Source organism: Methylobacterium sp. UNC300MFChir4.1, from assembly GCF_900110155.1.
In the GTDB taxonomy this organism is placed as follows: domain Bacteria; phylum Pseudomonadota; class Alphaproteobacteria; order Rhizobiales; family Beijerinckiaceae; genus Methylobacterium.
Map to the genome: position 1 here is coordinate 168762 of NZ_FOCS01000007.1, position 56313 is coordinate 225074.

48 protein-coding genes (2 of these 48 running past the window's edge) are annotated in these 56313 nt (G+C 72.2%); 21 read left to right on the forward strand and 27 right to left on the reverse strand.

Annotation, left to right across the window (positions count from 1 at the left end):
- The 3 genes in view from BMY19_RS12470 to BMY19_RS12480 are tightly spaced (at most 8 nt apart) and all read right to left on the reverse strand, a layout consistent with a single transcriptional unit that may run on beyond the window.
- On the reverse strand, window positions 1-141 hold the 5' end (the start) of the coding sequence (locus BMY19_RS12470; RefSeq protein ID WP_100251908.1) for a branched-chain amino acid ABC transporter ATP-binding protein/permease. 2328 nt of this gene lie to the left of the window's left edge; 141 of the gene's 2469 nt are visible here — the first part of the coding sequence; it begins with the start codon at window positions 139-141; the stop codon falls past the left edge of the window.
- A gap of 4 nt (window positions 142-145) precedes the next feature.
- Complete coding sequence (locus BMY19_RS12475) at window positions 146-1015, reverse strand: branched-chain amino acid ABC transporter permease (protein ID WP_043348786.1); 870 nt, start codon at window positions 1013-1015, stop codon at window positions 146-148.
- 8 nt (window positions 1016-1023) lie between these two features.
- Window positions 1024-2205, reverse strand: a complete 1182-nt coding sequence (locus BMY19_RS12480; protein WP_100251909.1) for an ABC transporter substrate-binding protein — start codon at window positions 2203-2205, stop codon at window positions 1024-1026.
- A gap of 196 nt (window positions 2206-2401) precedes the next feature.
- Here BMY19_RS12480 and BMY19_RS12485 point away from each other — a divergent pair, with 196 nt between their 5' ends.
- Window positions 2402-2818, forward strand: coding sequence for a nuclear transport factor 2 family protein (locus BMY19_RS12485; RefSeq protein WP_043389197.1), 417 nt, complete (start codon window positions 2402-2404; stop codon window positions 2816-2818).
- A 10-nt stretch (window positions 2819-2828) separates the two neighbouring features.
- On the opposite strand, the gene BMY19_RS12490 is transcribed toward BMY19_RS12485, so the two are convergent.
- Window positions 2829-3530, reverse strand: a complete 702-nt coding sequence (locus tag BMY19_RS12490) for a GntR family transcriptional regulator (protein WP_020093119.1) — start codon at window positions 3528-3530, stop codon at window positions 2829-2831.
- A 474-nt stretch (window positions 3531-4004) separates the two neighbouring features.
- On the opposite strand from BMY19_RS12490, the gene BMY19_RS12495 reads away from it, so the two are divergent.
- Window positions 4005-4430 (forward strand): Ros/MucR family transcriptional regulator, encoded by a 426-nt coding sequence (locus BMY19_RS12495; RefSeq protein WP_100251910.1) that lies wholly within the window; start codon window positions 4005-4007, stop codon window positions 4428-4430.
- A gap of 44 nt (window positions 4431-4474) precedes the next feature.
- Here the strand turns inward: BMY19_RS12495 and BMY19_RS12500 are convergent, their stop codons facing one another.
- From BMY19_RS12500 to BMY19_RS12540, 8 genes are all read right to left on the reverse strand, one after another.
- On the reverse strand, window positions 4475-5428 hold the full coding sequence (locus tag BMY19_RS12500; protein ID WP_100251911.1) for an alpha/beta hydrolase family protein: 954 nt from the start codon (window positions 5426-5428) through the stop codon (window positions 4475-4477).
- Window positions 5425-6669 (reverse strand): MFS transporter, encoded by a 1245-nt coding sequence (locus BMY19_RS12505; protein ID WP_100251912.1) that lies wholly within the window; start codon window positions 6667-6669, stop codon window positions 5425-5427. Before BMY19_RS12505 ends, BMY19_RS12500 begins: the two co-directional genes overlap by 4 nt.
- Before the next feature lie 129 nt (window positions 6670-6798).
- Complete coding sequence (locus tag BMY19_RS12510) at window positions 6799-7725, reverse strand: LysR substrate-binding domain-containing protein (protein ID WP_091680597.1); 927 nt, start codon at window positions 7723-7725, stop codon at window positions 6799-6801.
- Between the two features lie 110 nt (window positions 7726-7835).
- A complete protein-coding gene (locus BMY19_RS12515) occupies window positions 7836-10811 on the reverse strand; it encodes a hypothetical protein (protein ID WP_100251913.1) in 2976 nt (991 codons plus the stop codon).
- Window positions 10796-12709 carry a hypothetical protein gene (locus BMY19_RS12520; protein ID WP_100251914.1) on the reverse strand — a complete coding sequence of 638 codons (1914 nt, stop codon included), beginning with the start codon at window positions 12707-12709 and terminating at the stop codon, window positions 10796-10798. The genes BMY19_RS12515 and BMY19_RS12520 overlap by 16 nt, the downstream gene beginning before the upstream one ends.
- Window positions 12706-13158, reverse strand: a complete 453-nt coding sequence (locus BMY19_RS12525; protein WP_139215632.1) for a hypothetical protein — start codon at window positions 13156-13158, stop codon at window positions 12706-12708. The genes BMY19_RS12520 and BMY19_RS12525 overlap by 4 nt, the downstream gene beginning before the upstream one ends.
- Complete coding sequence (locus BMY19_RS12530; protein ID WP_280141624.1) at window positions 13155-14411, reverse strand: AAA family ATPase; 1257 nt, start codon at window positions 14409-14411, stop codon at window positions 13155-13157. The genes BMY19_RS12525 and BMY19_RS12530 overlap by 4 nt, the downstream gene beginning before the upstream one ends.
- Window positions 14412-14691: 280 nt before the next feature.
- Window positions 14692-15096, reverse strand: coding sequence for a DUF983 domain-containing protein (locus BMY19_RS12540; RefSeq protein WP_085986796.1), 405 nt, complete (start codon window positions 15094-15096; stop codon window positions 14692-14694).
- 205 nt (window positions 15097-15301) lie between these two features.
- On the opposite strand from BMY19_RS12540, the gene BMY19_RS12545 reads away from it, so the two are divergent.
- Both BMY19_RS12545 and BMY19_RS12550 read left to right on the forward strand, forming a co-directional pair.
- Window positions 15302-16693, forward strand: coding sequence for an aminotransferase-like domain-containing protein (locus tag BMY19_RS12545; RefSeq protein ID WP_100251916.1), 1392 nt, complete (start codon window positions 15302-15304; stop codon window positions 16691-16693).
- 158 nt (window positions 16694-16851) lie between these two features.
- The gene (locus tag BMY19_RS12550) at window positions 16852-17361 is read left to right on the forward strand and encodes a c-type cytochrome (protein ID WP_100251917.1); all 510 of its coding nucleotides are present in this window, start codon (window positions 16852-16854) and stop codon (window positions 17359-17361) included.
- 63 nt (window positions 17362-17424) lie between these two features.
- Here BMY19_RS12550 and BMY19_RS30875 read toward each other — a convergent pair whose 3' ends face one another.
- Together BMY19_RS30875 and BMY19_RS12555 are read right to left on the reverse strand one after the other, a co-directional pair.
- Window positions 17425-17658, reverse strand: coding sequence for a hypothetical protein (locus BMY19_RS30875; protein WP_170862954.1), 234 nt, complete (start codon window positions 17656-17658; stop codon window positions 17425-17427).
- A gap of 19 nt (window positions 17659-17677) precedes the next feature.
- Entirely contained in the window at window positions 17678-19432 is a 1755-nt protein-coding gene (locus tag BMY19_RS12555; protein WP_020093132.1) for an ATP-binding response regulator, read from the reverse strand.
- Window positions 19433-19566: 134 nt separating this feature from the next.
- On the opposite strand from BMY19_RS12555, the gene BMY19_RS12560 reads away from it, so the two are divergent.
- The 5 genes from BMY19_RS12560 to BMY19_RS12580 all read left to right on the forward strand — a co-directional run bounded on the left by BMY19_RS12560 (window position 19567) and on the right by BMY19_RS12580 (window position 25176).
- Window positions 19567-20328, forward strand: a complete 762-nt coding sequence (locus BMY19_RS12560; protein ID WP_056533312.1) for a response regulator — start codon at window positions 19567-19569, stop codon at window positions 20326-20328.
- Between the two features lie 141 nt (window positions 20329-20469).
- A complete protein-coding gene (locus BMY19_RS12565; protein ID WP_020093134.1) occupies window positions 20470-20739 on the forward strand; it encodes a hypothetical protein in 270 nt (89 codons plus the stop codon).
- Window positions 20740-20754: 15 nt separating this feature from the next.
- A complete protein-coding gene (locus tag BMY19_RS12570; protein WP_020093135.1) occupies window positions 20755-20970 on the forward strand; it encodes a hypothetical protein in 216 nt (71 codons plus the stop codon).
- A gap of 244 nt (window positions 20971-21214) precedes the next feature.
- Complete coding sequence (locus BMY19_RS12575; protein ID WP_100251918.1) at window positions 21215-23542, forward strand: sensor histidine kinase; 2328 nt, start codon at window positions 21215-21217, stop codon at window positions 23540-23542.
- Window positions 23539-25176 carry an ABC transporter substrate-binding protein gene (locus BMY19_RS12580; protein WP_100251919.1) on the forward strand — a complete coding sequence of 546 codons (1638 nt, stop codon included), beginning with the start codon at window positions 23539-23541 and terminating at the stop codon, window positions 25174-25176. Before BMY19_RS12575 ends, BMY19_RS12580 begins: the two co-directional genes overlap by 4 nt.
- A gap of 130 nt (window positions 25177-25306) precedes the next feature.
- Here BMY19_RS12580 and ugpB read toward each other — a convergent pair whose 3' ends face one another.
- Window positions 25307-26692 carry a sn-glycerol-3-phosphate ABC transporter substrate-binding protein UgpB gene (gene ugpB / locus BMY19_RS12585; protein ID WP_100251920.1) on the reverse strand — a complete coding sequence of 462 codons (1386 nt, stop codon included), beginning with the start codon at window positions 26690-26692 and terminating at the stop codon, window positions 25307-25309.
- Entirely contained in the window at window positions 26689-29034 is a 2346-nt protein-coding gene (locus BMY19_RS12590) for a sensor histidine kinase (protein WP_100251942.1), read from the reverse strand. The genes ugpB and BMY19_RS12590 overlap by 4 nt, the downstream gene beginning before the upstream one ends.
- 209 nt (window positions 29035-29243) lie before the next feature.
- Between BMY19_RS12590 and BMY19_RS12595 the strand changes: the two genes are divergently transcribed.
- From BMY19_RS12595 to efeB, 3 genes are all read left to right on the forward strand, one after another.
- Window positions 29244-29429 (forward strand): hypothetical protein, encoded by a 186-nt coding sequence (locus tag BMY19_RS12595; protein WP_020093140.1) that lies wholly within the window; start codon window positions 29244-29246, stop codon window positions 29427-29429.
- A 241-nt stretch (window positions 29430-29670) separates the two neighbouring features.
- Complete coding sequence (efeO, locus tag BMY19_RS12600) at window positions 29671-30558, forward strand: iron uptake system protein EfeO (RefSeq protein WP_020093141.1); 888 nt, start codon at window positions 29671-29673, stop codon at window positions 30556-30558.
- Between the two features lie 78 nt (window positions 30559-30636).
- Entirely contained in the window at window positions 30637-31878 is a 1242-nt protein-coding gene (gene efeB, locus BMY19_RS12605; protein WP_100251943.1) for an iron uptake transporter deferrochelatase/peroxidase subunit, read from the forward strand.
- Window positions 31879-31973: 95 nt separating this feature from the next.
- On the opposite strand, the gene fixJ is transcribed toward efeB, so the two are convergent.
- The 3 genes from fixJ to BMY19_RS12620 form a co-directional block, all read right to left on the reverse strand.
- Entirely contained in the window at window positions 31974-32591 is a 618-nt protein-coding gene (gene fixJ, locus BMY19_RS12610; RefSeq protein WP_091978125.1) for a response regulator FixJ, read from the reverse strand.
- Window positions 32581-34134 carry a PAS domain S-box protein gene (locus BMY19_RS12615; RefSeq protein WP_100251921.1) on the reverse strand — a complete coding sequence of 518 codons (1554 nt, stop codon included), beginning with the start codon at window positions 34132-34134 and terminating at the stop codon, window positions 32581-32583. The genes fixJ and BMY19_RS12615 overlap by 11 nt, the downstream gene beginning before the upstream one ends.
- A 115-nt stretch (window positions 34135-34249) precedes the next feature.
- On the reverse strand, window positions 34250-37588 hold the full coding sequence (locus tag BMY19_RS12620; protein ID WP_100251922.1) for a PAS domain S-box protein: 3339 nt from the start codon (window positions 37586-37588) through the stop codon (window positions 34250-34252).
- A 218-nt stretch (window positions 37589-37806) separates the two neighbouring features.
- Between BMY19_RS12620 and BMY19_RS12625 the strand changes: the two genes are divergently transcribed.
- From BMY19_RS12625 to glpT, 3 genes are all read left to right on the forward strand, one after another.
- Window positions 37807-38568, forward strand: a complete 762-nt coding sequence (locus tag BMY19_RS12625; protein WP_020093146.1) for a DeoR/GlpR family DNA-binding transcription regulator — start codon at window positions 37807-37809, stop codon at window positions 38566-38568.
- Window positions 38569-38665: 97 nt separating this feature from the next.
- Window positions 38666-40171 (forward strand): glycerol-3-phosphate dehydrogenase, encoded by a 1506-nt coding sequence (gene glpD, locus BMY19_RS12630; RefSeq protein WP_100251923.1) that lies wholly within the window; start codon window positions 38666-38668, stop codon window positions 40169-40171.
- Between the two features lie 256 nt (window positions 40172-40427).
- Window positions 40428-41768, forward strand: coding sequence for a glycerol-3-phosphate transporter (gene glpT / locus BMY19_RS12635; protein WP_020093148.1), 1341 nt, complete (start codon window positions 40428-40430; stop codon window positions 41766-41768).
- Window positions 41769-41902: 134 nt separating this feature from the next.
- On the opposite strand, the gene BMY19_RS12640 is transcribed toward glpT, so the two are convergent.
- The 8 genes from BMY19_RS12640 to BMY19_RS12675 all read right to left on the reverse strand — a co-directional run bounded on the left by BMY19_RS12640 (window position 41903) and on the right by BMY19_RS12675 (window position 50362).
- Window positions 41903-43186 (reverse strand): TRAP transporter large permease, encoded by a 1284-nt coding sequence (locus tag BMY19_RS12640; RefSeq protein ID WP_056533341.1) that lies wholly within the window; start codon window positions 43184-43186, stop codon window positions 41903-41905.
- The gene (locus BMY19_RS12645) at window positions 43183-43770 is read right to left on the reverse strand and encodes a TRAP transporter small permease (protein ID WP_100251924.1); all 588 of its coding nucleotides are present in this window, start codon (window positions 43768-43770) and stop codon (window positions 43183-43185) included. Before BMY19_RS12645 ends, BMY19_RS12640 begins: the two co-directional genes overlap by 4 nt.
- Window positions 43771-43798: 28 nt before the next feature.
- The gene (locus BMY19_RS12650) at window positions 43799-44800 is read right to left on the reverse strand and encodes a TRAP transporter substrate-binding protein (RefSeq protein ID WP_026604925.1); all 1002 of its coding nucleotides are present in this window, start codon (window positions 44798-44800) and stop codon (window positions 43799-43801) included.
- Between the two features lie 169 nt (window positions 44801-44969).
- A complete protein-coding gene (locus BMY19_RS12655; protein WP_100251925.1) occupies window positions 44970-45773 on the reverse strand; it encodes an enoyl-CoA hydratase/isomerase family protein in 804 nt (267 codons plus the stop codon).
- Complete coding sequence (locus BMY19_RS12660; protein WP_100251926.1) at window positions 45770-46999, reverse strand: CaiB/BaiF CoA transferase family protein; 1230 nt, start codon at window positions 46997-46999, stop codon at window positions 45770-45772. Before BMY19_RS12660 ends, BMY19_RS12655 begins: the two co-directional genes overlap by 4 nt.
- Before the next feature lie 14 nt (window positions 47000-47013).
- A complete protein-coding gene (locus BMY19_RS12665; protein WP_244534901.1) occupies window positions 47014-48144 on the reverse strand; it encodes an acyl-CoA dehydrogenase family protein in 1131 nt (376 codons plus the stop codon).
- A 5-nt stretch (window positions 48145-48149) separates the two neighbouring features.
- Window positions 48150-49301, reverse strand: coding sequence for an acyl-CoA dehydrogenase family protein (locus BMY19_RS12670; protein ID WP_100251928.1), 1152 nt, complete (start codon window positions 49299-49301; stop codon window positions 48150-48152).
- A gap of 50 nt (window positions 49302-49351) precedes the next feature.
- Window positions 49352-50362, reverse strand: coding sequence for an ABC transporter substrate-binding protein (locus BMY19_RS12675; protein WP_244534902.1), 1011 nt, complete (start codon window positions 50360-50362; stop codon window positions 49352-49354).
- 323 nt (window positions 50363-50685) lie between these two features.
- Between BMY19_RS12675 and BMY19_RS12680 the strand changes: the two genes are divergently transcribed.
- The 6 genes from BMY19_RS12680 to BMY19_RS12705 all read left to right on the forward strand — a co-directional run.
- A complete protein-coding gene (locus tag BMY19_RS12680) occupies window positions 50686-51522 on the forward strand; it encodes an IclR family transcriptional regulator (RefSeq protein ID WP_244534903.1) in 837 nt (278 codons plus the stop codon).
- Between the two features lie 146 nt (window positions 51523-51668).
- Entirely contained in the window at window positions 51669-52907 is a 1239-nt protein-coding gene (locus tag BMY19_RS12685; protein ID WP_020093158.1) for an MFS transporter, read from the forward strand.
- 127 nt (window positions 52908-53034) lie between these two features.
- Entirely contained in the window at window positions 53035-53844 is an 810-nt protein-coding gene (locus tag BMY19_RS12690; RefSeq protein ID WP_100251930.1) for an N-acyl homoserine lactonase family protein, read from the forward strand.
- 12 nt (window positions 53845-53856) lie between these two features.
- A complete protein-coding gene (locus BMY19_RS12695) occupies window positions 53857-54183 on the forward strand; it encodes an NIPSNAP family protein (RefSeq protein WP_020093160.1) in 327 nt (108 codons plus the stop codon).
- A 55-nt stretch (window positions 54184-54238) separates the two neighbouring features.
- Window positions 54239-55111 carry an NAD(P)-dependent oxidoreductase gene (locus tag BMY19_RS12700; protein WP_100251931.1) on the forward strand — a complete coding sequence of 291 codons (873 nt, stop codon included), beginning with the start codon at window positions 54239-54241 and terminating at the stop codon, window positions 55109-55111.
- A 4-nt stretch (window positions 55112-55115) separates the two neighbouring features.
- A protein-coding gene (locus BMY19_RS12705; RefSeq protein ID WP_100251932.1) for an aldehyde dehydrogenase family protein crosses the window boundary here: on the forward strand, window positions 55116-56313 show its 5' portion. 239 nt of this gene lie beyond the right edge of the window; 1198 of the gene's 1437 nt are visible here — the first part of the coding sequence; its start codon is at window positions 55116-55118; the stop codon falls past the right edge of the window.

Below are 56313 nucleotides of genomic sequence, written 5' to 3' on the forward strand. Positions count from 1 at the left end.
GACGCCCGCCACCGTGGTCAGCGCCACGAGGGCGATCACGAAGTGGCTGTAGCCGGCGGTCAGCGCCACGAGGCCGAGCGCGGCGGCGGTGAGGCCGGCGATGCCGAGCCGCATCGCCGGGCCTGAGCGCAGGTACGGCATCGCGTCAGACCTTGTTGACCGCGGCGCGGCCGAGCAGGCCGTCGGGGCGCAGGGTGAGGGCCAGGATGATCACCGAGAACACCACGAGCTGCGTGTAGGTCGAGCCCAGGGTCGCGGTGACGCCGGCCTCGACGAGGCCGTAGAGCAGCCCCGCCAGGATCACCCCGGTGGCGGAACCGATGCCGCCGAGGATCGCGACCGCGAAGGCCTTGATGCCGAACAGCGTGCCGAGCTCGGCCGAGACCGAGAACAGCGGCGCGATCAGCAGGCCCGCGATGCCGGCGAGCACCGCCGAGAGCGCGAAGGCGCAGGCCACGGTGCGGCGCACGTCGATCCCCATCAGCCGGGCGGCGTCGGCGTTCTGCGCCACGGCGAGCAGGACGCGGCCGAGATCGGTCCGGCGGAACACCGTGCGGATCGCGAAGGCGAGCGCGATCCCGACCACCGGGATCACGAGCTGCAGCGGGTAGATGCCGGTCCCGAGGATCTCCACCGGCTTCGTGGCCAGCGGCGAGGGCAGGCTGCGCGGCTCCTTGCCGAAGGTGAACAGCACGGTGTTGTCGAGCACGATGCCGCCCGCCACCGTCGCGAGCAGCCACGCGTCCGAGCCGCGCGCGACGAACGGGCGGACCAGCGCCCGCTCGACCACGAGGCCGAACAGGGCGCAGCCGGCGAGCGCCAGGACGATCGCGGCCGGCATCGGCCAGCCGAGGGTGACGCCGAGCGCGTAGGCCAGGACCGCGCCCAGGGTGACGACGCTCCCCTGCGCGAAGTTCACGGTCCCCGACACCGCGTAGGTCACGTGGAAGCCCAGGGCCACGAGCCCGTACATGCTGCCGAGGCCGAGGCCGCTGACGAGGATGGAGGTCAGCATCGCCGGGCTCAGTTGGTCACCGCGACGATCTCACCGTCCTTGAAGCGGGTGAACACGTAGTCGTTCGGGCCGAGAGCGTCGTGCTGGCCGGGGGCGAAGGGCGTGGCGTAGGTTTTGATCAGGCCCGGATAGGTGCCGATCTTGTAGAAGCCGTCGCGGACCTTCGGGCCCTCGGTGGAGCCGGCGGCCTGGATGGCGAGCGCCAGCAGGTGCGTCGCGTCGTAGGCGTTGGCGATGCCGACGGCGGGGGTGACGTCGGCCATCGACTTGATCGCCGGGTACTTGGCCTTGAGCGCGTCGAGCACCGCGCTCGCCTTCGGCGACGCGTTGCCCGCGAAGGTGAAGGTCTGGATGAAATGGACCTTGCCGGCGCTCGGGCCGGCGAGCTCGTCGAAGCGGCCGCCCGCCGGGCCCCAGTGCGAGACGACCGGCACCGACCAGCCCATCCGGTCCAGCGACTTCACAACCTGGGCGGAGGGCCCGACATTGCCGACGAGGAACAGCGCGTCGGCCCCGGCCTCCTTCAGCCGGGACAGCTGGGGCACCATGTCGACGTCGTTGGCCTCGTACTTCTCGATGCCCGCCGCCGGGAGGTTGGCCGCCTGGAGGGCGTCCTTGAGGCCCTTCTGGTTCGACTCGCCCCAGGCGTTGTTGACGAGGATCATGCCGGGCCTCTTCGCCCCGTAGGTCTTCACCGCGTAGGCGACCAGCGCCTCGTCGACGAGGGCGTCGACCGCCGAGACCCGGAAGGCGTAGTTGTCGGCGGCGCCGTTGCGGGTGATGCCGGTGCCGGCCGCCCAGGGGCCGATGAACGGCACCTTCATCTGGTTGGCGATCGGCACGATCGCCATCGAGACCGGCGTGTCGAGGCCGCCGACCACCGCGACGACGCCGACCCGCTGGATCAGCTCGCGGGTCGCCAGCACGCCCTTGGACGGGTTGGCCTCGTCGTCGCGGGCCACGAGCTCGAGGGGGCGCCCGAGGACGCCGCCCTTGGCGTTGATCTCGTCGATGGCGAGCCCGATCCCGCGGGAGATCGCCTCGCCGGATTTCGCGGACTGGCCGCTCAGGGCGGTCACGAGGCCGATCTTGACGGTGTCGGCACCTTGCGCGGTCGTGACCGCGAGGCCGAGCAGCGCGCTCGTCGTCACCGCGAAGCGGCGCAGGGTCGGGGGCAGGAAGGAGGCCATGGCATGTCTCCAAGGGCGGGGCGCAGCCTGCTTTGCGCAACCTCCATGCCACCAGGAATTGGCCGCTTCGGCCGCTGCACAGACCGGTGCCTGTATCCTCGGAGGCAATCTGTGCTCAATCTGGCGTCAAAGTGCATACACTTCCTGCATGCACGGGCCGGCCTTTTGCGGCACGTTGGGCCGACAGGAGGCCTGCATGACTGACGTGACCCACAGCGCGGCGACCGCGCGCGACGCCGCCAACGTGACCGCCTATCTCGAGGCCTCGATGGTGCCCGATCCCGAGACGGCCGCGCGCTACATGGCGCCGGGCACCCGGATCGTGTTCACCGGGGCGCGGGTCTTCAATCATCCGTCCGAGGTCACGGCCTTCAACGCGGGCCGCTACGCCTGGGTGAAGAAGCGGATGGAGCGGCTGGACGTGGTGCCGGGCGACGGCGTCACCACGGTCTACAGCCTCGGGACCCTGTACGGCGCGTGGCCGGACGGCACGCCCTTCGAGGGCAACCGCTACGTCGACCGCTTCACCGTGCGCGACGGGCTGATCGTCGGCATGGAGGTCTGGAACGACAGCGCTGAGCGCCTCCTGACCAAGCACGGCCTCACGGCCTGACGCGGCGGGCTCAGGCCCCGCCGCCCGCGACGTAGGGCGCCAGCAGGCGTGCCAGATCGCGCTCGCGCGGGGCCGGGGGCACGATCCGCGCCCGGTCGGCGACCGCGTCGAGGTGGTGGTCCATGAGCGCGGCGGCGCGCTCGGCATCGCCCGAGACCAGGGCGGCGACGATGTCGCGGTGCTCGCTCACCGCGCAGTCCGAGGAATGCGGCCGGCTGTAGAGGGACAGGATCAGGGCGCAGCGATAGCCGAGTTCCGCGACGTACCGGATAAGCACGGCGCTGCCGGTCATCTCGGCGAGCATCAGGTGGAACTCCGTGGCGAGCCGGATCGACAGCGCCTCGGGGCCGCCCCGGGCGGCCTCCTCGCGCGCGATCTGGTCCAGCAGGACCTGACGCTGCTCCGCGCTGAGCCGCCCGGCGAGGCGGCGCACCACCAGCCGCTCCAGGCCGAGGCGCACGTCGAAGGTGTCGCGCGCCTCCTCCCAGCTCGGCGTCGCCACGACGGCGATGCGGTTGCGGCGCAGATCGACCAAGCCTTCCCCGGCCAGCCGCAGCAGGGCCTGCCGGGCGATGGTGCGGCTCACGCCGAACCGCTCGCCGAGGGCGTCCTCCGGCAGCCGGTCGCCGGGGGCGAGCGCCCGTTCCACGATAGCCCGCCTCAGGGCCTGGCAGATCGCCCCGACGCGATCCCCCTCGTCTCCCGCCTTCATGGACGGCGTCCGGACTCTGTCGCCCGTGTCCGTGCGGATTGATCCGTCATGATCCTCTCTCGACGCGATCCGGCGCCCCGCATCCGGTCCCGTGCCGGCTGGGCTCTTCGCAGACCTGGGACCCGAGGTGCAACGGTCGCGCCAGCGTCGTCGGTGACCGTCCGCCGTGCGCGAACTCCGCCGATCGCGCTTCCATCCGCGTCCGTGGGGCGTCCCGTGCGGGACCGGCGCGACCGCTTCCGCCAAAGTCGCCGCCACGGACGTGTCGCAGATCCAGTCCAGCAACCTGTTCGGGACCCAGATCAGCAGGGAGGATGGAGCCACTTTCTGGTTGAGAAATTTTGTAGCCACTGTTTCTATAAGTAGAATAGTGGTCACGATGTTCTTTTTTGAAGCTCAATCAAGATGAAGGATTGACATGCGAAAATTGATATACAACTCTCATGAGGTGCGTTTGGAGGGAGAATGGCAGGTATGCTACCTGAGGTTGGTGTCGGTGCGGGAGAATTTTCTGACTCGTCCTTGAGGAATTCAATCAAGATCGTCTGCGCCTACGTGATCCGGAATCCGGTATCCCCTGCCCAACTCTGTGATATTTTAGCCAGTACGTACGAAATGCTTAGCCAGATCAGCGCGGGACCGGAGCGCGCGGTCGCGACGCCCGAGGCCGCCACGGCGCGGGAGATCCGCGCGTCCATCCAGGCCGAGGGCCTGATCAGCTTCATCGACGGCAGGTCCTACAAGACGCTCAAGCGTCACCTGACGGCTTACGGGCTGACACCGGAAGAGTATCGCGCCAAGTACGGGCTGCCGCGCGACTATCCGATGGTGGCTCCGGGTTACGCCGCCAAGCGCTCGGAGATCGCGCGATCGCTGCAGCTGCGTCACAGGGCAGGATAGGCCCTCTCAATCGCGTCCGAAGCGGTCCGCCGCGATACGCGCGGTCAGGCAGGGTTCGGGCGACCCGGATCGATCACGGAGTCCGGCCAGGGATTCTGCCCGTCGCTCAGCCAGCGCAGCGTGTCGGCCCAGAATCCGCCGCTCCTGCGCGCGTGGAACAGGCCGACATGGCCGGGCGCCTCCGCGCCGATCGCGGACGGTGTCAGCTGTACCTGGATGCGCGGGCTCGACATGTAGTAGCCGAGGCCCCGGCGGATCGCCGCCGGCGTGCCGAACGGGTCGTCCGGCGTACCGACCGCCAGGATCGGGGCGCGGACGGCGGCGAAGCGGGCGAGGAGGGCCGAACGCTCGGCGGCCGGGTAGCTCGCCTCCATGCGCCGCCCGCGGAATGCCCACTCGTAGGCCACGCCGGCCGGCAGATCCTCGAGCCATCCGAGCCGACGGCCGGGAAAGTAGCCGACGGCGGCGGTCACGCACGGCATCAGCAGGTGCCACTTCGCGATCATGCTGAGCCTCTCGCGGGCGCGATAATCGCGGCGATAGGCGAATTGCGCGCCGACGGTGAGGATGCGGTCCACCGCGCCGGCGGCCTCGGCGAAGCCGGGGAGGAAGCCGCCGATGCTGTGACCGACGACCGTGAGCGGCCCCGCCTCGCGCTGCCGAATCCATCGGGCGGCGGCGTCGAAGTCGAGCTCGCCCCAGTCCCGCCAGCGGATGCCGGATCCCCTCAGGCGCGCGGGCCGCGAGTCGCCGATGCCGCGGTAATCGTAGGTGAGCACGACGAAGCCCCGCTCGGCCAGGAACCGCGCGTAGGCGTGGTAGTAGCGCGCGCGGACGCCGGTCGCGGGATTGACGACGATCGTGCCCCGGCCCGGTGGCCGGTTCGCCTCGGGCCGCCAGAGATGACCGCGGAGCCGGTAGCCGTCGCGGCAGGCGATCGTCACGGGTCGCGCGTCGACACCGGCGGTCGCGGCGGGCGCGTGGCGGACGGGCGTCATCGGACCCCCTCGGCGGTGGCCGCCGGGACCGGACGATCGTCGATCGGGAGGTGGAGGAGCGCGGCGATCAGGCCCGCGAGGGCCGTGGCGAGCCAGACCCCATCGTAGGATCCGGAGACCTCCAGAACCACGCCCCCCAGCCACGCCCCGAGGAACGAGCCGATCTGGTGGCTGAGGAAGACGATCCCGAACAGCGTCCCGAGGTGACGGATCCCGAAGACCCGCGCCACCAGGCCGCTCGTCAGCGGGACCGTGCCCAGCCAGGTCAGGCCCATCACGGCCGCGAATGCGAGGACGACAGCCTCGGATTTCGGCGCGACGAGGAAGGTGCCGATCGCGGCGGCGCGGATGAGGTAGAGCCAGACCAGGACGTGCTGCGGCCGGTACCGGCCTCCGAGCCAGCCGCACCCCCAGCTCCCGGCCATGTTGAACAGGCCGATCAGCGCCAGCGCGGTCGCGCCCAGGCCCCCCGGCATGTGGCAGAGGGCGAGGTACCCCGGAAGGTGGGTCGCGATGAAGGCGAGCTGGAAGCCGCAGGTGAAGAAGCCGAGCGTCAGCAGCCGGTAGCCCGGGTGCCGCCACGCCCGCAGGAGCGCCTCGGACAGGCTGCCGGCCGCCGAAGGGCCGTCGGGCACGCCGGCGCGGGGCGCGCGGTCGAGCGCGACACCGAGCGGCGCGAGCGCGACGATGATCGCCGCGAGCGCGAGGAGCCCCGCGCTCACGCCCGCGACCGCGGTGACGGACTGCGCGAACGGGACGAGCAGCACCTGGCCGAACGAGCCGCCGGCGCTCGCGAGGCCCAGAGCCGCGCTGCGACGCTCCGGTGCGGAGGCGCGACCGACCGCCGTCAGGACGACCCCGAAGCTGGTACAGCTGATCCCGATCCCGACCAGCAGCCCCAGGCCGAGCAGCAGCGTCGGCGCCGTCGCCGCGAGCGCCGTCAGGACGAGGCCGCCCGCGTAGATCAGTGCGCCGAGGGCGACGACCGGCGCGGCCCCGTAGCGGTCCGCCGCCGCGCCCGCGAAGGGCTGCGCGAAGCCCCAGACGAGGTTGTGCAGGGCGATGGCGAGGGCGGTCGTCGCCACCGGGATGCCGGTCTCGAGGGAGAAGGGCCCGAGGAACAGCCCGAAGGTCTGCCGGATGCCCATCGCGCCGCTCAGAACCAGGCCGGCCGCGACCGCCACCGGCACCACCGGCAACCCGCCCCGTCGCCCTGCGCGCGCGCGCCCGATCGTTGCCATCGCGGCCTCCGTTGGCTGTCGCCTTCGGAGACGGTCGCAGCCGGTGGCCGGCGCGACAAACGAGAAGATTTCCACGGGCAGTGAACGCCGCTCACGGGCGGGGCGCGCCGTCCCGGTCCCGTCGGGCCCTCAGGCGGCGCCGGCCGGGAAGCGCCGCTTCTGCTCGGCCGCGAACCGGCGCGCCTCTGCCAGCAGCCAGGTCCGGAACAGGTCGGGCTCCTGCCGGTCGTCGTCGCCCTCGGCGCTCACGAGCCAGTGGGAGGTCGCCGCCGGGATGGCGGCGCCGACCCCGACGAGCGTACCCTCGCGCAGCTCGCGGTCCATGAGCGCCCCCCGGCCGAGGGCGATGCCGAGGCCCGCGGCCGCGGCCTGGAGCGCCATCGCGAACGTGTCGACGTGCAGGGTGTCGGCCGAGGCCAGCTCCACCGCCCCCGACGCGTCGCTCCAGGCCTGCCAGTCCTCGGTCGCGGAGGTGACGTGGATCGTCGTCGCGCGCCGGAGGTCGAGGGCGCCGTCCGGACCGGTGACGGCCCCGCGCTGGGCCGGGCTGCAGACGGGGAGCAGCCAATCCTCGAACAGGCGGACGCTGCGGTGGCGCGGAGTCGGAACCCGGCCGAGACGGAGGGCGAAGTCGAAGCCGTCGATCGGGAAGCCGACCTGCCGGTGGGAGGTGTCGATCCGGATCGCGATCTGCGGGTGGCGGCTGCGAAAGGCCGGGAGCCGGGGCAGCAGCCACCGCGTCGCCAGGGTCGGTGCGCAACTGATGGCCAGGGTCCTGCCGGACCGCGGCGTGGGCAGGCGGCGCGTGCCGATCAGGATGAGGGACAGCGCCTCGGACACGTAGGTCAGGTACTCGGCCCCCTCGCGCGTCAGCGCCAGCCGGCCCGGCTCCCGGACGAACAGCTTGACGCCCAGCGCCTTCTCGAGGCCGACGATCCCGTGGCTCACGGCGCTCGGCGTCAGGTTCAGTTCGGACGCCGCACGGGCGAAGCTGAGATGGCGGCCGGCCGCTTCGAAGAGCCTGAGCGTGGAGAGGGGAGGCGTGCGGGGCCGCATGGGATCGTCGGGGTGAGCCTGCCGGTCGCCGGGGCAGCGACGTCGTCGTCCGACGGGGAAGCTAGCCCGGATGGTGTCGCGTGCCCAAGGCTGTGCGCGCGCCCGGCCGGTCAGATCAGGCGCAGGGTCACCTGTCCGGTGACGGTCTCGAACACGATCAGGCGACCGCGCTCGTCGAAGACGGCCGCGGCGTCGCCCTCGGGAGCGAAGCGCGCGCGCAGGCTCCCGCTGCCCTGCCACAGGACGGCCGGTCCGCGGATCCGGTTCGCGCCGGGCACGCTGGCCCAGAGCGTCCCCTCCTCGGTGGCGGTCGCGGCCCAGAGGCGGCCGTTCTCCGCCGCGACGAGGCGCGGCGGATCCGCGGGCTCCGCGCGCGCGGCGGCCTCGATCAACGCGCGCTCCTGCTCCCGGGAGGCCGTCGTGAAAGCGTGGGGATGCGCCCGCAGGTGCGGATGCACGCCGGTCCCCTCGAGGGACCACGCGACGGCCTCGGTCAGGCCGAGCACGCCGACGCCGCGATCGGGCGGCGTCCAGAACCGGCACGTCACCGCAAGGGTGCGGGAGGACAGGCTCCACCACTCGATCAGGCCGTCGTGCCGGGCGTAGATCAGGGCGCTCGCGTCCGCGAAGGCAGCGAGCAGCAGCGGCCGGCCCGGTTCGGTCATGGGCAGGCGCCAATGGTGCGCCAGGGCGCCGTCGGAGCCGGGCGCGCCGCCCGCGCGACCGAGGAGCGAGGCGGTGTCCAGCCGGACGAGCGCCTCCCCATCGAAGACGAGCCAGCCGGTCTCGTCCGCCTGACCATGCCAGTGCGTGATCGGCAGGGGACCGAGCGGCAGGAGCCGTCCGGTGCCGGCGTCGAAGAGCTGGACGTCAGGGCCTTCGAGCGTCTCGCGCAGAACGAGGGCCCGGTCGCCCGCGCCGAGACGCGCGAAGCCCGTCAGGCCATCCACCTGTCCCCGCCAGCGCTCGCGGCCGGCGCGGCCGAGGAGGCGCACGAGACCGGAACGGTAGCCCAGGAGCAGCCGCCCGCCCGACAGGAGCGCGGCATCGGCGATCTCGGAGAGCGCCGGGCCGTCCGGGACGACGAGCGGGCTGGTCACGCGGGAGGCAGCCGGTGCGGAGCGCGTCCTGAGCTGCCGGAGATGCTGGCGCAGGGCGACCTGTCCACCGGCTTCCGCGAGGCGCCCGGCGAGCCGGGCGCGCTCCGCATCGTGGCCGAGGATGCCGTCATCCGCGGCGAGGCGGCGCGCGAGGCCGCGGCAGAGGAGCGCGAAGGCGGGCGTCGGCGGCCGCTCCGGACCGCCCTCGAACTGCGCGTCGAGCAGGAGCGCGGCCACCGCGCTCCGGCGCCCCCCCGCCTCGACCCCGGTCGCGCCCACCAGATTCGCGAAGGCGGCGTGCAGCCGGTCGCCGTCCCGTCCCTCCCAGGACAGGGCGCGCAGGGCCCGGGCGAGCGGCGCGGCCGGCACCGGCGTCTCGGCGTCGAGGGCTTGCCGGATCCAGTCCAGTCGCCGCTCGGCCAGAGCCGGCAGGCCGAAGGTGACCGCGGCGGCGCGATCCAGGGCGCCGATCCCGACGAGGCGCGCGGCCCAGGCCTCGGCCAGGACCGGTCGGAACGGATCGTCGGCCCCGAGTTCCTTCCAGAGCTCCGCGTGGGCCTCGTGGCGGGCGGCGAGCGCCAGGGCCCGCTCGGTCTGTCCCGCCCGGAACCAGAGCGGGACGGTCGTCGCGGGCGGGAGGCGGCGCGCCTCGGCCAGACGGGCTGCGGTCTCCAGGCGCCCGGATTCCGCGAGGAGGCGCACCGCCTCGTGCGGGTTCCCGACCAAGCTGTCGAGCACGAAGGCCGCGCGTTCCGTGTCGCCGCGTCCTGCCATCGCCACGGCCTGCGCGCGGTAGAGCGCCGCGAGCCGGATCTCGTCCGCGGGCGCGAGGCTCAGTCCGTTCGCCCGCTGCGGCCCGAGATCGAGGTCGAGGCTCCTGCGCAGCCCGGGCCCGGTCAGGGGCAGGTCGGCGAAGGCGCTCCCGCGCCGCGCCGCGCCGCCGAGACCGATCGCCCGGTACAGGGCCTCGTCGACGCGCCCCGCCGCGAACAGCCGCTCGACCTTGGTGAGCCGCCGGGCATAGAGGCGGCGAAGATGGGCCGCGTAGGGCGAGCGCCACGCGAGCCACGCCGCCGCCCGGCGCCAGATGGGGGTGCGCCCGGTGCCGGTCGCGGCGGGCGGGCTGGCCGAGGGCGCGGCGCCCTCACGCGCGGCCCGCGCTCCGCGGCGCCGGAACGCGAACCACGCGAGGACGAGAAGGACCAGCACCGGCAGCGCGAGGCTGCCCCAGTGGGCCGCGGCGGCCCCGTGCTCCGCCGTCGTCCGGACGTTCTCGGCGAAGCCGAGCACCATGGCGCCGACCATGATGGAGGCCAGCAGGACGACGTAGGCGGTCCAGAGGAGCCCCAACGCGCCGCCGATCAGGTGCCGGCCGCGGGTGACGAGATCGCCGAGGACGTGCTTCGTCCGGCGCCGCGGCCGCCGGGTCGCGGCGTCGCGGACCGGCGTGAGGGGGTCCGCGTCGGCGACGAGGGCGGGGGCGCTGACGAGGCGGCGTGCCGGCGGCGCCGGTCGCAGGACCGGCAGGCGTTCGGCCGGATGCACCGCGATCGCGTCGAGATCCCACCAACCGGCGATGTCGAGACTGGCGAAGGCCGCCAGCGGCTCGGCGGCGAGGCGTCCCCCCGTCATGTGGACGACATGGTCCCGCAGGGCCGCGGCGACGGGCGGCTCCGGCTCGGCGAGGGGTACGGCGGTCAGGATCCCGGCACTGCGCACGACCGGCAGGACCGGTCCGAGGGCCGCGCAGTCCCGCGTGACGGGCGCGGCGAACAGCACGAGCACGCGATCGCCGCGTGATCGCACCTCCGCGGCGTGCTCGAGCCAGGGAAGGAGCCGGGCGCGCCAGTCCGGCCCCGCGGAGCCGCGCGCCATCAGGATCCCGTCGAGGGGGATCGTGCCGGCATGCAACCAGCCGCGCGGGCGCAGGGCCGCGAGCGGCTCCCGGGCATCGGGGACCGGCGGCGGCCTCAGGCGCCCAGGCACGGGACGGTTTCCGCGAACGCGCCGAGATCTCTCAGGTGGGACCATCCGCGGTCGAGCTGGCCGAAGGCGAGCGCGTCGACGAAGCCCGCGGCGTCGCACCGCGCGGCCGCGATGCACGGGACGGCATCGGCATCGACGGCGACGCGCACCGCCTCGAGGGTCGCGTCCGGAAGCGTCAGGGGATCGCCCGCCGCCGCGCCGTCCGGGGTCCGGAACGTCAGGCGCGCCGATCCCGTCTCGTCGCGGTCGAGATGGAGGGCGAGGAGGCTTCCGACGGCCTGGGCGCGCACGCCGTCGTACGGGGGCACGATGCCGATGATCCGGCCCTGCGGCTCGAGGTGCGCGACCGCTCCGTCCGCGGCGTTCACCACGTGCCAGTGCCCGCTCGCCTGCTCGATCCCCAGGGTGGGCTGCCCGCGCACCGCGCAGAGGGCGAGGCCGCCGCCCGGCCGCAGCGATCCGGCCCGGCCGGGGAACCGCGCCACGACCTGCCCGTCGGATGGCCGCCGCGCGATCACCCCGTCCGCGCGATCGCGCATCAGCAGACCGGCGGGCGTGACCGCGAGGGGAAGCTCGCCCGCGAGCGGCGCGTAGTCGATCAGCCGCGTCTCCGAGACCAGGAAGGCCGTGCCGTCGGCCGCCAGGAGCCAGGACCGGTTGCAGCGTTTCAGCATCCCGAGGGGCGGCAGAACCGCCTTCGGCAGGCGCCGGCACACCAGGGGATGGTCCCGCGGGATCCGCCGGTCGAGCGTCGCAGCGGCGCCCGAGCGGTCGAAGGTCCAGCTGCGGAGCGTCAGGCGCGCGTCGTCGGCGTAGACGTTGAGGCACGCGGCCCGGATCCGCGACCGGCCGACGGCGAGCCCCACGAGGCGCTCGTGGGGTGCGACCGGCAGGCGCAGCGCGCCGGAGGTGCCGGTGACGGGGACGATGAGGATGCCGTCGGGCCGCGCCACCAGGAGGTGCTCGCCGCAGGGCGCGAAGGCCAGCCCGCGGGGCGCCCAGTCCGGAGGCGCCGCGCTCCGGTCGGGCGCGGACCGCCGGGGTGGTGGGCGTCCGGGAGCCGGACGGGGCCAGAACGGGTCGCGCAACAGCGTCACCGCCTCGCGCTCCGGCGGGAGGTCGAGGCGCGCGGCGGCGACAGGGCCGGTGGCGTCGAGCACGGTGACGTCGGCGGCCACGGCGAGGCCGTCCGGCCCGAGACGCGGCCGCTCCTCGATGGTGATCCGCCGGCACGGTCGCGCCGCTTCGGGCAGGTCGGACCCGCCGATGAGCCAGAGGCTGGCGCCGGGCCGCCCGGCCGCGCGGGTCGCGACCGGCTCGGCCACGACCCGTTCGAGTTCGACCGCGTCGAGGGATGTGGCGGCACTCTCACGGAGAAGGATCGCGGCGTCGGACCGCTTCAACGCGCCGAGCCAGCGCCGCTCCGGCGTGGCGGTCGAGGCCCAGAGCAGGCGCGCGCCGCGCCGCCGGGCGAGGCCGGCCAGGCAGAGCAGCGCCGCGAAGGCCACGAGGCGGGGGGCGCCGAGGAGTTCCGGCCCGGCATCGACCACGACTAGCACGGCGCCCGCATCCGCCGCCTGACGGTAGACCGACTCCAGGGTCAGCAGGTCGCGCTCGGCCGCGCGCTGCAGGAAGGCGTCCGGATCGAGGTCGCGCCAGAGCCACTCCGACGCGACGAGGCGCTCGATCCCGCCGCGGGTTCCGAGGCACCCCAGCCCGTCGATCTCGCCCTGCGGTTGCCCGCCCGCACCGTCGGCCCGCTCGACGAGGGGCCGCAGCGCCTCGACCAGCGCCGCGAGGATCCGCAGATCCGGTTCCGCCATGTCGGAGAAGAGCGCCGTCCACGGTGCGAGCGCCGGCGGAAGGGTCGTCCGCGGACCGGTCGACGCGGCGCTCACGCCGCCTCTCCCAGGCGGCCGGTATCGATGTCCGGCACGGCGCGCGAACCGGCGAGGTCGAGCAGGCGCAGGGTTTCGCCCTCGGGGACGAGCAGGGCCGGACCGCCCAGACCGTGCCGGTCGAGCAGGCGGCGCGCGACCTCGGCGCGCCAGGGCGCCGGCACGGCGAGGCGGCACCCGAAGGGCAGGAGCAGCGGCCCGTCGGCCGCCAGCCACCCGAGCGGCGTCGCGCACCAGGGCAGCGCCGGCCGGCCCGAGCCCGTGTCGGGGGCGAACAGGACGGCCTCGCCGCCCGCCAGCGCCAGGCGCAGGGTGGCGTAGCGGCCGATCCGCGGGGCGATCCGCGCCAAGAGACCGGCCGCGTCGCTGCGGGTGAGGCGCAGACCCACCGGCGAGCCGCCGTCCGCCGGCATCAATCGCAGGGGAAGACGCGCCGGATCCTGGATCACGCCGGAGTCACGCCCGCGACCGGTGCCCGGCAGCGCGTCAGCAGCGCGTCCCGCGCCGCGGCGAGGGCCGGCGGGCGCTCCTCCGCCCCGAAGGCGGCGTCGATCTGCACGAGGAAGGATTCGGCGCGGACCAGCCAGGCCTCGAAGGCGGGGGCGGTGCGGTCGTCCGGGGCGGAGGCGGCCAGAGCGTCCCCCTCCCTGGCGAGGTCCGCGGCCCGGGCGGCCGGACCGTAGCCCGCCGCCTTGGCGGCCGCGGGCAGGACGGGGCTCGCCACGGCGCCGAGCTCGACGCGCAGCAGGTCGCGGGCCTCGTCCTGCGCGATCCGGTCCTGGACGAGGTGGATCACCGGCCACAGGTCGGCCTCCTCCGCGGCCGTCCGGCCCGCGATGAGCGCCGCCGCCGCGACGAGCGACTGGCCCCGCACCACGCGCCGGTCGCTCAGCCGCACGCCGCGGGCGCGCAGCTTGCGCACCACCTGCGCGTAGGCGGGCCGGACCGGCGCGAGGTCGACCCGCGCGGCGGCCTCGGCGAGGGCGTCGATCTCCGCGAGCGTCAGCGGCGCCTCCCCGTCGCCGGGTTCGACGGACGCGACCGGGTCGCCGGCGAGCAGGGCCTCCAGGTCGGTGTCGGCCAGGGGATCGACGAAGGCCGTGACGAGGAAGCGGTCGGCGAAGGCCGCGAGACCGGGATCCTCTGGCAGGGCGTTGCTGGCGCCGACGCAGCAGCGCAGCGGGACGGCGGTGTCGAAATGCCCCCGGCGGTAGCGGCGCTCGTTCAGCACGCCGAGAAGCGCGTTCAGGATCGCGGTCGAGCCGAGGAAGACCTCATCGAGGAAGGCGAACTCGGCCTCCGGCAGCATGCCGGAGATGTCCGGCCGCAGCTTGCCCGCGCGCAGGGCTTCGAGGTCCAGCGGGCCGAACAGTTCGGCCGGTTCCGTGAAGCGTCCGATCAGGTACTCGAAGCAGCGCGCCCCGGTCCCGGCGGCGCAGGCCCGCACCGCGGCCGACTTGCCGGTGCCGGGCGGTCCGATCAGCAGGAGATGCTCGCGCGCCACCAGCGCGAGGTGCACCAGCTCCACCACGTGGCGACGCCCGACGAGGCCGCGGGCCGCGCGGCCGATGGCGCGCTCCAGGCGTGCGATGGCGGTATCGATAACCCCCCTCCCGTCAGGTTCGGCCCGCTCGCCGCGACAGGGCGATCGGTCGCGGTGCCGTCCCGCGCCGCGCCGTCGAGCCGGCGGCGGGCGCCTCACGGAGCCCGTCCCGTGACGTGAGGAGCCGCCGGACCGAAGACTTTCCTGCGCGGCCGCGCGTCCCGATCACCGGCATCCGCCGAGATGCCAAATCTGCCCGTGTACGCTTCCCACTATCGTCGCGCAGCCCCGGCGCCGGGACGATCAGGCGAAACATTCTGCCCACGAGATATCCCGGAATACTTTGATTCCGCGAGGATAGCCCGGCGGTCGACTTCCGGTCAACGTGCCGCGACCGCCGCCTGACCATCGCGGCGGCGCGCACGCACCGGCGACGCGGTCAGTCCCGCGACGTCGGACCGGAGACCGGCGCCTTCGGGACCGCGAGGCGTCCCTCCTCGGCCTTGTTGATGTACTGGCTGGCGATGAAGAGCCCCTTCAGCGGCCGGATGATCGGCACGCAGGCCAGGAGGAGCAGCGGCAGCGTCACCACGGCGTGGACCCAGAGCGGCGGATCGTAGGTGAGTTCCAGCCAGATCCCGAAAGCGGTGACGGGGAACGCCATCGTCATCATGATGAAGAAGGCGGGCCCGTCCGCCGGATCGGCGAAGCCGTAGTCCAGCCCGCACGCCTCGCAGCGCGGCCGCAGGGTGATGAAGCCGTCGAACAGGCGTCCTGTCCCGCAGCGCGGGCAGCGGCAGCGCAGGCCGACGGACATGAGCGATTGGTCGGTGGTCCTCTGCATCATCGACGGTCCTGAGCAACAGGCCGGCGCCGATCCCTGATCGACCGTCCTTGCGCCTGCCGATTGTATGGCATATCAAGCCATACAATCGCGGTTGAAAATGAGCCATCCGACAGGTTTCCGGCGGATCGCGGCCGGTTACGAACACTGAGCGATCTGGCCGCATGCTCAATGTATGCGTACAGTGGTGGGATTACAGGGGTCAATGATGGAATCCTGGAGCCCGACAATCGCCGGCGACACGGGGCCCAAGTACCTCGCCATCGTCCGGGCGTTGGCCGAGGACATCCGGGCCGGCCGGCTCTCGCCGGGAGCGCGCCTTCCGCCGCAGCGCGCCCTGGCGAAGCACCTCAACGTCGATCTCACGACGGTCACGCGCGCCTTCAACGAGGCGCGCCGAACGGGCCTGATCGACGCGACCGCGGGCCGGGGCAGCTTCGTCCGGGCGTCCCGATCGCCGGCCGGGGAGATGCGCAGGCCCGATCCGTCCGGCAGCGTCGATTTCAGCATGAACATGCCGCCCCAGCCGGAGGCGGCGCGGCTGGCGGAGCGCCTGGACGCGGGTCTGTCGCGGTTGGCCGGTTCGTCCACCTTCCTGGCCCGGATGCAGTACCAGGACAGTGCCGGGAACCTCGCCGACCGGGCGGCGGCGGCCCACTGGCTCGGTCAACGGCTCGGGGCGCTCCCGATGCAGCGCGTCCTCGTGGCCGGCGGTGCCCAGGTCGTGCTCGCCGCCGTGCTCGCCGCCGTCCTGAAGCCGGGCGACGCCCTCTGCGTCCCGGCGCTCACCTATCCCGGGCTGCGCATGGCCGCGGAGCGCCGCGGCGTCCGCCTCCTGCCTGTGGCCGGCGACGCGGAGGGGCTCGACCCGGACGCCCTGCTCGAGCGGTGCCGATCCGATCGGCCGCGGGCCCTGTACCTCGTGCCGACCCTCGACAACCCGACCACCGCGACCCTGCCGGCAATCCGGCGTCGGCGGATCGCCGAGATCGCCCGCACGCACGGCGTCGCCATCATCGAGGACGACGCGTACGGCGCCTTGCCCCACGACGCGCCGGCTCCCATCGCGTCTCAGGCGAGCGACATCACGTGGCACATCGCGACGCTGTCCAAATGCGCGAGTCCCGGCCTGCGCATCGCCTACGTCGCGGTCCCGGGAACGAACGAGGCGGTGCGGCTGGCGGCCGAACTGCGCGCCATCAACATGATGGCCTCGCCCCTCACGGCCGCGCTCGCCTCGCACTGGATCGCCGAGGGCGAACTCGACGGCATCGTCGCGGCGATCCGGCAGGAGAACGAGCTCAGGCAGGCGGTCGCGCGCGAGACGCTCCGGGACCTGGACGTCTGGGCGCATCCGTGCGGGCACCATCTGTGGCTCCGGCTGCCCGATCCCTGGCGTCGCGGCGAGTTCGGCGCCCACGCGCGCCAGCTCGGCGTGTCGGTCGTCCCGAGCGACGCCTTCGCGGTCGGGGCCGCCCCGGAAGCGATCCGCGTCTCCCTGGGCGCGGCGCCGGACGCCGAGACGCTCCGGTACGGCCTCAGCCTGCTCGCGACGCTGCTGGCGCATCCGCCCGGCGCGATCTCCACCGTTGTCTGAGCCGGCAGAGGCGGCGCGAGCCTCGCGCGCTCGGCCAAGCTGCGCCGCCCGATCGCGCGCCGCCCCGGTCGTCGGCCGGATCGTGCCCGGCGCGCCGCGCTCCCCAACGGCCGACCGGCCCATGCCGGTCCGACCCCTCTGACCGCGAAGGGAACGCGATGCTCCGGTGTCTCAGGCGGACGCGCCCGCGGATTCCGCGTCGTCCCTCGCGCGTCTCGGCACTGGCGCTGGCACTGCTCGCCTCAGCCTGCTCGGACGACGGACGGGAGCGCCGCCGCGCGCTGGGCGAGACCCCGACGTTCGACGACGTCATGCGGGTGGCCGACGCGGAGCGCGGCGGGCGGCTGTTCGGTCAGTGCGCCGCCTGCCACACGATCAGCCCGGGGGCGGGCGATCGGAACGGACCCGAACTCTACGGCGTGCTCGGCAAGCCGGTCGCCAGCAACAGCCGGCGCTACGGCTATACCGGGGCGCTCCGGGCGCTGGGCGGCGTCTGGACACCGGAGCGGATGGACCTCTGGCTCGCCGCCCCGGCGAAGTTGGCGCCCGGCACGCGCATGACCTTCCGCGGCCTTCCCGATCCCCTCGATCGGGGGGATCTCATCGCCTATCTCCGGACCCGGTCACCGGGGGACGGTGACGCAGAGGCGCGCCCGTCGCGGCCTTGAGCGGCTCCCCGGCGGCATCGCGCGTCCTTCGCGACGCGATCGGAGCCGGGATCGTCCTGCCGGTCAGACGAAGCGCGCGGGCAGGGCGACGCCGTGCGCGTACTGGATCAGAGCCGGTGCGAGACCCGCGATCATCGACCAAGCGACGAGCCGGTCGGATCCGGACGCGGTTTCGTCATCCTGCGCGTCGCCATCGGCCGTCCCCTCGCGGTCGCGGCCGGTGATCGGCCGGCTCGGAGTGGCGTCGTGGTCAAGCTCCTCTGCCGCCGGATTGCGCGACGTCTCGCGTGGCGGCACGGACTGACCCGGCGATCCCTCAGATCAGCCCGACGGATTCTTCCGGGAAGCGGATCGCGAAGACCGCCCCCAGCCCCGGACCGGCGCTCTCCGCCGTGGCGCGGCCGCCGTGAAGCTCGGCGATCCGACGGACGATCGAGAGCCCGAGACCGGTCGAGTTCTCGCCGCCGGTGGGCTTGGCCGACAGGCGCTGGAACCGCCCGAACACCCGGGCCGAATCCTCCGGCGAGAGGCCGGGCCCGTGGTCGGCGACGGCGCAGATCAGTTCCGCGCCGCGCGGGCCCGGCTCGCGGCTGACCCGGACCGTGATCGCCCCGCCCGTCGGGCTGTACTTGATGGCGTTCGAGACGAGGTTGTCGAGGGCCTCGCGCAGGCGCTCGGCGTCGCCGCAGAGGAACAGCTCGTCCGGGCCTTCGCAGACCAGGGTCTGGTCCTTCGCGTCGGCGAGCGGCCGGTCGGCCTCGCAGACCTCCCGGGCGAGGCCCGCGAGGTCGACCGGTTCCCGGCGCAGGCTGATGTCGAGGGCGTCGTTCATCGCGTCGGCCATGAGGCTGTCGATCATGGTCGTCAGCCCCTTGGCGCTGGTGCGCACGTGCTGCACCTGCGCCCGCATCTGCTCCCGGTCGCCCTGCATGTCGATCAGGTCGGACAGCATCTCGGCGCGGCCGAGAATGACCGCCAGCGGGTTCTTCAGATCGTGCGCGATCGTGCCGAGGATCTCGGTCTTCAGGCTGTTGGCGCGCCGCAGGTCCGAGCGCTGCAGGTCCAGCCGGCGATTCGCCCGGATCAGCTCGGCGGTCCGCTCGACGACCCGCCGCTCGAGGTCGGCGTTGGTCAGCTGCAGCCGCTCGTAGAGGATGACGTTGTCGAAGGCGATCGACAGCCGGCTCGTGAACAGGGCGATGAGCGACCGGTCGGTCTCGGACAACTGGCGGTCGGCCTCGATCAGCGCGACGATCTCGCTGCCGCTCGCCGTGTGCAGATACAGGGTCGACCAGTGCTCGCCGAAGCTGTGCCGGCGCTCGGCAAAGGCGCGTTCGACGAGGGGTTGCACCCGCTCCTCCAGCGGCCAGCACGGCTCGCGGCCGGCGTAGTGGCCGTAACAGCCGGAGCCGGCCAGAACGCAGAAGCGCTCCTGCGGGGCGGCGGTCTCGCGCAGGACCAGGATGCCGGCGCAGGCGACGTTCAGGAGCGAGGCGACCTGGGTGAGGACACCCTCCGCCAAGCGCTGCATCGACTTGTGATCGAGGAGCATCGGCGCGGCGTCGATGATGATCTCGAGCCCGCGCCGGGTCTCGTCGAGGCGCTTGAGCTGCTGATGGGCGCGCAGGGCCGCGGTGAGGCTGGTGAACAGCTTGTCGGCGGTCAGCTCGGTCTTCGCCTTGTAGTCGTTGATGTCGTAGTCGACGATGATCCGCCGCTCCGGCGCCTGCCCGGGCTGGCCGGTCCTCAGGATGATGCGCACGGTCTCCTGCCGGAGCTCGCGCCGGATGTAGTCCACCAGCTCCAGCCCGGCATTGTCGGTCTCCATCACCACGTCGAGCAGCACCACCGCCACGTCGCGGCGCTCGGCGAGCAGCACCCGCGCCTCCGCGGCCGAACGGGCGGTGAGGATCTCCAGGCCGCGCCCGTCGAGGGTGTAGCTCGCCAGCGCGTAGCGCGTGCCGTCATGCACGGCCGGATCGTCGTCGATCACGGCGATCACCCAGGCTCCCGCGGTCGGCTGCGCCTCGTCGAGGTCGTCAGGGATCAGCGTGAGGGTGTCATCGTCCATGGCTATGACCTGAAATGCTGCTCGCAATCGGACGACTACGCTAGAAATCGTGTTGAAAACTTGTCACGCTACCGTGAGCCGATACGATTCCTGCATTCGTTCAAGAGCGAACCCGGAAAGTGCGCACCGCTGCGATGACCATACCAGACAGCCCCGCCCCCGGCGCCGCCCGCGGCGGTGCGGCGATCCCGTCGATCGCCGTGGTGGACGACGAGGCGGCGACCCGCGAGATGGTCGGGGATTACCTGAAGCTCCACGGGTTCTCGGTGGTCCTGTGCGACGGCGGGCGCTCCTTGCGGGAGCACCTCGCCGGCCACAGCCCGGACCTGATCGTGCTCGACCTGAACATGCCCGAGGAGGACGGGCTCTCCATCGTGCGCGACCTCAAGGCCCGGACCGCGATCCCGATCATCATGCTCACCGCCACGGCGAGCGCGATCGACCGCGTGGTCGGGCTGGAGCTCGGGGCCGACGATTACTTGCCCAAGCCCTGCGAGTTGCGCGAGCTGGTCGCCCGCGTGCGCTCGGTCCTGCGCCGCGTGCAGACGCCGACCGCCGCGCCGGCCCCGGTTCCCGTGAGCGGGCGCCGCATCCGGTTCGGCACGAAATGGCTGGAGCTCGACGCCCTGCGCCTCAGTGACGATGCCGGTCTGGAGCAGGCGCTCACCCGCTCGGAATTCGACCTGCTGAAGGCGTTCGCCGACAATCCGCGGCGGGCGCTCTCGCGCGAGCGCCTGCTCGACCTCGCGGACGCCCGCGACCCGGACGCGTTCGACCGCGCCATCGACGTACGGATCAACCGCATCCGCAAGAAGGTCGAGCCGGACCCCGGCAATCCGCGCTACATCCGCACCGTGCGGGGCCTCGGATACATATTCCGCCCCGAGGGAGACTGATGCGACCCGGATCAATGTTGCGTCGTGATGGGGTGACGCAACAATTCACGCTCCAGATCGGGCTGGAAGCAATATCCGCGGTACGGAGCGTCCCTATCAGCGTGGCAGGACCGAGGGCCGGAGGTGCCCGGAGGACGGGCCATGCGACACGTGATCGGTACCTCGTCGGCCGCGGCTTTCGGCACGCTCTGCGTCCTGGCGCTCGTCGGCTGGACCCAAGCGGCCAGCACGGTGCCGATGCAGGCCAGCGGGGGCGCAAAAGCCTCCGCGGCGGCCCGTGACGGCGCCGCCTGTGGCGGGGCGGCCTGGCCGTACCCGCCCGGCGCCTGCGCGGGTGCCGGCCCGGTCGGCGACCCGGCGGGCCGTCGCGTCCGGCTCATCGCGGTCGACGCCGCGCCCGGCCGTCGGTGAGGGGCGCGAACCGCCATGCCGCACTTCAGCGACGACCCCGGTGCCGACGAAGATCCCGACCTGCTCGGTGCGCTGCGCCGCATGCTGCACGGCGGAGAACGCGCTCCGCGGCGCCTGCCGACCTGCGCCGAGCGGTTCGGCGTGCCGGCGCCGCGCGATCGCGCGCGTGACGCGCAGGATGCCGTGCTGGCCGGCCCGGACCCGCGGCCGCCCCGATCCCGACATCGCTGAGACCGCTCGTGGCGGATGGCTTCGACGCCGTCTCTGCGCGCGCAGCGAAGCGACCCGGCGGCGCCATATCGGCCGGACGCGCGCAGCCCTGGGTCGCTTCGCTGCGCGCGCGATGACGGGGCGGGCGGCAGCGACCGAAGACTGCGCGCGGACACCGGGTGATCCGGTCGCCGGAACGCCGCCCGATTGCACCGCTCTCCGGCACGGCCTTAAGTTGCTGCCGGACCCCTATGTCGGGACGCGGATGCGGGTTGGACCCAAGATCGCCCTGGTCGGTGGCGTGCCGATCCTCGCCGCCGGCGCGATCGCCATGGCCGGCTGGCTCCTCCTGGCGCAGGAGGAGCGCGCCCGGCGCGGCGCGGTCCTGGCCGCCGACGTGTACCACGACATCGCCACCGCCCGCCTGGTCCGCGACCAGTACGCCGCCGCGGACGCGCAGGACCGGCCCGCCTACGCCGAGCGCTTCGCCAGCCTGACGGCACGGGCCGAGGCCGGCCTCGGCCGGCTCGCCGGCTTCGCCCGCATCGACGAGCAGCGCGCGCGGACCGCCTCGGTAGAGCGGGCGCTGGCCGGCTACCGGGGCGAGATGGACGCCTTCGTCCGCCGGACCCGGGAGAATGACGGCCTGATCCGCGAGATGACGCAGCGGGCCGACACCCTGATCGACCTCACCGACCGGGCGCGCCTGCGGCAGCAGGCCTCGAACGCCGACCTCGCGCGCTCGACGGCCGAGAAGGTCGAGGCGCTGCGGGTCGCCCGGGGCCTCGTGGCCCGCCTCAACGCCCTGAGAGCCCGCAGCGCAGAGAGCGCCGTGCTCGCCGCCCAGGCCGCGGCCCGGAGCGAGGCCCCCGCGGCCGGCCCCGCCGGAGCGGCGGTCTCGGAGGGCGACGGCCCGCGCGCGCAGGGCCTCTTCCGCGCCGCCAGCCGCGACCTCGCGGCGGCGCTGCGGGCCGACGGCCGGGACGCCGACGCGGAGGCCCTCGACGCGCTCACCACCGAGACGGCGGGGTCGAAGCCGGACCTCCGCGCGAAGCTCGACGCCTGGATCGAGCGCACCTTGAAGATCGAGACGTCCGGCCAGGAGAGCCTGCACGACGAGGTGGCGCAGCTGCTGGCCTATTCCGTGGAGGCCAACGAGATCGAGCGCGCCACCCAGAACGTCGCGATCGGCACCCTCAAGCTGGGGCCGCGCACCGCGGGCGCCCTCCTGCACCGGGACGCGGCCCTCGCCGAGCGGATGCGCGACGAGGGCGAGCGCCTCGCCCGAAGCGCCGCCTCGCTGCCGATCTCGCCGCTGATCCAGGCCGAGATGGTCCAGGCCCTCGACGGGTGGCGCGGGCGCCTCACCACCACCATCGGGGGCCTGCGGCAGCAGAACGCCATGATCGTCGCGATGGACGGGCTCGCCGCGACGATGATCGACAGCGCCAAGGCGCTCAACGACGCCTTCGTGGAGGACGCCGACCGGTCCGGCATCGTCATCCAGCGGATCCTGCTCGCCGGCGCGGCCGGGCTCCTGCTGTTCGGCGCGCTGGTCGTGATCCTCGTCGCCCGCTCGATCTTGGTGCCGCTGCGCGCCCTCCAGGGCGACATGGTCATGCTGACCGGTAACCCGGCGGGGGCGGCCGTGCGGGGCACGGCGCGCCGGGACGAGCTCGGCGACATCGCCCGCGCCACCGCGGTGTTCGTCTCCGAGATCACCCGCCGGGAAGGCGCGCTGCGCCGGGCCAAGGATCAGGCGGACGTCGCCCTGGTCGAGCTGCGCCGGACCCAGGACAACCTCGTCCGGGCCGAGAAGCTCGCCTCCCTCGGGCAGCTCGTGGCCGGGGTCGCCCACGAGATCAACACGCCGCTGGGCATCGCGCTCACCACCGGGACGCTCATGAGCGACGAGGCGCGGACCTTCCGCACCGGCCTGTCCGCCGGCACGCTGTCGCGGTCCCGGCTGAACCACTTCGTCGACCGGGTCGAGGAGGGCGCCACCCTGCTCTGCACGAATCTCACCCGGGCCGCCGACCTGGTCCAGGGCTTCAAGCAGGTCGCGGTGGACCGCGTCAGCGACGAGAGCCGCAGCGTCGTGCTGGCGACCTGGCTCGACGACCTGCTGGCGAGCCTCAGGCCGATGCTGCGCAAGGGCGGCCATACGGTGGAGCGCGCCTGCCCCGCGGACCTCGTCATCGACACCAATCCCGGCGTGCTCGCGCAGATCGTGACCAACCTCATCGCGAACGCGGTCGTGCACGGGTTCCGGGCGGGCGAGCCGGGACGGATCACCGTGCACGTGTCGGAACGGGAGGGCGGCCTCGTGCGGATGGAGGTCCGGGACACCGGTCAGGGCATCCCGCCGGAGCACCTCGACCGGATCTTCGACCCGTTCTTCACGACGGCCCGCAGCGCCGGCAGCACGGGGCTCGGCATGCACATCGTCCACAATCTCGTGACCGCCAAGCTCGGCGGCCGCATCGCGGTCAGCAGCGAGCCCGGCCAGGGGACCGTCGTGCAGGTCGACTTTCCCGCCCAGGGTGCCGGAGCGGCCGCGCGGCCGCGGACCGGCGCGATCCGGACGCCGTGAGGCCGGCCGCGGCATACCGCGCCGGGCAGCGCGCCCTGGCGGCCGCCTTCATCTCGGCGCTGCTCCTGGGGCACGGCCCGGCATCGGCGCGCACCTTCGTGTTCTGCTCGGAAGGCAGCCCGGAAACCTTCGATCCCGCCCGCGCCACGACCACCACCACGATGAACGCCGCGTGGCAGGTCTACAATACGCTCGTGGAGTTCGTGCCCGGCACCACGACGATCCGCCCGGCCCTCGCCGAATCCTGGACGGTCTCGGAAGACGGCCGGACCTACGTCTTCGCTCTGCGGGACGGCGTCCGCTTCCACGCCAACGCGCGCTTCACCCCCACGCGCGTTCTGAACGCCGACGACGTGGTGTTCTCGTTCACCCGGCAGCGGCGCTCCGGGCCCGACGGCGCCGCGCAGGGCTTCACCTACTTCCACGATCTCGGCCTCGCCGACCTGATCGAGGCCGTCGACGCCCAGGATCCGCGCCACGTCCGCTTCCGGCTGCGCGAGGCCGACACCACCTTCCTCGCCAACATCGCGCAGGCCTTCGGCGCCATCCTGTCCGCCGAGTACGCGGCCGCCCTCGCGGCCGGCAACGCGTCGGACGACCTCGCCCGGGCGCCCGTCGGGACGGGCCCGTTCGTCTTCGAGGGGTACCGGCCGGATCAGGTCCTCCGCTACCGCGCCTTCCCGGATTACTGGCGCCGCGCCGCGGACGGGAACCAGCCGGGCGAGCGCCCCGACGGTCTCGTCTTCGCGATCACGCCGAACGCGGCGGTCCGGCTGAACAAGCTGCGGGCCGGCGAGTGCCACGCTATGGCGTTCCCGGCGACCGGCGACCTCGACGCGATCCGGGCGGAGCCGGGCCTGACGCTGCTCGCGCTGGCCGAGCTGAACGTCGCCTATCTCGCCCTCAACACGACCCGCGCGCCCTTCGGCGACGTCCGGGTGCGGCGCGCGGTCAACCTCGCCATCGACCGGCGGGCGATCGTGGCGGGCGTCTACGGCGATGCCGGGATCCTGGCGCAGGGGCCGCTGCCGCCCGGGATCTGGGCCCACGACGCGGACCTGCCGGACACCCCCTTCGACCGCGGCGAGGCGCTGCGCCTGCTGGCCGAGGCCGGGCTCGCCGACGGCTTCGACGTTGACCTGTGGTATCCGCCAGTCAGCCGACCCTACAACCCGAACGGCCGGCGCGTCGCCGACATGATCCAGGCCGACCTCGCACAGGTGGGCATCCGCGCGCGCCCGGTCACGCGTCCCTGGAACGCGTACCGCGCCGCCCTGTACGGCGGAGAGCCCACGCTGATGCTCTACGGCTGGACGAGCGACAACGGCGACCCGGACAACTTCCTGAACGTCCTGCTCGGCTGCAAGGCCGCCCAGACCGGCGGCGCCAACCTCGCCCGCTGGTGCGACCCGGCCTACGACCGGCTGGTCGAGGCCGCCCGCCGCACTGGCGACCGGGAGGCGCGCCAGGCTCTGTACCGGCAGGCTCAGGCCATCGCCCGGCGCGCGATGCCCTGGGTGCCCCTGGCCCACACCAAGGTGCATCTGGCGCTCCGCGACGACGTGCTCGGCCTGACGATGGATCCCCTCGGCCGCCACCTGTTCGAGACGGTACGGTTCCGCGACCCGCGCTGACGGCAACGACAGCGCCGTCCTCGCGAGCGGAGCGAAGCAATCCAGCAGCGCCACGTCCACTAACGGCGCGCATCCCTGGGTCGCTTCGCGGCGCTCGCGATGACGGGGTGGGCCGACCGACCGGCCACGCTCACTTCTTGGTCCGCTGCTGGAAGACCCGCAGCACCTGATTGCCCCGCGCCACGGCGTCGTCGAGGGCCTGCTGCGGCGCCTTCGCGCCGTCGAGCGCCGCCTCCAGCTCCTCGGCCCAGATGTCCCGGATCTGCAGCATGTTGCCCAGGCGCAGACCGGCGGTGTTGCGCGTCGGCGGCCGCCGGGTGAGTTCCTGCACGGCGACGTGGAGCTGCGGGTGCCGCTCGAAGAAGCCCTCCGCCACCGCGTCGTCGTAGGCGGCGCGCGTGGTGGGGATGTAGCCGGTGTTCCGGTACATCGCGGCCTGCTGCCGCCCGTCCATCAGGAAGGCCAGGAACCGGGCGACGCCGCGGTACTCGTCCGGCGTCTTGCCCTGCATCACGTAGAGCGAGCCGCCGCCCAGGATCGCGTTCTGCGGCTCCGGCACGACGTCGGGATAGAAGGGCATGGGCACGACCGTCCAGTCGAACCGGGCGGCGGTGGCGACCTTGCCGTACAGGCTGGACGAGGTGAGGAAGATCGCGCAGTCGCCCGAGACGAACCGGCTCTCGCCGCGATTGACGCGGTCGTTGTACTCGAACACGCCCGCGCGCTTCAGGTCGACGAGGTTCTGCAGGTGGCGGACCTGGAGCGGGCCGTTGAAGACGAGTTCGGCATCGTAGCCGTCCAGGCCGTTGGAGCGGGTCGCGAGCGGCCGGTCGTGCCAGACGGACAGCTGCTCGAGATGCACCCAGGTCGGCCAAGCGGAGGACAGGGCGCACCGTTTGCCGTCCGCCGCCTTGAGCCGCCGCGCGGCCTCGAAGACCTCGGGCCAGGTCACCGGGGGCTGCTTGGCGTCGAGTCCCGCCAGACGGAACCGGTCGCGGTTGATCCACATCACCGTCGAGGAGACGTTGAAGGGGAGCGACAGCATCCCGCCCTCGGCATCCCGATAATTGGTGGCGACGACCGGCAGGAAGTCCTCGGGCGTCACCGAGAGCCCGGCCTCCCGCATCACGGTGGCGACGGACCTGACGGCGCCGACGGCGGCCGCCATGGTGCCGTTGCCGACCTCGAAGACCTGCAGTAGGTGCGGCGCCGCGCCGGTGCGGTAGGCCGTGATGCCGCTGCTGATCGTCTCGGCGTAGGAGCCCTTGTAGACCGGCACGACCCGGTAGTCCGGCTGCGAGGCGTTGAAGGTCTCGGCGAGGCGGGTCACCAGCTCGCCGTTCGGCCCGTCCAGGGCGTGCCAGAACTGGATCTCGGTGAGGGCCGCGGCGGGCAGCGGGCGCAGCGCGGCGGGCAGCCCGACGAGTAGCCCGACGAGCAGCGGCATGAGCAGGCCGGTGCTCGGCAGCCTCGAGCGGCCGACGCCGCGCCGGATGGGTTGCGTCGCGCCGCTCATGCCAGCCGCTCCGGGAGCCACAGCCGCAGCACCGTGCCGGCACCCGCGCTGCTCTGCAGTTCGACCCGCCCCTGGAGGCGGTTCACCACGAGGTTGTGGACGATGTGCAGGCCCAGGCCCGTGCCGCCGCGGGCGCGGGCCGTCGTGAAGAACGGGTCGAACACGCGGCCGAGGTCGGCCCCGTCGATGCCGCGCCCGTCATCGGCGATGGAGAGGCCGATGCCGTCCCCGGACCGGATCCCCGTGATGGTGATGCGGCCGCCCTCCCGATCCTGGAAGCCGTGCTCGATCGCGTTCTTGACGGCGTTCGAGACGACCTGCGCCAGGATCCCCGGCAGGGTGTCGACGACGAGATCGGGCGGGCAGTCGACCTCGAAGACGTGGCGGCCCGGCCGTGCCAGGGCGCGCAGGCTCTTCAGGAGCTCGTCGATCCAGTCCGCGAGGTTCAGCGGGCGGCGGTCCTCGATGGCCTGATCGGCGGCCACCTGCTTGAAGCTGTAGAGGAGATCGGCCGCGCGCATCAGGTTGCTGGTCAGGAGCTGCGCGCCCTCCCGCATCCGCCCGGCATACTGGGTCAGCCGCGACCGGGAGAGCTGGTTGTCCCCGACCATGCGCGCGAACGCCGCCGAGTCGGACTGGACCTGCGTCGCCGTGGTCAGGGCGATGCCGAGCGGGGTGCTGATCTCGTGCGAGACGCCCGCCACGAGCTGCCCGAGCGAGGCGAGCCGCTCGGCGCGGATCAGGTCCTCCTGGGCCTGCCGCAGGGTCGTGAGCGCGTCGTCGGCGCGCTGGGAGGCGTTGCGCCGGTCCGCCTCGCGGCGGCGGATCTGCTCCAGGAACGCGTTGGTCGCCCTGGCGATGTCGCCGAGTTCGTCGCGTCGGGTGAGCAGGTGACTGTCGCGGCCGATATCCTCGGGGGCGGGCGCGGCGGCGGCGGTGACGATGCTGTGCTGGAGCGCGTGCAGCGGCCGGGTGATCGAGCGCGCCACCGCGGCGGCGGCGCCGATCCCCAGGCACAGGGCGCCGACCGCCCCCACGACCAGCAACTGCCGGATCACGCTGCCGAACTGGTCGGCATCGTCGATGAAGGCCCGGCTCAGGGTCTGCGCGTTGGCGCTCATCGTGGCGGCGCGGCTGTCCATGTCGGCGATGGTCTCGTTCTGCTCGCCGATCTTCTCGATCGTCGCGGCGAGCTGCGTGCGCCACCCGTCGATCGCCTCCGCCATCTCGTCCCGGATGCTCACCGGGATGAGCAGCGTCCGGGACGTGCCCGACAGCTCCGCGCCCGCCTCCAGCACCCGCGACGCTTCCGCAGTATCCCGGCGCGCCAGGGCCGCATCCGTCCGCCGGGCCAGGCGCAGGGCCGTGAGGGCGATGTCCTGGGCGGAGAGCTCGGCCTCGTTCGAGAGGACCGAGTGACGGATCAGGAGCGCGACCTCCTCGTACAGCCGGTTCTGCCGGGTGACGTTCACTTGGACGAGCTGGTCGCACCACTCGACCAGGACGCGGCCGGCCTGGGTCGCGCGGGTCAGCTCGAAGCCCTCGGAGAGCACCCTGTTGAGGCCGTCCTCGGTCCGGCTCCGGTCGCGGTACGCCTTCAGGAGCTCTGTCGCCCGGTCCGCCGCCCCCGCCTCGCCGTCGACCCGCAGGACGCGGCGCAGCCGGTCGCCCACCGCATCGAGCTGCCGCAGGTCGGCGGCGAGCTCATCGAACTCGATCGGGAAGACCGGGCGACCGATGCGCGCCCGGTTCAGCTCCGCGGTGCTGATCGCCTCCCGGAGCTCCCGGAGGGCCGTGACGACGCCCTGGTTCCGCTCCAGCTCGGCATCCTTGACGGCCAGGACGGCGATCAGCTGAGCGTTGTCCTGCTGCTGGCGCCGGCGCGCGACGTCGGTCAGCGCCACCAGGGCGTCCGCCCGCCGGGCCATATCGGCGATCGTCGCGTTCGCCGTCCGCTCGGAGAGCAAAAGCGAGCGCATGCGCGTCACCTGCGAGTTCAGATCGCCCGTGACGGTCGCCACGAGAGCCGACTGGCCGCGCGTGCGCGCGAGACCCTCCAGACGTTCGAGCTGCCCGGCCGCCGTGGCGGCCCGCTCGTCGAAGCGTCGCTCGGCCTCGTCCCGCCGCGCGGTGCCGCCGCTGACGGCATCCGCCCGCGCCCGGTTCATCGACGTCAGCGTCTGTGCGGTCTCCGTCGCCACCACGGCGCCGGTCCGGGCCCGCTCGGCCTCGTAGAGCAGGATCCAGGCGCCCAGCGCGATGGCGGCCGCGACGAGAATCGGGATCGCGCCGACCACGAGGACGCGGCGCGCGATCCCGGACCTCCCCAACCCGCGGATCATCGCGCCGCGCACCGTGTCCCGCGCCCCGTCACCCGTCCCGCTCCCCGATCCATCGCTGATTCCGCGACGACACAGTCCGTTATTGTGCCATCGGCGCGATGACTTCCCGAGAGCGCTGAAGCAACACGGGACGCAATATTCCCGCAGCACCGCTTGCGTAGATACCGCCCCGCACAACGGTCCTCGAAGGCCGAATGAGGGGAAACACCATGCTCGACGTCATCGCCCGCCTCCTGCTCTCGGCCGGCATCATGGTCGGCACGACCTACCTGCCGGCGCTCTCGCAGGCCGTCACCGGGCAGCCGGCCGGCACCCGGAGCTACGCCGCGGACGCGCCCGCCTGCCCGGTCAAGCCCGCGATGGCCGGGATCCGCGCCCGGTCCTGCCTGGGCTGACCGGCGTGGAGACGCTTCCTTTGATCCTGCTCGTCGGCGGGAATGTCCTGCTCGCGATCGTGATCCCGCTCCTCGTCTGAGCGCGCCGCGATCATGCTCCGCGAGGCCGCCGGAAGGCCGGTCGACCAGGGCCCGCCGCGAACCGCCGCCGCGGTCGGTAGTTGCCCGCCGGTGAGGCCTCGATTAGCCGGTCGATGCGGCCGGCTCGGGCCGCGCCCCGTGTCACGATGCGCCGCCGCCCATGCCCGCGTCTCCAAGCCTCGCCCGGGACCGATCCCGCATCGCGGCCCTCGCTCTGGCGACGCTGATCGGCGTCGGCGATCCCCGCCCGGGCTGGTCCCTCGACATGCCGGACAGCCCGCGTCCCGCCCGGCCGTCCCGGCCGGTGCCGCCGGAGCTGGCCGCGGCCCTCGCGGCCTACAGGACCTACGTCGTGGCCCAGGCCGACGCCTTCGTGCGCGAGACCGCGCGCTTCGTCGCGGCGATCCAGGCCGGGCAGCTCGCGGAGGCGCGCCGGCTCTACGCCCCGGCGCGCGCGCCCTACGAGCGTATCGAGCCGGTGGCGGCCCTGTTTCCCGAGCTGATCAAGCGTCTCGACGTGCGCAGCGACGAGTTCGAGCTGCGCGAGCGCGATCCCGCCTTCGTCGGCTTCCATCGGCTGGAGATGGCGCTGTTCACCCTCGGCACCACGGAGGGGCTCGGCGAGGTCGCGGAGCGGCTCACCGCCGAGACCGTAACCCTGCGCGACCGACTCGCGGCGCTCGCCATCCCGCCCGCCCGGGCGGTCGGGGCGGCCTCGGCCCTGATCGAGGGGATCGCCGCCACCAAGATCAGCGGCGAGGAGGAGCGCTACAGCCGCACCGACCTGTGGGACTTCCAGGCCAATATCGAGGGCTCGAAGGTGGTGTTCACGCTCCTGCGGCCGCTGCTGACGGACCGGGACTTCGTGGCCCGGGTCGAGCGCAGCTACAAGCGGGTCGAGGACCTGCTCGCGCGCTACCGCAGTCCGGACGGCGGCTTCCAGAGCTACGACAACCTCACCGCCCGGGACCGCAACGCCCTGAAGGGGCCCATCACCCTTCTGGCTGAAGATCTGTCGACGCTGCGTGGCCGGTTGGGTCTAGACTGATATCATTGTCGAGGTGCCGCCCTGTGGCCTTTGTTCGAGGCTACAGGGGGCAACACACACAGACCTTGCCGAGCGATGATGCGTTTCCCGTCACCGGTCACCACCCGCCGCCAGCTTCTCGGCGGACTCGGAGCCGCCGCGCTCGTCAACCCGGCCCGGGCCGAGGACGCCACGCCGACCATCGCCACGGAAGGGACGCTCGTCGCCCAGCCCTTCTACGGCCCCCACCAGGCCGGGATCGTCACCCCGCAGCCGGCCGCCGCCCTGTACGTCGCCTTCGACGTGCTGGCCGAGCGGCGCGGCGAGCTGCCCCACCTGTTCCGGACGCTCACCGAGCGCCTCGCCTTCCTGACGCGCGGCGGTGCCGTGCCCGATCTTCACCCGCAGCTCCCGCCGCGCAATTCCGGCATCCTCGGGCCGACCATCCTCCCGGACAATCTCACCGCCACCGTCTCGGTCGGCGCGAGCCTGTTCGACTACCGGTTCGGCCTGGGTCGCGCCCGCCCGCGCCATCTCGGGCCGATGGAGCGCTTCCCCAACGACGCCCTCGACCCGGCGCAGTGCCACGGCGACCTGCTGATCCAGTTCTGCTCGAACACCGCCGAGACCAACATCCACGCCCTGCGCGACGTCATCAAGGCGACGCCCGGCCTCCTCACGCCACGCTGGAAGATGGAGGGCTTCCTCCCGCCCCACGTGGTGAAGACCATGGGGGCCGACACCGTGCGCAACATGCTCGGCTTCAAGGACGGCACCGCCAACCTCGACGTGCGGGACCTCCGGATGATGGACCGTTACGTCTGGGTCGGAGCGGGGCAGGACGAGCCGGCCTGGACGACGGGCGGAAGCTACCAGGTCGTGCGGATCATCCGCACCCTCGTTGAGCGCTGGGACCGCACGCCGCTCGGCGAGCAGGAGGCCATCATCGGGCGGCACAAGGGCAGCGGCGCGCCGCTCCGGCAGGGACACGAGCGCGACGTCCCCGACTACGCCGCCGACCCGGACGGCGAGGCGATCTCGCTCGCGGCCCATATCCGTCTCGCCAATCCGCGCCTGCCGGGCACCGAGGGCAGCCTGATCCTGCGCCGCAGCTACAACTATTCCCGCGGGCTGACCGCCGCCGGCCAGCTCGACATGGGCCTGCTGTTCGTCTGCTACCAGGCCGACCTCGCCGCCGGATTCATCACCGTGCAGAACCGTCTGTCCGGCGAGGGGCTCGAAGAGTACATCCGCCCGATCGGCGGCGGCTATTTCTTCGCTCTGCCCGGCGTGCCGGGGCCCGGCTCCTTCCTCGGGGAAGGCATGCTGGCCACGACCTAGACGGCGTCGACGCGGATTCCGGCTCGGACCACCGCCCCCGGATGCTGCGCCCGGGGCGCCCGAGAGACCGGCCGCCCGCGGGACCGCTCCCGCGCTCAGTCGCCGTCCGTCTGCCCCGCGATCAGGGCCATGCGGACGAGTTCGGAAAGGCTGCCGGCCTGGAGCTTGGACATGACGTTCGCCCGGTAGATCTCCACCGTCCGCGGGCTGATGCCGAGATCGAGGCCGATCACCTTGTTGGCCTTGCCGGCGATCAGTCCCTCCAGCACCTGCCGCTCGCGCTCGGTCAATTCGGCCAGGCGCGCCCGCACCGCGTCGCGCTCGGACGCGCGCTTGGCCGTCCGGTCCGAGCGCGCCAGGGCCGAGCGGATGCTGGCGAGGAGCACCTCGTCGTCGAACGGCTTCTCGATGAAGTCGACCGCGCCGGCCTTCATGGCCGCGACCGCGAGGGCGACGTCCGCGTGGCCCGTCATGACGATGACCGGCGGCAGGCTGCCCCGCTGACGGAGGCGGTGCAGGAGCTCGACGCCGTCGATGCCGGGCATGCGCACGTCGGTGACGACGCAGCCGACGCGCTCGGGCTCCGCCGCCAGGAAGGCGGTCGCGGAATCATGGACGCGGACGGTCAGCCCGTCGGTCGCTAGCAGGAAGGCCAGCGCCTGACGCACCGCGAGATCGTCGTCCACGATGTGCACGGGCGCGTCACTCGACATGAGCCATCTCCTCGCGGTCGAAGGTGCGCAGGGTGAAGCGGAAGGTCGTCCCGCCGTCCGGACCGGGTCCGGCCTGGATCTTGCCGCCGTGGGCCTCGACGATGGTCCGGCAGATCGACAGGCCGACGCCCATGCCGTTCGCCTTCGTCGTCACGAAGGGCTGGAAGAGCTGCTCGGCGATCTCGGGCGCGATGCCGGTCCCGGTATCCGACACGCGCACCTCGACCAGGCCCTCGGCGGGCAGCGCCCGCGTGGCGACGGTCAGGTCGCGCCGGGCGACGTCCTGCATGGCCTCGATCGCGTTGCGGATGAGGTTGAGCAGGACCTGCTGCACCTGTATCCGGACCGCCATCACGAGGGGCGCGTCCGGGTCGAGATCGAAGCGGACGCGCACGCCCTTCTCCTTGGCGCCGACGAGGGCCAGGGCGCTCGCTTCCTCGATCAGCTTCGGCAATCCCTCGATGTGGTGCTCGCTCTCGCCGCGCGACACGAAATCCCGCAGGTGCCGGATCACCTGCCCGGCTCTCAGGGCCTGGTCGGCCGCTTGATTCACCGCGTCGGCGAGCAGGGGCACCTCGGGACCCTCCATGCGCCCGAGGAGGCGGCGGCAGCCCTTCAGGTAGCTCGCGATCGCCGTCAGGGGCTGGTTGATCTCGTGGGCCAGGGTCGAGGCCATCTCGCCGAGGGCGGTGAAGCGCGACATGTGCACCAGCTCGGACTGCAGCTCCTGCAGGCGCGTCTCGGTCTCGTTCCGCTCGGTGAGGTCCCGGATGAAGCCCGTGAAGTAGCGCTCGCCGCCCGAGCGCATCTCCCCGACCGACAGCTCCATGGGGAAGGTCGAGCCGTCCTTGCGCTGGCCGACCACGACGCGGCCGATGCCGATGATCCGGCGCTCGCCCGTCCGGAGGTAGCGGGCCATGTAGGCGTCGTGCTGGCTGCGGTACGGCTCCGGCATCAGCACGCTGACGTTCCGCCCGACCATCTCGTCCGAGCCGTAGCCGAACTGGCGCACGGCGGCCGCGCTGAACGACTTGATCTGCGCCTGCTCGTCGATGACGATCATCGCATCGGGGACCGTGTCGAGGATCGAGCGCAGGTGCGCCTCGCGCGCCCGCAACTCCTCGTCGGCCTGCTTCTGCGCGTGGATGCTGAAGACCACGCCCCGGTGCCGGCACGGCCGGCCGCCGGCATCGACCTGCACGCGCCCGCGCGAGCGCAACCAGTGAACGCGTCCATCGGGATGCACGGCGCGGAAGTCGATCTCGTAGCTTCCGCCGTCCGTCAGCGCGCGCCCGATCGCCGCCGCCCGGGCGGCGCGGTCGTCCGGGTGAACGCGCGCTTGGATCTCGTCCAGGGTGGTGAGACGGTCCGGCGGCACGCCGAACAGGCGGATGCAGGACGGGAGGATCGTGACGCGCCCGGTCGGGATGTCGAGGGCCCAGCCGCAGATGCCGGCCTCGTCGAGCGTCAGCCGCAGGCCGTCGGCGTCGAAGGGGCCGCCGTTGCCGGTGGCGGGCGCGTATGGGTGTTCAGGCGTCGTCATGTCAGTCGCGCGCGGGGGGACGGCACCGTCATCCGTCCGGGTCGGCGGCGCCCGTCTTACACCGCCGGTTGCATCAGCAAACAGCCGGGGGGGCGCGCGTGCGCGCCGCAGCAGCTCACGGCGTCGCCGTCGCGCCCCGCTTCCGCGCGGTGACTTGCCGGAGCAGGCGTCCGAGCTGCTCGGCCGAGTAGGGTTTGTGCAGGACCGAGAATCCGTGCGCGCCGTCCTGCGCGAGGACGTGGCTGTAGCCTGAGGCCAGGAGCACCGGAAGCCGCGGCATCCGGCGCCTGAGTTCCTGCGCGAGGGCCAGCCCGCCCATCCCCGGCATCACCACGTCCGAGAACACGACGTCGAACTCCGTTCCCTCGGGTCCGAGCCGGTCCAAGGCTTCCTCGGCATTCGCCGCCCAGGTGGTCTCGTAACCGAGATCTTCCAGAATCTGCGTGGCGAAGGTGCCGACCTCGACGTTGTCCTCCACCACGAGAACGCGCTGGCCGGAACCGATGGGGGAGGCCGGCTCCGCGGGGGCGACGGCGGCGTACGGCGCGGACTCGGCCGCGACTTCGGGCAGGTAGAGCGTGAAGGTCGTCCCCGCGCCGAGCACGCTCTCGACCGCGACATCGCCGCCGGACTGCTTCGCGAAGCCGAATACCTGGCTCAGGCCCAGGCCCGTCCCCTTGCCGACCTCCTTGGTGGTGAAGAACGGCTCGAAGATCCGGTCCAGCACGTTCGGGGCGATGCCGGAGCCGGTATCGGTGAGCGCGATCGCCGCGAACGGCCGCGCACTCGCCGCGTGCCCGCGGATCGCCGGCAGAGGGCAGGTGCAGGTCAATCGCAGCGTGAGGGTGCCCTCGCCGTCCATCGCGTCGCGCGCGTTGACGGCGATGTTCACCAGCGCCGTCTCGAACTGGCTCAGGTCGGCGCGCACGGCGCAGGAGACCTCCGGGATCGCGGTGACGACCCGGATCCGCGCGCCCGTCACCGTGTCGAGCAGCTCGGCCACGGCCCGCAACCGGTCGCCGAGGTCGAAGACCTGCGGGTCCAGGGTCTGGCGGCGGGCGAAGGCGAGAAGCTGGCCGGTCAGCTTGGCGGCGCGATCGACCGTGTCGGACACCGCGTCGAGGTAGCGGGCCTTGCGCGCCTCGGGCAGCTCGGGCCGGCGCAGGAAGTCGACTGACGAGCGGATGATGGTCAGAAGGTTGTTGAAGTCGTGCGCCACGCCGCCGGTGAGCTGGCCCACGGCCTCCATCTTCTGCGACTGGCGCAGCGCCTCCTCGGTCTTGAGCAGCTCTCCGGTGCGCTCGGCGACACGGCTCTCCAGGGTCTCGTTCAACTCGCGCAGGCCGTCTTCCGCCAGCTTGCGGTCGTGGATGTCGGTCGATGTCCCGAACCAGGCGGTGATGGTCCCCCCGGGATCGCGCAGCGGTTCGGCCCGGGCCATGTACCAGCGATACGCGCCGTCGTGCCGCCGATAGCGCACCTCGATCTCGTAGGTGACACCGCACTCGCGCGCGTCCGCCCAGACCGCCGCCGTCCGCGCGCGATCGTCCGGATGCACCGCCTCGATCCAGCCATCGGGCAGCGACGCCTGCGTGTCGAGGCCGGTATACGCGCACCAGCGGTCGTTCAGGTAATGCAGCCGGCCGTCCGGCGAGGCGAACCAGACGAAGGCCGGCACGACGTCGGTCAGCGTGCGCAGCCGCGCCTCGGCCTCGCGGCGCTCGTCGATGTCGATGACCGAGCCGAAATAGCCGAGGAACGCGCCGTCGGAGGCGAACCGCGGCGACGCGGCGTCGAGCGCCCAGCGGTACCGGCCGTCCCCGTCCCGGAGGCGGTATTCGAGGCGGAACGACGCTCGGTCGGCGTTCGCCGCCAGGAACACCTGTTCGGAGTGGGCGCGGTCGTCGGGATGGATCGCGTCCAGCCAGCCGAGGCCGAGCGCCTCGGCCTCCGCCTGCCCGGTGAACTCGTACCAGCGCCGGTTGAGGTAGATGCACGCCCCGGTCTCGTCGGTGATCCAGGTCATCACCGGCGCGTCGTCCGCCATGGCGCGGAAGCGGGCCTCGCTCTCCCTGAGCCGCGCGTCGGCCTCGTGGCGGAACGTGACGTCGCTGGCCATCCCGAACCACTCGGTGACGGTCCCGTGCCGATCGATCAGCGGCACCGCGCGCGACAGCGTCCAGCCGACGCCGCCGTCGGCGCGCCGGACCCGGTGCTCGAGTTCGAACAGGCCCTTGCGGCTGACCGCGTCGTTGACGGCGGCCATGACCTCAGGCCTGTCGGCCGGATCGACGTAGCGGTCGAGCCAGCGCACGCTCGGCTCCGCCATGTCGGACAGGAAGCCGCGGCCGTCGAGCTGGCGCATCTCCTGCCAGTCCGGGCTCATGCGGTAGACCACGTCGGAGGTCGCGTGGACCAGGGCGCGGAGCCGCGCCTCGCTGAGCCGCAGGCTCGCCTCCGCGCCGACACGCTCGATATGCGCCCAGCAGCGCTCGGTCGCTTCGCGGATGAGCGCGAGCTCGGCGCGCGACCAGCGGTGAGGCCGCGCGTGGTGGACGGCCATCAGGGCGGCGAGCCGTCCGTCCTTCACCAGCGGCATGCAAATGGTGGCCGCGATCCCGATCGCCCGGAAGGCCTCGGCCTCGTGCGGGGCGAGCTCGGCGGCGTTGTCGTTGATGATGAGCGGCCGGCCGGCATTGAGTTCCTGGACGGCCAGGGCGCCGAAATCGGCGAGGCTGTAGTGCCCGAGGATCGAGGGCGCCGTCGGCACGTGCCAGTTGCCGCGGATGGTGAAGCCGTCGCCGTCCGGATCCATGTCGGCGTAGGCGCAATTCGACAGGTTCAGGTGTGCGCCGACGCAGCGCGTGGTGATCTCCAGGATCGTGCCGGCGTCGCGGGCGTTCGCGGTTGCCTGGCCCAGCTGGTCGAGGAAACCGAGGCGGCTCTCGTTCTCGGCGATCCGACGCTCGCTGAGGACGCGCTCGGTGATGTCGCGCACCGTGGCGAGCGTGCCGATCGGTGTCCCGTCGTCGTCCAGGATGGGCGTGTAGTCGAGGTCCATCCAGACCGTCTCCGGACGCCCGTGTCGCCAGAGCTCCAGTTCCTGGGCGCGGAAGCTGAGCGGGCGACTGGCCAGGCCACTCGCGATCACGTGCGCGTTGAAGGCGCGGGCTTCCGGCCAGAGTTCCAGGAGACGCCCGCCGAGGGCCTCCGGATGGCGCGGGCCGCAGACCTCCGCGTAGCCCCAGTTGTAGACCAGGATCCCGTCGCTTCCCCAGATCGCCACCGTCGGGACCGGCGAGAGCAGCAGGGTCTGGACGATGGTCCGGACGGGCGCGGGCCAGGAGGCGATGGCCCCGAGCGGCGTCGCCGCCCAGTCATGACCGCGGATCAGGTCGCCGAGATCCCCGCCTCCGACCGGAGACCAGTTCTGCGGGACGGCCGCGCGCGTCATCGATGCGAATACCGAAACCGTTCCATCGCGGCGCTTGTCGACGCGCGGGCGCGCATCGTCAACATCCGCCGGGCCGGGCCGCGGGGTCCCGAAGTTTCTTCCCGGAGGTGAATCCGCTAGGCGTGAAGGCCGGTTCAGAGCGCGCCTTCGCTTTCCGGCATCGTTCGCGCGTTCGCACCGAAACCGGTTTCGTTTTCGCCACGCGGAGGTCTGAAGGCATGCTCTCGGAGCGTCAGAACGCGATCATGGACGTCGCCCGGACCGAGGGGCGCGTCTCGGTCGATGCCCTGTCCGGCCGGTTCGCGGTCAGCGTGCAGACCATCCGGAAGGACCTGAATGACCTCTGCGACGCGCGCCTCCTCTCGCGCATCCACGGCGGGGCGGTGCTCGGCGCGGGCGCCGAGAACCTCGACTACGAGGCACGCAACGCGATCGCGGCGCCCGAGAAGGCGGCGATCGCGCGCGCGGCCGCCGACCTGATCCCGGACCGCTCCTCGCTGTTCATCAATATCGGCACCACCACCGAGGCCGTTGCCCGGGCGCTGCTGAGCCATTCCGGCCTCATGGTGATCACCAACAACCTCAACGTCGCGCTCGCCCTGCGGCCCAGCCCGGAGATCGAGTGCATCGTGGCGGGTGGCCTGATCCGCCGCTCGGACGGGGGGATCGTCGGGGAGGCGGCGGTGGATTTCATCCGCCAGTTCAAGGTCGATTTCGCGGTGATCGGGGCCTCGGCGATCGACGAGGACGGGGCCCTCCTCGACTTCGACTATCGCGAGGTCCGGGTCGCGCAGGCGATCATCGCCAACGCCCGCCACGTCGTGCTGGTCGCCGATTCCACCAAGTTCGAGCGCAGCGCGCCGGTCCGGCTCGCCCAGCTCAGCCAGGTCGGCACCTTCGTGACCGATCGCTGCCCCAGCGATACGCTGCGCGACCTGTGCCGCGCGTCCGGAGTGCGGCTCGTCGAAACCGGTCGCTGAGCGTATCGGTTTCGATTGACTTTCCTTTGGTTTCGTATTCAATTCCTCTGCTTTCGCAGCCGCGCGTCCGACGCCGCGGCACGAGAGGGGGAGGATCATGCGGACGTTCGACGTTGCCGTCATCGGCGGGGGGATCAACGGCTGCGGCATCGCGCGGGACGCGGCCGGCCGGGGATACTCGGTGTCGCTGACCGAGCAGAACGATCTCGGCAGCGGCACCTCGTCATGGTCGACCAAGCTGATCCACGGCGGTCTGCGCTACCTGGAGCACTACGAATTCCGCCTCGTGCGCGAGGCACTGGCCGAGCGCGAGGTGCTCTGGGGAATCGCGCCCCACATCGTGCGCCCGCTGCGCTTCGTCCTGCCGCTCCACGCGGGCCTGCGTCCGGCCTGGCTGCTGCGGATCGGCCTATTCCTCTATGACCATCTCGGCGGCCGCAAGCGCCTGCCCGGCACGCGCCCCGTGGACCTCTCCGGCCCCATCGGCGCCCCGCTCAAATCCGAGTTCCGGCGCGGCTTCGAGTACTCGGACGCGCGCGTCGACGACACGCGCCTGGTGGTGCTCAACGCGCGCGACGCCGAGGCGCGGGGCGCCGAGATCGCGGTGGGGACCCGCGTCGTCTCGGTCCGGCGCGAGGGCGATCTCTGGCGCATCGTCCGGCGCGAGCTTCGGACCGGCCGCGAGGAGGAGATCGCCGCGCGCTTCCTCGTCAACGCGGCCGGCCCCTGGGTCGACCGGGTGATCCAGGGGCCGCTCGGCCGGAGCGAGGCCAAGCACGTGCGCCTCGTGCAGGGCTCGCACATCGTGATGCGCAAGCTCTACGACCACGACCGGGCCTTCATCTTCCAGAACGCGGACGGGCGCATCATCTTCGCGATCCCCTACGCGAACGACACGACGCTCATCGGCACGACGGACCGTGACTTCTCCGGCGATCCCGCCGACGCGGCGATCACCGAGGAGGAGATCGCCTATCTCCTGAGCGCCGCCAGCGAGTACTTCGCGACGCCGCTTCGTCGGGACGACATCGTCTGGACCTTCTCGGGGGTGCGCCCCCTCTACGACGATCACGCCTCCGCGGCGCAGGAGGCGACGCGCGACTACGTGCTGAAGACGGACGGCGCGGCCGGCGAGGCGGCGGTGCTGAACATCTTCGGCGGCAAGATCACCACCTACCGCAAGCTGGCCGAGGATGCCCTGAAGGAGATCGGTCAGCGCCTCGGGGCGCGCGGCCGCTCGTGGACCGGAGCCGCCGCGCTGCCGGGCGGCGATTTCCCGGTGGACGGGGTGGCCGAGCTCGAGGCGCGCCTCGCCCGCGCCGCCCCCCGGCTCGGCGCCGCCACGGTCGCCCGCATGGTGGCCGCCTACGGGACGGACGCGCTGCGCATCGCCTCGAACCTCGGGCCCGATCTGGGGCACGGCCTCTACGAGGGCGAGTTGCGCTGGATGATGGACCGGGAGTGGGCCCGCACCGCCGAGGACGTCCTCTGGCGCCGGTCGAAGCTCGGTCTCGCCTTCTCGCCCGACGAGGTCGCGGCGCTCCGAGCGCGGATCGCGTCCATGACCGGCCGCACCGACGGCGCGATGGCCGCCGCCGTCTGAGACCGGCAAGGACGCAGCGAGACCGAGAGACGGCGACCCGGCCGAGCCGGAGAGGCGCCGCATCACAGGAGGAAACGATGCCGCGACCGGACCATGCCGTCCACCATCGCCACAGGTCGAGACCGGACGCGCGGATCGCGCGTCGGCGCGCCGATACGGCGCGACGCTGAGCGCTGCACCTCAGCACCCCGTCCAATCCGAGATGCGCCCGGGATGAGCCCGGGTCCATCCGCGGTCTCAAGCACCAAGGCGCGCCATGATCGGCTTTCTCGCTCCCGCGGCCCACAGGCCACCCATTCAGACGGATCGCGTCGATCCGACCTACCGCAAGCTGCGCTGGCAGATCTTCGCGGGCATCTTTCTCGGCTATGCGGGCTATTACCTTCTGCGCAAGAACTTCTCGCTGGCGATGCCCTACCTCGTCGAGCAGGGCTACAGCCGCGGTGAGCTCGGCACCGCGCTCTCCGCCGTCGCGATCGCGTACGGCCTGTCCAAGTTCCTGATGGGCATGGTCTCGGACCGCTCCAACCCGCGCTACTTCCTGCCGATCGGCCTCGTGCTCTCGGCGCTGGTGATGTTCCTGTTCGGCTTCGTGCCCTGGGCGACCTCCAGCGTCGGCATCATGTTCGTGCTGCTGTTCCTCAACGGCTGGTTCCAGGGCATGGGTTGGCCGCCGAGCGGCCGCACGATGGTGCACTGGTGGTCCCAGAAGGAGCGCGGCGGCGTCGTCTCGGTCTGGAACGTGGCGCACAACGTCGGCGGTGGCCTGATCGGCCCGCTCTTCCTGCTCGGCTTGGCCTGGTTCAACGACTGGCACGCGGCGTTCTACGTGCCCGCCGCCGTGGCGCTCGGCGTCGCGGTCTTCGCCTTCATCACCATGCGCGACACGCCGCAATCCTGCGGGCTGCCCTCCGTGGAGGCCTGGAAGGACGATTATCCGGACGGCTACGACGCGAACCACGAGCGCGAGTTCTCCACGCGCGAGATCTTCGTCGAGCACGTGTTGAAGAACCGGATGCTCTGGTACATCGCCTTCGCCAACGTCTTCGTCTACCTGCTCCGCTACGGCGTGCTGGACTGGGCGCCGACCTACCTGAAGGAGGCCAAGCACTTCTCGGTCGACAAGACCTCCTGGGCCTACTTCCTCTACGAGTGGGCCGGCATTCCCGGTACCCTTCTCTGCGGCTGGCTGTCCGACAAGCTGTTCCGCGGCAACCGGGGCGCGACGGGCGTGGTGTTCATGTTCGGCGTCATGGCGGCGACGCTGGTCTACTGGCTCAATCCCGAGGGCAATCCGGGCGTCGACCTCGCGGCCCTGATCTGCATCGGCTTCCTGATCTACGGGCCGGTGATGCTGATCGGCCTTCAGGCCCTCGAGCTCGTGCCGAAGAAGGCGGCCGGAACGGCGGCGGGCTTCACGGGCCTGTTCGGGTACCTCGGCGGCTCCGTCGCGGCGAGCGCGCTGGTCGGCTACACGACCGACCATTACGGCTGGAACGGCTGCTTCATTCTCCTGCTGGCGGCCTGCGTCCTCGCGATCGTCTGCCTGTCGCTGACCCTGCGGCACAGCAGCACCGCGGTCGCGCAGCCTGCCTGAGCGGCGGTTTCCGGGCACGGCAGGGATGCTCAGGCTTCCTGCCGGCCCGTGCCGGTGCGATCGGGACGGGCGCCCGGAGCGGCCGTCCCGGCGCCGAGCGTGACGATCGGATCCTTCCGCCGGTCGTCAGGCCGTCACATCGCCCCGAGCGCCCGCGGGAGCCACAGGGACAGGGCGGGCCAGTAGGTCACTAGGACCAGGAAGGCCAGCATCGTCAGCAGCCAGGGCAGTACGGCGACGGTCAGCTCGGAGATGCCCATATGGGCGATCCCGCTCGCCACGTAGAGGTTGAGCCCGACCGGCGGGTGGCACAGGCCGACCTCCATGTTGACCGCCATGATGATCCCGAAATGGATCGGGTCGATCCCGAGCTTGACCGCGATCGGGAACAGGATCGGCGCCATGATCAGCAGGATCGAGGACGGCTCCATCACGTTGCCGGCGATCAGCAGGATGATGTTGACGACGAGCAGGAAGACCAGCGGGCTGAAGTTCATGGCGATCAGCCACGCCGCCATCGTCTGCGGGATGTTCTCCGACGTCATCAGGAACGAGAACAGCACCGCGTTGGTGATGATGTAGAGCAGCATCGCGCTCATGTTGGCGGACGCGAGGAGCACGCGGGGCACGTCCGACAGCTTCAGGTCCCGGTAGACGAACACCGCGATGACGAAGGCGTAGACGGCCGCCGTCGCGGCCGCCTCGGTCGGGGTGAAGATGCCGGCGTAGATGCCGCCGATCACCATCACCACGAGGAACAGGCCCCAGGCGCTCTCGCGGAAGGCGCGCAGGCGCTCGGCCCAGGACGCCTTCGGCATGCGCGGATAGCCGCGGCGCTTGGCGATGACGAAGGTGACGCTCGCCAGCATGGCCGACAGGACGATGCCGGGCATCACACCGGCGAGGAACAGGTTGCCGATCGAGGAATTCGTCGACACCCCGTAGAGCACGAGGATGATCGAGGGCGGCACGAGGATGCCGAGCGCCCCCGAGGTGGTGATCACCCCGGCGCCGAAGCGCCGTGGGTAGCCCTCCGCCACCATGGCGGGCAGGATGATCGAGCCGATCGCCACCACGGTCGCCACGCTCGACCCCGACACGGCGGCGAACAGCGCGCAGGCGACCACGCCGGCGAGGCCGAGGCCGCCCGGCCAGTGCCCGACGAGGGAGGTCGTGAAGGCGATCATCCGCCGCGCCACGCCGCCATGGGCCAGGAAGTTGCCGGCGAGGATGAAGAACGGGATCGCCATGATCGAGAAGTTCTCGATTCCGGTGAACAGCTTGAGCGCGACGCTCTCGATCGGCACCTGCGTGAGGGTGAACAGGAAGGTCAGCACCGTCAGGCCGAGCGCGATCGAGATCGGCATGCCGGTGAGCATCAGGGCGATGAGCAGCCCGAAGATGATCAGGCCGCTCATGCGGGGCTTCCCTCGCGGCCGAGCTGGATCGGGTCGACGCCCTCGACGGTCGGGACGCCGTCGACATGGGCGTGGTCGCGGGCGGGCAGATGCCCGGTCTTCCAGTAGCTCCACGCGACCTGCAGGAAGCGGAAGCACATCAGGTAGGAGCCGAGCGGGATCGCGAGGTAGACGATCCAGACCGGGATCTCCATGTCGGGCGTCGTCTGGTCGGTGTGGCCGATGCGCCAGACGAAGTTCGTGCCGAGCGTGCCGACGATCCCGGTGAACAGCGCGCCCGCCGCGAGGCTGACCAGGACCATCACCCGGCGCGCGCCCGGCGGCAGGCGGTTGACCAGCACGTCGACGCCGACGTGGATGCCGGTGCGCACGCCGTAGGCCGCGCCGAACTTCGCGACCCAGATGAACATGTAGATGCACAGTTCCTGCGACCAGCCGAAGTCGATCCGGTCGGTGTAGTCCTGCAGCGCCGGGATGCCGGAGAGGAACCGGTGCACCACCGTGGCGAAGGTGATGACGGTCGCGGCCGCCATCAGGGTTCCGATCAGCACCTCTTCGAGCCGATCGAGCAGTTTCAGCAACATGGTCGGTCCGGGCGATGCTGCGGCGGGGTCAGTTGTTCGGCGCAGCCTCGGCTTCCTTGTTGAGCGCCGCGACCAGATCCTTGCCGACGCGGGAAGCCATCTCGCGCTGGACCGGCGCCAGGGCCTTGCGCCACGCCGCGTTCTCGGCCTCGGTCGGCGTGTACACCTCGGTCTTGCCGGTGGCGCGGATGTCGGCGAGCGCCTTCTCGTTCTGCTTGTCGGCGATCTCGTGCTCGTAGGCGGTCGCGTCCTTGATGGCGCCCTCGAGCGTCGTGCGGATGTCGGCCGGCAGCCCGTCCCAGAAGCCCTTGTTCACGATGACCGCGTAGCCGATGTAGCCGTGGTAGGTCAGCGTGGCGTGCTTCTGCACCTCGTTGAGCTTCTGGGTCGTCACGTTCGACGGCGGGTTCTCCTGGCCGTCGACCACACCGGTCTGCAGCGCCTGGTAGAGTTCGGAGAAGGCGAGCACCTGCGGCAGCGCCCCGAGCTGCTTGAACTGCGCCTCCAGAACCTTCGAGGACTGGATCCGGAACTTCAGGCCCTTCACGTCCTCGGGGGCGTGCATCGGCTTGTTGGCGGTGAGGATCTTGAAGCCGTTGTCCCAGTAGCCGAGCCCCTTGATCCCCTTGGTCTCGAGCTTCTTGAACAGGCCCTGGCCGATCGGCCCGTCCTGGACGCGCCGCAGCACCTGCTCGTTGGGGAAGATGTAGGGCAGGTCGAAGGCCTCGAACTCCTTCACGCCGAGGGGCCCGAACTTGCTCGTGGACGGCGCCAGCATCTGCACGGCGCCGAGCTGGAGCATCTCCACCTCCTCCTTGTCCTTGTAGAGCGTGCTGTTGGGGTAGATCTCGACCTTGACCGCGCCCTTGGTGCGCTCCTCGGCGAGCTGCTTGAACCGCTCGGCGCCCTGGCCCTTGGGCGTGTCGGTGGTGGTGACGTGGCTGAACTTGATGACGATGGGGCTCTGCGCCGCGGCCGGCGTGACGAAGGCGAGCGCACACACGAGCGCACCGAGTATCCGAGCCGTCATCGCGTCCTCCCAGACCTGAGCCCGCGTCGTTGCGCGGATTGAATTTTGTATAGACTTGCAGGTGAGCGCGGTGGCGACAAGCGCGAAAGTGCGACGCCGGGGGGAAGATGTCGCCCGCACAAACGTTTCGGTCTTGATGCGGGCGGCAATGGGACCGGGCCCCGACGCGTCAGGTCCTGTCGCGCCCCCCGATGAAAGCCTGCACGGCCTCCCGATGCTCGGGCGTCGCGGTGACGACGGCGTAGTGGGAGGAGATCAGGTCTAGGTTGGTGCGCAGGTCGTTGCGCATGCCCTGGTAGACCGCGCGCTTGATCAGGCTCAGCGTCAGCGGCGGCGCCTTGGCGATTTTCCGCGCCAGCGCCGCCACGGCCGGCATCAGGTCCGCGTCGGCGTGGACGCCGTTGACGAGGCCTATCCGCAGGGCCTCGTCGGCATCGACGAAATCGCTGGTGAAGAACAGCTCCAGCGCCTTCGCGGTCCCGACGAGGCGGGGCAGGAAATGGGCGCCGCCCGCGCCGGGGACGAGGCCGACCCGCACGTAGGTCTCGGCGAAGCGGGCGCTCCTGGCGGCGAAGCGCAGGTCGCACATCAGGGCGAGGTCGAGGCCCGCGCCGGTGGCGACCCCGTTGAGCGCGGCGATCACCGGCTTGTCGAGATCCTCCAGCGTCAGCGGGATGCGCTGGATCCGCCCGTAAAGCTCCTCCTTGCGCCGGGCCGGCGGCTGGTCGAGGCGCTCGCCCATCTCGACGATGTCGCCGCCACTGCAGAAGGCCGAGCCCGCGCCGGTCACCACCACGACGCGGATCGCCGCGTCGGCGCGGCAGCGCTGCAGGGCCGCCGTCCAGGCCTCGATCATCGGGAAGGTGAAGGCGTTCTTCCGCTCGGGCCGGTTCAGCGTGATGGTCGCCACGCCCTCCGCGACGGAGAACAGCAGGTCTTCCCCCGCGCCGCCTGTCTCGCCCGCGCTGCTCATTGGACGGTCTCCTCAAGGGTCAGGGCGGCGATCTCGGCCGGGTCGAGCCCGGCCTCGGCCAGGACCTCGGCGGTGTGCTCGCCGTGCCGGGGGGCGTGGCGGCGGATCGCGAAGCGGCTGCCGCTGAACGAGACCGGCCGGCGCATGGTGCGGTAGCGCCCCTCGCTCGGGTGCTCGGCGCTGCCGAAGAAGCCCACCGCCTTCAGGTGCGCGTCCTCCGGCAGGTCCTCCAGGCCGAGGACCGGCATGCACGGGATGCTCACCGAATCGCAGAACGCCACCCACTCGGCGGTGGTCCGGCGCGTCGCCTCCTCCTCGACCAGGGCGTAGAGGATCTCGATGTTCTCCACCCGCACGGCGAGCGGCGCGAAGCGGGGATCGTCCACGAATTCGAGCCGGCCGGTATGGATGAAGAAGTCGCGCCAGTTCCGGTCCGAGTAGGGCAGGATGCAGGCGTGGCCGTCCCGGGTCCGGTAGGGCTTGCGCCGCGGGCTCAGGACCCGGTTGAAGCCCGGCGGACCGAGCGGCGGCTCGAAGGCGTAGCCGACCATGTGCTCGACGAAGTTGAACTCCACCATGGTCTCGAACATCGGCACCTCGACCGCCTGCCCGCCGCCGCCGGCCCGGCGCTCGTAGAGGGCGGCGAGGATCGCGCAGGCGATGGCCTGCCCGGCGATCTTGTCGCACAGCACCGTGGGCAGGTAGCCGGGCTGGCCATAGGCGGCAGTCTGGAGCGCCGCGAGGCCCGAGCCCGCCTGGATCAGGTCGTCGTAGGCCGCCTTGTGGGCGTAGGGACCGTCGGCCCCGAACCCGTAGGCGCCGCAGAAGACGATGTCGGGCTGGAGCGTGCGCACCCGCGCGTAGCCGTAGCCCAGGCGCAGGATCGCGTCGGGCCGCATGGAGTGGACGAAGACGTCGGCCGTGGCGATCAGCCGGTCGAGGGCGGCCCGCGCCGCCGGCCGCTTCAGGTCGAGGCGAACGCTGCGCTTGTTGCGGTTGAGGTGCAGGAAGTTGCCGCCCATCCCGGCGCCGCGGGCAGGCCGGTAATGCCGGAAGGAATCGCCCTCCGGCGTCTCGATCTTGATCACGTCGGCGCCGAGATCGGCCAGCATATGGGTCGCCGAGGGCCCCATGATCACGCTGGTCAGGTCGACGACCCGCACGCCCGCGAGCGGGCCGGCCGTGTTCGTCTCGGTGGAGTGAGTTTCGGCGGAGTGATCCGGCACGCCTGTCTCCCCTGTCACCCGGCGCCGCCGCGCAGGCGGACCAACATCGGCCAGAGGGCCGCGCCGCCGCCCGCGCAGACCGCGCGCCCGATCCGCTCCTGCCAGAGGGCGTCGGATCCGAACTCGTCGCGCCAGGACCACAGCCGCCGGGTGGCACGATGGAGCGGGTGCTCCTGGGTGAAGCCCATGGCCCCGTGGATCTGGTGGCCGATCGCCGCGACGTGGCCCGCCGCCTCGCCGCAGCGCGCCTTCGCGATGGCGGTGGCGAGGACGAAGCGCGGGTCGCCCCAGCAGGCGGCGGCAAGGTCGGCGGCCGCGGTCGCGGCCGCGACGTGGCCCGCGGCCTCGGCCAGCATGTGCTGGATCGCCTGGAACTTGGCGAGCGGCCGCCCGAATTGCTGCCGCTCCTGGGCGTGAGCGAGGGCCGAGCCGAGGCAGGTCTCCAGGGCGCCCACCATCTGCTGCGCCCGGACCCAGGCGCCGACGGCCTCGACGGAGGGCACGCCCGCGCCGGTCGCCCAGCCTGGCGCGGCGCGGACATCCTCGGCCGGGACGGTGTGGCCCGTTAGGTCGAGCGTGTCGCGCGGCTCGCCCGCGAGATTGTGGTGCGTGTCACGGATCGTCTCGGGGGCGGCGATCCGCACGAGGTGCGGGACGCCGGCCGAGTCGACGGCGTCGAGGAGCAGGGCCGCGACCGAACCGCCCCAGGGCACCTGCGCGACCCGTCCGTCCAGGACGAAGCCCTCCGCGTGCGGCGCGATTCGCACGGGGCCACCGCCCGGGGCCAGCGACAGGGCGCCGTCGCCCGCCTGTCCCCCCGCGGCGACCCAGAGCGCCGCGCCCGCGACGGTCTCCGGCAGGGGCAGGGGGAGGGCGGCCCGGCCGCAGCGCCGGATCAGCCGGGCAGCGGTGGTGGCGGCGAGGCCGATCCCGCCCTCCGCCTCGGGCACCAGCGCCAGCGGCAGGCCGCTCTCGGCGAGCGCCGTCCAGAGATCCGCCGGCCAGAGATCCGCCGCCCTTGCGGCCGCGCCCGCGGCCCCGTCGCAGGCCGACAGCAGCGCCGGCGTGAGGTGCTGGGCGAGCAGCCGCTCGACCTGATCGAGGACGATCCCGTCGACCGCGTCGCCGGCCTCGGCGTGCTCCATCCGGCTCATCGCAGCCCCAGCCCCCGGGCGATGACGCCGCGCAGGACCTCGCGGGTGCCGCCGCGCAGCGTGAAGGACGGTGCCCGCAGGGTCACGCCGCCCAGAGCCTCGCGGAAGGCGTCGCCCTGCGCGGTGAGGCTCGGCTCGACCGGCACCAGCCGACGGGCGATCTCCGGCACCGCGCGCTCGAAGCCGTTGCCGACATCCTTGACGAGCGCCGCCTCGACGCCCGGCACGACGCCCTGATCGAGGAGGCGCGCCACCGAGGCCGACATGCCCAGCAGCGCGGTGAGCTGCGCCACCATCCGCCCGGTCTCGACCGCCTGGAACCGGTCCGGTTCCGGCCCGATCCGGTCGACGAGTTCGACGAGCAGCCGGTAATCCGACAGGAACCGGTCGGGCCCCGAGCGCTCGAAGGCGAGCTCCTCGGTGACGAGACCCCAGCCCGCGCCCTCGGCGCCGATCCGCATCGCGTCGGCGACGCGGTGATCGGTGAAGAACACCTCGTTGAACTCGTGATGGCCCGATAGGTCGAGGATCGGCCGCACCGTCACCCCGGGGGCCGCCATGTCGACGATGAACTGGGTCAGCCCGCCGTGCCGGTCCGGCCCCGGCTCGCCGGTCCGGACCAGGGCCAGCAGGTAGTCGACCTGATGGGCGTTCGTCGTCCAGATCTTGGAGCCGTTGATCACCCAATCGTCGCCGTCGCGGACCGCGCGGGTCCGGACGGCGGCGAGGTCCGAGCCGGAATTCGGCTCGCTCATGCCGATGCCGAAGGCGCAGTCGCCCCGGCAGATCCGCGGCAGGATCGCCCGCTTGGCCGCCTCGGTGCCGTGCCGGAGGATCTGCGGCCCCGACTGGCGGTCGGCGATCCAGTGCGCGCCGCAGGGCGCGCCGGCCGCCAGCATCTCCTCGGTGACGACGAAGCGGAAGAGGCCGGAGCGGCCGTGGCCGCCATAGGCCTCCGGCAGGGTCAGGCCGATGAGGCCCGCGGCCCCCGCGCGCCGGCTGAAGGCGGCGTCGAAGGTCGTCCATGAGGTCCGGTGCGGGACGAAATGCCCGGCCGCCCGTTCCGCGTCGAGGAAGGCGCGGACGGACGCGCGGGCGGCCTCGGCCTCGGGCGGGAGCGGCTCGGCGCTGAAGCGGAAACTGTGCATCGGGGCTCCCTGAGCGGCGGGACGGGCTGGCGGCGCCGAATCCGCGGCGCTCAGCTGCCGTCGCGGCCCTCGAGGCCGGGGAAGAAGATCTCCTGCCAGTCGCCCGGCACCTTCCGCAGGAAGCCCTGCGTCGCCATCGCCTTGGCGAGAGCGACCATTCCCTTCGGGGCCACGTCGTATACGATGGAACCGTCGGTCAGGATCGCCTCAACTTGCGCGTGGTCGATCTGCACCTGCTCGGAGGCGAGGTAGATCGACGCCGCGCGCTTGGGGTCGCTGCGGATCAGCGCGACTGCGTCCTCCATCCCGGCGCGGATCGCCTGCGCCACCTTCGGATTCGCGTCGACGAAGCCCTGCTTGGCGTTCAGGGTCGCGGCGGTGATGTCGCCGCTGCCGATCAGGCCGGTCGAGGACATGACCGTCCGGATCTTGGGATCCGCCTGCAGCACCTGGGTGAAGGGCGGCGTCGCGAAGTAGCCGGCGATGCCCTGTCCGGCGCGCATCGCCGCGGTGGCGTCCGGATGGGGCAGGCTCACCATCAGCGCGTCGGCCTTGGCCGATCCGCCGAGCTGCTGGGCCGCCGCGACCCGCAGCAGGATCGCCTGGGGCGAGTTGAAGGCCGGGACCGCGATCTTGTCGCCGAAGGTGAAGTCCTTCAACGCGGCGACGCCGGGCTTGCCGGTGAACAGCGTGTAGACGACCGAGCTCAGGGCGGTGAGGCTCTTGATCTGCTGGCTCCCGCGGGTCTTGTCCCAGGCGATCAGGGCACCGGCCGAGCCGAGGGTGCCGAGCTCGACGCTGTCGGAGAGCAGCGCGTCGTTCATCGCGGTCGAGCCGCTGAAACGCGTCAGCGTGACCGACAAGCCGTCGAGCCCCGCGGCCTTGGCGCGTTTGTCGAACAGCCCCTCGCTCTGCGCGATCATCACCGGCAGGTAGACGAGGCCGTATTGCAGGCCGATGCGGACAGAGGCCGTCTCGGCCCGGGCCGCCCCGCCGAGGGCCGGGAGCATCAGCGCGGCGGCGAGGAGGCGCGCGGCGACGGCCGCGTGGCGGAGCGACATCGGCATTCCTCCCGAGCAGGGCCGCGCTTGCCGCGCGGTCTCCCGGTGCCGGTCATTCAGACGAGTCCGACACCGCGCACGAGTAGGGCAGAGCCCGCACCCGGCATCAACCGCCATCGCCCATATGCTGAGGAATATCACATATATGATGGGGGTCGCTGGGCATGCCGGATCTATAGTGCCGGCGAGCGGCGCGGGCTGTTGGCGCGGCGGAGGAGGGAACGTGCCTGCGATGCGCCGCGATCACCACGGATCCGCGCGTGGGCGACCAGGGCCGTTTCGAGCTGTGCGGCCTCCGGGACTGTCGTTTCGCGCGTCGCGTCATGGTTGAGCGCATCGCTCCGCGGGGCACCGCGTCCACCGACCTGACGGTGGGGGCCGATCCCGCCGGTTCGGATGTGGCCCTGGTGAAGTCCGCCGGACGGGTGCTTCAGATCCTGGAGCTGTTCGACGAGATCCAGCGGGAAGCCAGGGTCTCCGAGATCGCCGAGCGGCTGAGCGTCCCGCAATCCTCGACTTCGGTGCTCCTGAAGAGCCTCGTCCGGCTCGGCTATCTCGACTACGACCCGGCGAGCCGCAGCTTCCTGCCGTCGCCCCGGGTGGCGCTCCTCGGCGCGTGGCTCGACAAGGGACCGGTGCGCGACGGCAGCCTCGTGCGCATGCTCGAGCACCTGTCGGAGCGCACGGGTGGGACGGTGATCCTCGCCGCGCGCAACGCGATCTTCTCGCAGTACGTCCACGTCCTGCAGGCGCGCACCGCCATGCGCTTCCACGTTCCGCCCGGGACGCGCCGCCTCGTCGTCTGGTCGGCGACCGGCACCGCGCTCCTCGCCGACAGCCCGGAGGCCGAGATCGGTCCGCTGGTCCGCCGCACGAACGCGGAGGCGCCGACCGAGCAGCCGCCGATCGCGGTCGCGGCCGTCCTGGCCAACCTGGCGCGGCTGCGGCGGGACGGGCACTTCCTCTCCCGCGGGCTCGTCACGCCGGGCGCCGGCTCGATCGCGGTCCCGCTGCCCCGGCGCATCGACAGCAAGGGCCGCCCGCTGGCGGTCGCCGTGTCCGGCCTGCTCGACGAGTTCGAGCGTCGGGAAGCGGAGATCGCCGCGACGATCCACGACGCGGTGGCGCGGTTCCTGCCGGAGGATCCGTCGCGGCCCTGAGGCCGGTCGCCGTCGACCCCGCCGTCACCTCCGAACCCCGCGCACGGCTGCAGATCGAGGATTGCGGGGCTGATCGGCCCGGTAGCGCGCTAGTGAGGCTCGAGGCCCTGCAGCCTCGAAGACGACCACTGGGAGACATCATCATCGTGCCCGGCGCCCCAACCGCGCGCGGCTCAGAGCCGCCCGATACGCTGCCGCGTCCGACCATCGCCGGCAATGTCGCCCTCGGCGTCACGCAGATTGTCCTGTGGGGCGGCACGTTCTTCCTCACCGCCGTCGTCTCGGACCCGATCGTCGCCGAGACCGGCTGGCCGCAGGCGATGGTGGTGGGCGCGCTCTCGCTCGCGATCTTCGTGTCGGGCCTGCCCGCGCCGTTCGTCGGCCGCATGATCCGGCGTCACGGCGGGCGGCCGGTCCTCGTAGCCGGCGCCACGATCATCGCGGCGGGCCTCGTGCTGATGGCGGTCGCGCAGTCCCTCCCGGTCTTCCTGCTCGCCTGGATGGTCGCCGGCCTCGGCATGTCGGCCGCGCTCTACGACCCGCTCTTCGCGGCGATCGGCCAAGCCTACGGCGCCGCCGCGCGCGGGGCGATGACCCAGATCGCGATCTCGTCGGGCTTCGCGGTCTCGCTCTGCTGGCCCGCCACGCGGTTCCTGGTCGATCATGTCGGCTGGCGCGGGGCCTGCCTCACCTACGCGATCCTGTCCGTCGCCCTCGTGGTCCCACTCTTCGCCTGGGCGCTGCCGGCCCGGAGCCGGGGCGCGGTCGAGCCCGCCGCGGCACCCCGGCCCTACGAGCCGACCGGCTCGACCGAAGCGGCGCGCCTGCCGGCGGAGCGCCTGCTCGCCGTGACCTTCACGATGGCGGCGATGATCATGACCGCCACTTCGGTGCAACTGCTCAACCTGCTGCAGACGCTGGGCGTCGGCGCGACCGCCGCGGTGGCCCTGACCGGCCTGATCGGTCCCGCCCAGGTCGGCGTGCGCGTCGTCGAACTGGCCCTCGGCCGCCGCGCCCACCCGGCCTGGTCCCTGCTCCTGTCGAGCGCCAGCGTCGGGCTGGGGCTCCTGCTGCTAGCGACGATCCCGTCCCTGGCGTGGCTCGCGATGGTGCTCTACGGCGCCGGCAACGGCATGCGCACCGTCGTGCGGGGCACGCTGCCGCTGGCGCTCTACGGACAGGGCCAGTACGCGGCGGCGATGGGCCGGCTCGCCCGCCTCCCGCTCCTCGGCCAGGCGATCACGCCCCTGGCCTGCGGCTACGTCGCCGAACGGCTCGGCCTGCTGCCCCTGCTGGAGGTGATGCTGGCCGTGGCGGCGATCAATCTCGGCCTGTCCCTGTGGGTGTTCGGCTTCGCGATGCGTCGCCCGAGGGCGCCGGCCTGATCGGCGGATGCGGACCAGATTTTGCCAGATTGACAGATTGTCGGACGATGTGCTCCATTTGGCCCGCGGATGAGAGGCATCCGCGAGGATGAGCCGGGTCAACCGGCCGCCCGAAGGAAACGCCCGCATGGACGCAGAGATCTACGAGATCTACGCGATCAAGTACGCGCATCATCACCGTATGGCCCGCGAGAACTTCATCGGCGGGGACATCCACGACGGCCCGATGCCGATCGATTACTTCGTCTGGGTCGTCGTCGGCGGTGGCAGGACGATCGTCGTCGATACCGGCTTCGACCGCGCGATGGCGACGAAGCGGGGCCGCAGCATCGTGCGGCCGGTCGAGGAGGGCCTGGTGCGGATCGGTGTCGACCCGCTGCGGGTCGAGGACGTCGTCCTGACCCACCTGCATTACGACCACGCCGGCAACCACGACCTGTTCCCGACGGCCCGCTTCCACGTCCAGGAACGCGAGATGGCGTTCTGCACCGGCCGGTGCATGTGCCATCCGGAGGTCCGCCACCCCTTCGCCGCCGAGGACGTGAAAGCGATGGTGGACCGCCTGTTCGAGGACCGCGTCCGCTTCCGCGAGACGACCGACACGCTGTATCCGGGGATCACCCTCCACCGGGTCGGCGGCCATTCGGACGGCCTGCAGATCGTCCGAGTCCGGACCGCGCGCGGCTGGGTCGTACTGGCCTCCGACGCCGCGCACTTCTACGCCAATATCGGTCGCCGGCTCGCCTATCCCATCGTCTACAATGTCGGCGACATGTTCGAGGGCTACCGGACGGTCCGGCATCTGGCCGAGTCCGAAAATCACATCGTCCCGGGCCACGATCCGCAGGTTCTCGCGATCTACCCGCCGGCGTCCGCGGATGTCGCCGGCTGGATCGCGCGCGTCGACCTGCCTCCGACCGCTTCACCGACCTACTGACCGGAGGATTCCATGATCGTCGAGATGCGCGTTTACTACTGCGCCCCGACCCGATTGCCGGCCCTGCTGGAGCGGTTCCGCTCCACCACGCTCGGCTTCTTCCAGAAATACGGCATCGAGCAGGTCGGCTTCTGGACCACGCTCGTCGGTCCCGACAACCACGCGCTCACCTACCTGCTCAAGTGGGAGGACATGGCCCAGCGCGAGGCGCGCTGGAACGCCTTCCAGGCCGATCCGGACTGGATCGCCGCCCGCGCCGAGACCGAGAAGGACCGGCCGATCGTCGCCCGGATCGAGAACACCTTCCTCGCCCCCACGGACTTCTCCGCCCTGCGCTGACGGGGACACGCGGCGCCGGGCCAGTCCGGCCGTCGCCCAGAGGGATATTCACGGCATGGAACAGAGAACCATCGGCGTCATCGGCCTCGGCATGATGGGCGATCCCATGAGCCGGTGCCTGGCCCGTGCGGGGCACGCGCTCCGCCTGCTCGACGCGGATGCAGGCCGGACCGACGCGCTCGCCCGGGATCTCGGCGCGGCGACGCTCACGCGGGAGAACGCGTCCGAACTCGACCTGCTGATCACGATGCTGCCGAACTCGGCCATCGTCGAGGCGGTGCTGCTCGACGAGGGCTGGGCCGACGCGCTCCCGGCCGGCGCCACCGTGATCGACATGAGCTCGTCGGAGCCGGTGCGCTCCCGCGCCCTCGGCGAGACGCTCGCCGGGAAGGGGCTCGGCTATCTCGACGCGCCGGTCTCGGGCGGCGTGCGGCGGGCCGTGGACGGCACGCTCGCGATCCTCGTCGGCGGCGAGGCGGATCTCCTCGCCCGCTGGCGGCCGGTGCTGGAGGCGATGGGCTCATCCGTCCTGCATATCGGCCAAGCGGGATCGGGCCACGCCGCCAAGGCGCTTAACAACTTCGTCTCCGCCGCGGGCCTGCTCGCCACCGTCGAGGCGCTCCACGTGGCGCAGCGCTTCGGCATCGCGCCGGAGGCCATGACCGACGTGCTCAACGCCTCGTCCGGGCGCAGCAACACCTCCGAGAACAAGGTCAAGCAGTTCATGCTCAGCGGCAGCTTCGCCTCGGGCTTCTCGCTGAAGCTGATGGACAAGGATCTCGGCATCGCCGGGGACTTGGCCCGATCGGTCGATTACCCGCTCGGCTTCGGCCGGCACTGCATCGAGACTTGGCACGCCATCGCCGCCGAGGTCGGGCCCGCGGCCGACCACACCGAGATGTACCGCCTGCTGGCCGAGGGAGCCTGAGACCATGGCGCTCCCGGACCTGAGCCGCTTCTACATCGACGGCGCCTGGGTCGAGCCGGTTTCGGCCCGGCCGTTCCCGCTGATCGACCCCGCCACCGAGACGGCGTTCGGCACCCTCGCGCTCGGCGATGCCGCGGATGTCGACCGGGCCGTGCGCGCGGCCCGCGCCGCCTTCCCGGCCTTCTCGGAGACGGCGCCCGCCGAACGCGTCGCGCTCCTCCGCCGGATCCTCGCGCTCTTCGAGGAGCGGTTCGAGATCTTCGCGGAGACGATCCGGCAGGAGATGGGCTCGCCCATCGGCTTCGCGCGCAAGGGGCAGGCGGCGCGGGGCCCGGCGCACCTCAACGCGCTGATCGCGGTGATGGAGCGCTTCGCGTTCGAGGAGGATCGCGGCACCACCCGGATCCGGCGCGAGCCGATCGGCGTCTGCGGCCTGATCACCCCCTGGAACTGGCCGATCAACCAGATCGTCGTGAAGATCGCCCCGGCGCTCGCGGCCGGCTGCACGATGGTGCTAAAGCCCAGCGAGTACTCGGCGGTCAGCGCGATGCTGTTCGCGCAGGTCCTGCACGACGCGGGCGTGCCGCCGGGTGTGTTCAACCTCGTGAACGGGGACGGCCCCGGCGTCGGCGCCGCGATCGCCGCGCATCCGGGGATCGACATGGTCTCGTTCACCGGGTCGACCCGCGCCGGGATCGAGATCGCCCGGGCGGCGGCCCCGACCATCAAGCGCGTCGCGCAGGAACTCGGCGGCAAGTCAGCCAACATCCTGCTGGAGGACGTCGACTTCGATCAGGCGGTCCGGCGCGGCGTCGCGGCCTGCTGCACGAATTCGGGACAGTCCTGCTCGATCCCGACGCGGATGCTCGTGCCCCGGGCCCGGATGGACGAGGCGGCCGCCATCGCGGCCGAGGCGGCGGCGGGCTTCCGGCTCGGCCCGACCGCCGACCCCGAGACGGATCTCGGCCCGGTGGTCAACCGCACCCAGTACGAGCGCGTCGTCGGGCTGATCCGCACCGGCATCGCGGAGGGCGCGCGGCTCGTCGCCGGCGGTCCGGATCGGCCGGACCACCTCGAGCGCGGCTTCTACGTCCGCCCGACAATCTTCGCCGACGTGACCCCCGACATGACCATCGCGCGGGAGGAGATCTTCGGCCCGGTCCTGTCGATCCTCGCCTACGACAGCGAGGACGAGGCGGTCG

What these genes read in the sequence shown, in the direction of transcription:
- BMY19_RS12475 (WP_043348786.1), bottom strand. Translation starts at nt 1,015, where the DNA reads ATGCTGACCTCCATCCTCGTCAGCGGCCTCGGCCTCGGCAGCATGTAC.
- BMY19_RS12480 (WP_100251909.1), bottom strand. Translation starts at nt 2,205, where the DNA reads ATGGCCTCCTTCCTGCCCCCGACCCTGCGCCGCTTCGCGGTGACGACG.
- BMY19_RS12485 (WP_043389197.1), top strand. Translation starts at nt 2,402, where the DNA reads ATGACTGACGTGACCCACAGCGCGGCGACCGCGCGCGACGCCGCCAAC.
- BMY19_RS12490 (WP_020093119.1), bottom strand. Translation starts at nt 3,530, where the DNA reads ATGAAGGCGGGAGACGAGGGGGATCGCGTCGGGGCGATCTGCCAGGCC.
- BMY19_RS12495 (WP_100251910.1), top strand. Translation starts at nt 4,005, where the DNA reads ATGCTACCTGAGGTTGGTGTCGGTGCGGGAGAATTTTCTGACTCGTCC.
- BMY19_RS12500 (WP_100251911.1), bottom strand. Translation starts at nt 5,428, where the DNA reads ATGACGCCCGTCCGCCACGCGCCCGCCGCGACCGCCGGTGTCGACGCG.
- BMY19_RS12505 (WP_100251912.1), bottom strand. Translation starts at nt 6,669, where the DNA reads ATGGCAACGATCGGGCGCGCGCGCGCAGGGCGACGGGGCGGGTTGCCG.
- BMY19_RS12510 (WP_091680597.1), bottom strand. Translation starts at nt 7,725, where the DNA reads ATGCGGCCCCGCACGCCTCCCCTCTCCACGCTCAGGCTCTTCGAAGCG.
- BMY19_RS12540 (WP_085986796.1), bottom strand. Translation starts at nt 15,096, where the DNA reads ATGCAGAGGACCACCGACCAATCGCTCATGTCCGTCGGCCTGCGCTGC.
- BMY19_RS12545 (WP_100251916.1), top strand. Translation starts at nt 15,302, where the DNA reads ATGATGGAATCCTGGAGCCCGACAATCGCCGGCGACACGGGGCCCAAG.
- BMY19_RS12550 (WP_100251917.1), top strand. Translation starts at nt 16,852, where the DNA reads ATGCTCCGGTGTCTCAGGCGGACGCGCCCGCGGATTCCGCGTCGTCCC.
- BMY19_RS12555 (WP_020093132.1), bottom strand. Translation starts at nt 19,432, where the DNA reads ATGGACGATGACACCCTCACGCTGATCCCTGACGACCTCGACGAGGCG.
- BMY19_RS12560 (WP_056533312.1), top strand. Translation starts at nt 19,567, where the DNA reads ATGACCATACCAGACAGCCCCGCCCCCGGCGCCGCCCGCGGCGGTGCG.
- BMY19_RS12565 (WP_020093134.1), top strand. Translation starts at nt 20,470, where the DNA reads ATGCGACACGTGATCGGTACCTCGTCGGCCGCGGCTTTCGGCACGCTC.
- BMY19_RS12570 (WP_020093135.1), top strand. Translation starts at nt 20,755, where the DNA reads ATGCCGCACTTCAGCGACGACCCCGGTGCCGACGAAGATCCCGACCTG.
- BMY19_RS12575 (WP_100251918.1), top strand. Translation starts at nt 21,215, where the DNA reads ATGCGGGTTGGACCCAAGATCGCCCTGGTCGGTGGCGTGCCGATCCTC.
- ugpB (WP_100251920.1), bottom strand. Translation starts at nt 26,692, where the DNA reads ATGAGCGGCGCGACGCAACCCATCCGGCGCGGCGTCGGCCGCTCGAGG.
- BMY19_RS12590 (WP_100251942.1), bottom strand. Translation starts at nt 29,034, where the DNA reads ATGATCCGCGGGTTGGGGAGGTCCGGGATCGCGCGCCGCGTCCTCGTG.
- BMY19_RS12595 (WP_020093140.1), top strand. Translation starts at nt 29,244, where the DNA reads ATGCTCGACGTCATCGCCCGCCTCCTGCTCTCGGCCGGCATCATGGTC.
- efeO (WP_020093141.1), top strand. Translation starts at nt 29,671, where the DNA reads ATGCCCGCGTCTCCAAGCCTCGCCCGGGACCGATCCCGCATCGCGGCC.
- efeB (WP_100251943.1), top strand. Translation starts at nt 30,637, where the DNA reads ATGCGTTTCCCGTCACCGGTCACCACCCGCCGCCAGCTTCTCGGCGGA.
- fixJ (WP_091978125.1), bottom strand. Translation starts at nt 32,591, where the DNA reads ATGTCGAGTGACGCGCCCGTGCACATCGTGGACGACGATCTCGCGGTG.
- BMY19_RS12615 (WP_100251921.1), bottom strand. Translation starts at nt 34,134, where the DNA reads ATGACGACGCCTGAACACCCATACGCGCCCGCCACCGGCAACGGCGGC.
- BMY19_RS12620 (WP_100251922.1), bottom strand. Translation starts at nt 37,588, where the DNA reads ATGACGCGCGCGGCCGTCCCGCAGAACTGGTCTCCGGTCGGAGGCGGG.
- BMY19_RS12625 (WP_020093146.1), top strand. Translation starts at nt 37,807, where the DNA reads ATGCTCTCGGAGCGTCAGAACGCGATCATGGACGTCGCCCGGACCGAG.
- glpD (WP_100251923.1), top strand. Translation starts at nt 38,666, where the DNA reads ATGCGGACGTTCGACGTTGCCGTCATCGGCGGGGGGATCAACGGCTGC.
- glpT (WP_020093148.1), top strand. Translation starts at nt 40,428, where the DNA reads ATGATCGGCTTTCTCGCTCCCGCGGCCCACAGGCCACCCATTCAGACG.
- BMY19_RS12640 (WP_056533341.1), bottom strand. Translation starts at nt 43,186, where the DNA reads ATGAGCGGCCTGATCATCTTCGGGCTGCTCATCGCCCTGATGCTCACC.
- BMY19_RS12645 (WP_100251924.1), bottom strand. Translation starts at nt 43,770, where the DNA reads ATGTTGCTGAAACTGCTCGATCGGCTCGAAGAGGTGCTGATCGGAACC.
- BMY19_RS12650 (WP_026604925.1), bottom strand. Translation starts at nt 44,800, where the DNA reads ATGACGGCTCGGATACTCGGTGCGCTCGTGTGTGCGCTCGCCTTCGTC.
- BMY19_RS12655 (WP_100251925.1), bottom strand. Translation starts at nt 45,773, where the DNA reads ATGAGCAGCGCGGGCGAGACAGGCGGCGCGGGGGAAGACCTGCTGTTC.
- BMY19_RS12665 (WP_244534901.1), bottom strand. Translation starts at nt 48,144, where the DNA reads ATGGAGCACGCCGAGGCCGGCGACGCGGTCGACGGGATCGTCCTCGAT.
- BMY19_RS12670 (WP_100251928.1), bottom strand. Translation starts at nt 49,301, where the DNA reads ATGCACAGTTTCCGCTTCAGCGCCGAGCCGCTCCCGCCCGAGGCCGAG.
- BMY19_RS12675 (WP_244534902.1), bottom strand. Translation starts at nt 50,362, where the DNA reads ATGTCGCTCCGCCACGCGGCCGTCGCCGCGCGCCTCCTCGCCGCCGCG.
- BMY19_RS12680 (WP_244534903.1), top strand. Translation starts at nt 50,686, where the DNA reads ATGGTTGAGCGCATCGCTCCGCGGGGCACCGCGTCCACCGACCTGACG.
- BMY19_RS12690 (WP_100251930.1), top strand. Translation starts at nt 53,035, where the DNA reads ATGGACGCAGAGATCTACGAGATCTACGCGATCAAGTACGCGCATCAT.
- BMY19_RS12695 (WP_020093160.1), top strand. Translation starts at nt 53,857, where the DNA reads ATGATCGTCGAGATGCGCGTTTACTACTGCGCCCCGACCCGATTGCCG.
- BMY19_RS12700 (WP_100251931.1), top strand. Translation starts at nt 54,239, where the DNA reads ATGGAACAGAGAACCATCGGCGTCATCGGCCTCGGCATGATGGGCGAT.